Genomic DNA, 57,671 nt, shown 5'->3' with positions numbered 1-57,671 from the left:
TAGATTGATTAATAACATGCAGTTCACTACTATCTTGCTGGAAAAAATGATGTTTTATCGAACTATTTATTAAGGTGGCAACTAAAGTTAAGCACGCAATAACGGTTACAGCCACAAACAACACAACACGCATCGTAAGTGATAAAGGCCGTGACTTAATAGCCATCAGTTTCAACCTCTAATTTATAGCCCATACCACGAACTGTATGAATTAATTTAACAGTAAAGTCATCATCAACTTTTGCTCTTAGCCTACGAATGGCAACATCAATCACATTGGTGTCGCTATCAAAATTCATATCCCATACTTGAGAAGCAATTAACGAACGTGGCAGTACTTCACCTTCGCGCCGTAACAATAGTTCAAGTAAGCTAAACTCTTTATTACTCAATAAAATACGCTTGCCTGCACGTTGTATTTTTCGCTTTGGAATATCCATTTCTAAATCAGCAACTATCAGTATATCGTCAACTGTTTGTACTGCACCACGGCGAATAAGAGTGCGTACTCTTGCTAAAACTTCAGCAAAAGCAAAAGGCTTTATTAAATAGTCATCAGCACCAAGTTCGAGCCCCTTTACTCTATCGTCTATGCTATCGCGAGCAGATAAAAATAGTACTGGGGTTTTGTTATCTGCTTCACGTAGCGACTGTAAAATTTTCCAACCGGATACGTCAGGTAACATGACATCAAGTATTATTACATCAAATAATTCGGTCATTGCTAGGTGATGACCGTCAAGACCATTGCGCGCCAAAGAAACCTGAAAACCAGCTTCACTTAGTCCCTGTTTTAAATAATCTCCCGTTTTTGCTTCATCTTCAACAACTAATAAGCGCATACAATTCCTTCATTAAAGTCCTAACAACTACCTCTGCAAATATTATGCAGTATCTGTCACTACAGCAACATGACACCAAGATTACAACTTTGTAATGTTCGCGTCATGTTGAAGACAGGTCTATTTTCTATACTCAATACATATTCTGCTATGAAGGAGTAAGGAAATGGGGTTTAAAAAGTCATCACAACAGGTTAGCACACCACGAAGACGATTTGTTCAAGGCTTAATTGCAGGAGGTGTACTTGCTGCTTTTCCGAGTGTATTACATGCTGCATCATCTTTAGTAGCAGGAACAATAACAGGCACTGTACCCGAACTTAGCGGCGAAGTAATTGATCTGGTTATAGATGAATCGCCGGTTAACTTTACTGGCGTAGTACGTATGGCGACAACTATCAATGGATCTATACCCGCTCCTACCTTGCGCCTCAAAGAAGGCGATGACGTTACTATTAGAGTAACAAATAAGTTATCAGTACCGAGTTCAATTCATTGGCATGGCATTATTTTACCGTATCAAATGGATGGCGTACCAGGTATCAGCTTTAAAGGCATTATGCCGGGCGAAACCTTTGTTTATAAATTTAAACTGCAACAAAGCGGTACATATTGGTATCACTCACATAGCGGCTTTCAAGAAATGACAGGCATGTACGGTGCATTAATTATTGAACCGCGAGAAAACGATATTATTAGTGCAAATAACGAGCATGTTATTCAATTATCTGATTGGACTGATGATGACCCAATGGCGCTGTTCCGTAAATTAAAAGTACAGAGTGATGTATTTAACTTCAATCAACCCACTGTCCCAGAGTTTTTCGATGACGTTTCAAGCAGCAGTATTTCAAATGCTCTACAGCGCCGAAAAATGTGGAATCAGATGCGAATGAATCCTACAGATTTAGCTGATTTATCTGCATCAGCAATGACTTTTTTAATGAACGGTAGTACTCCAATGGCAAACTGGCGTGGATTATTTAAAGTCGGTGAAAAGCTTAGGTTAAGGTTTATTAATGGCTCTAGTAATAGCTTTTTTGACGTGCGTATCCCCGAGTTAAAACTAACGGTTGTACAAGCAGATGGGCAAAACGTTGAACCAGTGACAGTTGATGAATTTAGATTCGGCCCTGGTGAAACCTACGACGTAATTGTTGAGCCTAAAAATGATGCCTATACGATTTTTGCTCAAAGTATGGATCGCTCTGGTTACGCAAAAGGAACTTTATCAAGCTCGCCTAATATTGATGCGCCAGTACCTGCACTTGACCCTGTTGAATGGTTAACGATGACCGATATGATGGGCAATATGACCCACGGCGGTGAGCATTCTGCAATGGCTGGTATGGCAGGCATGTCAGATATGAACTCTAAAGAAATGGATCATAGCGCTATGGGGCACGGTGCAATGGCGATGGATCATAGCAAACATGGTATGTCTGAAAACCCATTAGCGGTTGCCAGCTCTAAAGTGCGTCATGCAAAAACGGAGTATGGAGCTTCAGTTGATATGCGCGTTGATATGCCGAGAACAAATCTTGATGATCCTGGTATTGGTTTACGTAAAAATGGTCGTCGTGTTTTAACACTTGCAGATTTACACTCACTTGAAGGGATCACTAACCAGCAAGAGCCAGAAGCTGAAATTGAGCTGCATTTAACCGGAAACATGGAGCGTTATAGCTGGTCATTTGATGGCTTAGAATTTGGTAAAAGCACGCCAGTGCATATGAAGCATAACCAACGTTTAAGAGTTATTTTACAAAACGATACCATGATGACGCACCCTATGCATTTGCATGGTATGTGGAGTGATTTAGAAAACGAGCAAGGTGATGTGCAAGTGCGACGTCATACGATACCTGTTCAACCCGCACAAAGAATCAGCTTTTTAACCACCCCTCACGATGTAGGTCGCTGGGCTTGGCATTGCCATTTATTATTCCATATGGATGCCGGTATGTTTAGAGAGGTAGTCGTATCATGAAACAATTAAAACTATCTAAATCATTAGGTTTATTAATGTTAACAGGGGCTTCATTAATTAGTTTCCCTTTATTAGCGCAAAGTGAAATGGCACAAATGAATAGCGCTAAGATGCAACCACAAGGAGGAAGTGCACCTAAAGATGCAAGAGACCCCCATGCTTACTCTGCGGGAACAACTTTAACAGAAGGCCCATATGCGCTTGAGGGCAATGAGCGATTAACACTCGCTGATGAGCATCCATTTTACGCATTACTAGGCGATCGTCTTGAATATAACGAGCAAGCAAACGCAGGTGTATTTGACTTACAAGCATGGTACGGCACTACCTTTGATCGATTGGTAATTAAAACCGAGGGTGATTTCAGCGAAGGAAGTATTGAAGAAAACCAAACCGATATTTTATGGGGTCACGCCGTATCAGCATATTGGGATACTCAAGCAGGTGTTCGTCTTGATTACAATAAAGAAGGTGAAAATCGGCAATGGTTGGCTTTTGGCTTACAAGGTTTAGCCCCTTATTGGTTTGAACTTGATATGACAGCATACGTAGGTGAGCGAGGCAATACCGCATTTACGTTAGAGGCAGAGTACGAACTATTACTCACGCAAAAGCTAATTATACAACCGCGAGCCGAAATTACACTTTATGGCAAAAACGATAAACAAAACGAACTTGGAAGTGGCCTATCAAGCAGCGCGATTGGCTTTAGGGTTCGTTATGAATTTACACGCCAGTTTGCGCCCTATATTGGCGTTGAATGGAGCAATAAATTTGGCAATACCGCCGACTATGCCACATCAAGTGGACAAAGTAGCAACAACACCGCATTTGTTGCGGGTATTAAATTTTGGTTTTAATCATTTTAAATAAGAGGTAATTATGAAGTTTTTTAATTCTGCAGTAGCTATTTTAGGTTTAGTACTTACATTTTCCGCATCAGCGCATATATCACTCAAGCAATCAACACCTGCGCAAGAAGCCATGTTAATGAAAAGCCCAGAGCAACTTTCGTTAACTTTTGGTGGTGAAGTAAGGCTAGCAAAAGTCATCATCAAAGATGAAAAAAATAACTCAATAAACTTTGATTTCAAACCAAGCTCCACCCCAAGCATAGACTTTAGTTGGTCATTACCGAGCTTAGCCCAAGGGACTTACACGGTTAAATGGACAGCACTGGGTGGTGATGGACATAAAATGACCGACACGTTTAGATTTATGGTACACAAAAGTGAATCGCATAAGATGATGCAAGAGCAATCTAATACCCACAGCAAACATAATCATTAAGTAGCAACATAATGCAATTAAGTGAATGGTCAGTACTCTTACTCTTATTAAAACTAGCAAGCTATATCGCAATTGCAGGGCTTGCGGGCACTTTATTAATGCGCTTTATGTGTGGCAACAGCAATGTTGCAGGGCATCACTTAATTAGTTTTTATCAGTTCTTAAAACGTTGGCAAATTACGTGTGTGGTTACAGGTAGTATTGCTGCACTTTTACAAGTACCAATAGAAGCTGGAGCAATGGCTGAATCAGGCTTTATGGGAATGTTTGACCCCTTTATGCTTGAAATTGTTTGGCAATCAGTCATAGGTGACCAAGCAACGTTTAGAATACCAGCGCTTATTATTGCTCTAATTAGCGCATGTATGTGGAATGTGAAATCAGATGATAACGTAGCAGGTTATAAAAACGGTGCCGTTATACTAATCATGCTTGGGTTTATCGCTTATAGCTTCACTTTTACTGGGCACAGTGCAAATGAAAATGGGTTAGTGAAAAGTATTTTAACCTTTCACCTTATTGCAATAGCAAGTTGGGTGGGGTCACTGTGGCCACTATATAAAAGCTGTACCATATTATCTGTTCATGAAGTTAAGAAGGTAATGCACCTGTTTGGGCACTTAGCCATCATCGTTGTATTTGTGCTGCTTATTTCAGGTTTAGCGCTTTTGCTTAATTACCTGCATTCGTTATCAGCGCTGTTCACGTCAAGTTATGGGCAATTAATTTTGCTAAAACTGCTACTAGTGAGCGCGATGCTTATGATGGGGGCTTGGCACAAACTAATTTTAGTTCCGAGAATCACCCAAAAACAGCATGTAGGTACACTAAAACGTTCCATCAGTGTAGAAATGCTGATAGCTGCTTTTGTACTTATTACAACAAGCGTGTTCACCACACTTGTTGGTCCCCCAAATTAATTTAATAAAAAGAGAGCAACATGTTTAATAACTCTGCAAAAATAATCATAACATCGCTATTACTTTTTGGCGCATTGAACTCACTAGCTGTAAGCGCACACAAGAATGAGGAACATGCAAATGAGCGTGTGTTATTTGTTGGTACCGATACCCCAGCTGCGCAAGCAGTAAGTGCCTTTCACCAAGCATTAAATCAAAGTGATCAAAAAAAAGCTCGCTCATTATTAGCTGATAACGTCATTATTTTTGAAGGCGGAGGCGTTGAGCGTTCTGCCGATGAATATGCAAATCACCACATGCTAGCGGATATGAAATACCTCAGTTCGGTTAATAGCAAACTATTAGAACATCAGGTTTATATAAGTGGTGATATCGCTTACTCCATTTCGCGAAGTGAAACGATGGGCAGCTACAAAGGTAAAGCCATTAACACAACGGGTATGGAGTCAATGACTCTAAAAAAGACCCGCAATGGCTGGAAAATCACACATATTCATTGGTCAAATTAAGGAAGTAACATGCGATTAACGTACATAACAACTGCACTTTCAGTGATGTTGGCGGTGTCTATATCAGTAAAAAGTATGGAAAACCCACACAGTGTATTGCCAGTCCAAGAGGCCATAGAAAAAGATAAAACAGAGATTGAGTTGACAGTTTATAAAAGTAAAAACTGTGGGTGCTGTAAAAAATGGATTGAGCATATTAATGAAAGTGGCATTAAAACAAAAGCAATAGATGTTGCTGATATGGGGCTAATTAAAGCTCAATATCAAATAAAGCCAAATATGCGCTCATGCCATAGCGCTGTTTCAGCCGATGGGTATGTTTTTGAAGGGCACGTGCCAGCTAAATATATAAAGCAGTTTTTAGCTGAACAACACCCTCAGAAAACGATCGGGCTGACAGTTCCGGCAATGCCTGTTGGCACGCCAGGTATGGAGATGGGCAATCGTTTTCATAAATATAATATTGAAGTACTTACTCAAGATTCACAGCAACATACTTATAAGCATATCAGCAAATACGCAGTGCAGTTTTAACTCTTATGGCATAGTTATTGAATTAGCCGTAAGTATTAATGCGATGATTAAATATATAGTGGGCTTACGCCTTATAAATTGTAAGTAATACCCCTTAGTATAAATAAAATACAAGTTGAACAACTGAAAAGGAGCCATTGTAATGTCACAGTATTTAAAATTTTTCTTAATGATAGCCACATCAACATTAGTCATGTTTGTACTAATGTATTTGAATAGTTATCAGCTAAGCCATGTGTTTTTTAGTGAAACGCGTACCTATATGGCTATTTATATGGGGGCTGCAATGGCGGTAGTTATGCTGTTGTTTATGCTAAATATGTATAAGGATAAAAAGAAAAACAGCGTAGTTTTAGGGATCAGCATTATTAGCTTTGTAGGCGCATTATTTTTAGTACGTTCGCAAATAACGGTCAACGATCAGTCTTAGATGTCAGCCATGATAACGCATCATTCAATCGCTATACTGACTAGTGATAGAGCTAATATCAAAGACAAGCGCGTCCAAGAGCTTGCAACAAATATTATTGAAGCACAGCGTCGTGAGATTAAAGAGATGCAGTGGTTACTGAACGATATAGAAAAAAATGGCCTAGCAGAAACTCAGGAACAAGCACAATCTAGAGCTGTACCGGATTTTAATACTAAGTAAAATTTTATAAGAATACGTAAAAGGGAGCTAAACATGAGTAAATCAGCAGAGCTTTATAGAATGGCAACAGATGAGCATATTTGCCCATTTGGCTTAAAGTCAAAAGACCTTCTAGAACGCGAGGGTTATGATGTTAATGATCACTTATTGGACTTCCCAGCTTTCACTAGACAGTTTTTAACTCAGAATAGTACGCTTCCTCAAACTTAGCAGGTGAAACACCGCCTGTGTGTGAATGCCGCTTTCTTGGATTGTAAAACATTTCTATAAAATTGAATATCTCAGCTTTCGCATCTTCCCGTGTCGAATATATCTTACGCTTAACTATTCGCTTTTTAATCGTCGCAAAAAAGCTTTCAGCAACCGCATTATCATGACAGTTCCCAGCGCGGCTCATTGAAGGCACAAGATTATGTTCTTTCATAAATGCGAGATAATCAGCGCTACCGTATTGACTACCTTGATCACTATGCACCATTACGTCTGCCTTCGGTTGACGTTGATATACAGCCATCAACAGTGCCTTTATAACAAGGTGCTTATCCATATTTTTATCCATCGACCAACCCACAATACACCGAGAGAATAAATCCATTACTGTTGCCACATATAAAAAACCTTCATAGGTTCTTAGTAGAGTAAGAGGCAGAACGTAGTCGAACTATTTTTCTGCCTCTCCTCTCCGAACCGTACGTGCACCTTTCAGCGCATACAGCTCTCCGCTTAATTGTGAGCGTCTAGCGAACTACACCTATGTTTTAAAATTCCAGGGTAACAAGCTGTCGATATCGGGCTCAGGCTGGCACAGTTCATCAAGGCAAGCACAGATGTAATTAAATGGGATTAGACCATTTATCTTGGCGGTTTCCACAATGCTGTAAAGGGTGGCACTAGCATGGGCACCGTTAGCCGTTTGGCTAAATAACCAATTCTTTCGGCCTATCACAAACGGTTTTACCGCGCGTTCTGCTCTATTATTATCGATGCTAAGTCGGCCATCATCAACATAGCGTATGAGCTTGTGCCATTGATTTGCCAGGTAATTAGCTGCCTCTATCAGTTTGCTGTTCCCCACTAAATTTGGCTGATCCTGCTCAAGCCATATTTTTAGCTTGCTAAGAATAGGCAGGCTAACCTCTTGTCTTGCCGTATATTTGTCATCCACACTTTTATCTTTGATGCGTGACTCAACGCCGTACAGTTTTTGGATAAGGCTCAATACCACATCCGCTTTGCCGGTTTTGTTTTTACCTTGTAGCTTTTTCGCGTCGATAAATTTACGACGAGCATGCGCCCAGCAGCCGATTAAGGTTGCCTCTGTTCTGGCATAGGCTTGATAGCCATCCACGTGCAAGTACCCTTGATATCCATCAAGATAATTGACCACGCAGGCGGCCGCGCGACTATTGTGGAAGTCGTAAAGTACGATATTAGGGATAGGATTATTCGGGTCTGGTGAATCTCGACCCGAGCAATACACCCACATGTAACTGTTTACTTTGTCCGATTTCACCACCTTTAATGGCGTTTCATCGGCAAATAGCGTGGGTTGCCTTAACAGCTCGGCTTTAAGCCGTTCAACTAATGGCGCGAAGAGTGTGGCTGATTTGTCTATCCAGCTGCTCATGGTCTGTCGACTGAGTTCAATACCGTATTGCTTAAACATCGCTTCCTGGCGATACAGCGGTAACCCGTATTGGTATTTACTGGTGATAAGCTGACTGAGCAAACTGCTGGTTGCAATGCCTTTGTTGATGGGCATGGCAGGCATTGAGGCTTGTTTAATCTGTGTCTGAGTTGAGGATTTATCACAGTGACGGCAGGCGTATTTAGGCCTAATATGCTCAATCACTTTGATTTTAGCGGGTATGAACTCAAGCTTTTCTGACTTATCTTCACCCATTTTATGTAGCTCACCGCCACAGCAATCACAGGTTTTGTCGATGATGTCGTGAATAACCTGCTCACGAGGTAAGTCTTTTGGCAGTGGCTTACGCACCGGCTTTTTACGGGTATAGCTAATGGATTGTTGCTCTGCCTCAACTTCCTCAACAATTTCTTCCACTTCATTGAATAACTCGCCTTGCCCGGCAAAGCCTTCAGCACTTTTGCCGAATTGTTTTTGTTGGGCCAAGCTCCAGCGCTCTTCCAATGCCGCAATCTGGGCATCCTTCTGCGCTAACAGTTTTTCAAGTTCAGCAATGCGCTGTTTAAGGGCGAGTTCATTTTTCATGACGCCTATTTTAAGGCATCATCAAAGGCTTTGCAGTGCTAACTGAACTCACTTTGATGATCATCAATCGATCGCAAATATTAAAGCATTTTCTTACCTGCGACATCAATTTTACTGTGTCCAATCACATCATAACCCGATAATAACCAGTGTAATTGCTGCTCGCTTAAGGTCATGGTGGGTGACATGAGTTTGGGCCATTTGAACTTATGCTTATCTAATCGCTTATACCACAGTGCAAAACCGGTGTTATCCCAGTAAAGCAGTTTGAGTTTGTCACGGCCTTTATTACAAAACACAAATAGCGCACCACTGAGCACGGGTAGTTCAAGCTCTGCTTCCACCAACGCCGCCAGACCATTAATTGATTTTCGAAAATCAACGGCATCGGCACATAAATAGACGGTGGGTACATCAACGAACATCCTCATACCGTTAGCCCTTTAATAATGGCAACGATATCGGCCGTCGCTAAATCGATAGGAAACGTGAGTTGGCCGGTTAGCGTATCAAACTGCAGCGTATTTTGACGAGTTTGCGCGCAGACTTCAGTAGTTTGTTTTACCTGGACAAAACGTGATGATGTAAGGCACTGCGTGTGCACTGGCAAGGTGGAATTAGGCTGGTCTTTTGCCAGTAAAGCACGTTGTTTATAATAAGTCGTAATAGCGACATTATGGTGTTGGCAGAATTCAATATTAGTACCACTAAACGTACTGCGTTTCAGCAAAAGCTGCTGCCACTGTGCGCTTGTTCTGTAAGTTTTCATCACCTGCTCCGAATTTATCATTGAGCAGGTATTTTTAGATAATCAGAACATCGATGCTAGGTGTGGTTCGCTAGACGCTTACAGTCTTAGTTTATAAAAATGAAAGTAAAAATGTATATTGTTAACTTTGTTTGAATTTAGGTGTTTTACATTTAGAATAGTAATAAATTACTAATAAACTAATTGAAGCCAATTCTTTAGGCTTTCTTTGTCTGGAAAAAAATGAAAAATTACGCTTATATTTGTTATGAACAAGCGGTTAGTGAAGCTGAAGTTGAACTAATAAATCAATTTTGGGAATTAGAGAAAGGTGAGAATATTAAATTTGCAAATAATGCTCAAAATGTATTTAAAGAATTTAAAAGCAAACTAGATAAGCCTTTGTCAATAATAAAAAGTAAAAGTAGCTGTACCAATGTTCATTCAGCATTTAACTGCGATAGCTGCAATAAAAAAAAACTATTTTCTACTCGTAAAGAGTGCATTGAGCAGTTTGAGTCTGAGCGATATGTGTGTAAAAGTTGCCTTGTTGAGTGCTATTTAAAAGATGGAAAATTAACAATAGAAAAGTTAGGTGAGTATATTGAGCAGAGGCTAAAGTCTGAAAGTGCAATTTCTTGTTTAACATATATCGAAAAACTATATTTATTTCTTCTACTTACACGGTTTAATGATGGCAATAAGGCGCCGATTAAGCATCATTACGATGCTCATTCAGAAACTCTCGGTTGCGAAGAAGCAGAAAAAAGAATGATGAAAAGCTTAATTTCCAAAGGTTTTTTAGTCCGCATCACTGAGCATGACTTTAGGGAGGCTCAAGCTCAAGGTCGTGAATCTATAAGATCTTTTCTAGGCGCTTGTTTGCATCTATTTATTCGCAAAGATAATATTTTATCTGAATTGCCAACTTATTCGACTTCATTCATCAACTCCTTTGGATTGTACTTACGCTACTCTGAGGAATATAGCTCAGTTAGCGAATTAACTAAGAGGTTATATGATGATATTTGCGCTCGCAAAGTTAGTAAGAATGATGTAGAGGAGATTCAAGAATTATTGGAAAAAAATAGGATATACAACATCCTGTTGATTATAGAAGACGCTTGTTGTGACTTTAAAGTTACAGTGCAAAAATCACTCCGTTTTGGGAATCTTTTACAGTACCTTGCCAAAAATTATTCATTACCGATTATTAGCTATGTTGTATACAAAGAAGCAAGAAATTTAAGTGCATATTTATATAACAGAAATATCCCCAGTTACATATCTGATAAACTTTTAACAAAGAGAATAGAAGAGTATTTAGACTTAATAAAAAGAAAGAATTACTCTGCTGTTTACACTCGTAGATTGCCTGAAAATATTAGAGTATCAGAAATGGAGGCTTTTTTTTGTAGGGAATTTAATGAAGATTGCTTTAACTGGTTTCATTTAACAAATGAGGAGGTTTTGGACTCCTGGATATCAGGTGCAACAATTGAGTTTAATGTTCCATCTTTACTAAGTTGAAGAGTACATTAAAATAGTACTTGTACTATTTATAAGTTGTTGTTTTTAATGTGAACTTTGTATTCATAGTATGTTTTATGGGGTTATAAAGCTCGGTCTGCGTTCTCAGAGCGATCTCCGAGGCTGGCTGCCCAGCTAACTATTTTTGTTACTTCTGGACGTTTTACGTTCCATAGTTGATCGTGTTCTTGTTGTAATTGCAAGTAACCTTCGCGGGTAACTAAATTTGTTTTCATGGCCAATTCTTTATTAACTCTAATGGTGTGCACGTTATTAAATTTGCCAAAACTTGTCGAGCGTAAAATGTAATAAAGTACGAGTAAGGAAGCTTTGAAATGTTCAGTAACAATCTAAGCAAGTAATTAGTTTTTGATTATTAAGTTTTTCATTTATATTAACTAGTAATTGGATATAAAAATAAGAAAGAGATTATGGGACACGAGACCACAAAAGTATTAGTTGTTGATGACGATATGCGCTTACGCAGTTTGCTTGAACGTTACTTAGTAGAGCAAGGCTTTATTGTTAGAACCGCAGGAAACTCGGAGCAAATGGATAGACTCCTAGAGCGAGAAAACTTTCACTTAATGGTTCTCGATTTAATGCTCCCAGGCGAGGATGGCTTATCTATTTGCCGCCGACTACGCCAAAAAGAAAATGAAATTCCTATTGTTATGCTTACAGCAAAGGGCGACGAAGTCGACCGTATTATTGGCCTTGAACTTGGCGCTGACGATTACATTCCAAAACCATTTAATCCACGTGAGCTACTTGCTCGCATAAAAGCAATTTTACGCCGCCGCGCAAAAGAAGTGCCAGGTGCTCCAGCTGCTGAAGAAAACTTAATCGCTTTTGGTAAATTTACGCTTAATTTAGCAACGCGCGAAATGAGTGAAGGGGATAAAACAATATCGCTTACCAGTGGTGAGTTTGCAGTGCTTAAAGCGCTTGTTTCGCATCCGCGTGAGCCACTTAGCCGCGATAAGCTAATGAACTTAGCGCGTGGGCGTGATTACAGTGCGCTTGAGCGAAGTATTGATGTGCAAGTGTCGCGACTTCGCCGCATGATTGAAGTAGATGCTGCTAATCCGCGATATATTCAAACCGTTTGGGGTTTGGGGTATGTGTTTGTTCCCGATGGTGAAAAGTAATATTTATGGGCATGTTTCCGCGCAGTGCTTTTGGGCAAACTGTTTTTTTAGTGGCGGCTTTGTTGCTAATAAATCAAATAGTGTCTTATGTTACGGTTAGTTTTTATGTTGTAAAGCCAACTATTGAGCAAGTTAACTTGATGCTTGCTAAGCAAATTAAAACGGTATTTATTGACTGGGAAGATGGCGTTGAAATAAACGACGAAGTATCTGCGAAGTTTTTTGAAATTACCGGCATTGAAGTGATGACTCAGCGCGAAGCAATGCGTCAAGGACTTGGGCAAAGCCGCGAATATTCTATGCTATCGCGTAGCATGACTGAGCAACTTGGTGGTTATTCTCGTGTACGTATTAGCCAAACTGATCCATTGATTTATTGGGTGGAAGCACCGCAAGCGCCAGGTTATTGGGTAAAAGTACCGCTTAAAGGTTTTAAAGAGAATAACTTAGAGTTTTTAACTTTTTACTTATCAAGTATTGGCTTTTTAAGTGTGCTGGGTGGGTGGTTGTTTGCAAGGCACCTTAATAGGCCATTAAAAGCACTGCAACAAGCTGCAGTGAAAGTAGGTAAAGGCGATTTTTCTACCAAATTAGAAGAAGAAGGCTCAACAGAAGTAATAGAAGTAACGCGCGCGTTTAATCAAATGTCGCGCGGAATTGCCGCACTTGAAAACGACCGCCGTTTACTAATGGCTGGTGTATCGCATGATTTACGTACGCCGCTTACGCGTATCCGTTTAGCCACCGAAATGATGGTTGATGAAGATGACTATCTTCGTGAAGGTATTATTTACGATATAGAAGATATGAACGGGATTATCGATCAGTTTATTGAGTATTTACGCCACCATAAACGTGAAGAACTAAGCTGCGAAGATATAAATGCTTTAGTTGCCGAGGTTGTTAATTCTGAGCTTCAGCATCAACGTACTATTACGTTTAAAAGTAATCCAAATATAGGCAATATACCCTTAAGCTCTGTGGCTATTAAACGTGTAATTACCAACATGATTGGTAATGCGCTGCGTTATTCTGAGGGCGATATTGAAGTACTTAGTTACTTTAATTCAAACAAAAAATATGTAGTTATCGTTGTAAACGATAGTGGTCCTGGGATCCCTGAAAACGAATTAGAGTCTGTGTTTGAGCCCTTTAAGCAAGGCGATGCTGCACGTGGCAGTGAAGGTAGTGGCTTAGGCCTTGCCATTATTAAACGCATTGTTGATATGCACGACGGTAAAGTAAAACTAGAAAACCGCCCAGAAGGCGGTTTAAGTGCACAAGTATATTTGCCAATCAAGGTATCAACCCCTGCACAATAAATGCAGGGGTTTTATTGTATTAAAGTGCTTTAAAACGAATAGCTGTACCGCCACTAGTGGCTAATTTAAGCGTTAGTTTATCGCTTGCAGTTACAATACGTTTTTCGATAGCTAGATCGTACGGATTGTTTTTCCACTCTGCGTTTTTACCATCTTTATAAATTTGTGCTTCAAACTTTTTGCCTTGCTCTAAAAAGTCGAGTTTCACCTCAATAGTTCTGGCTTTCTCGTCAGTAACAGCACCTAGGTACCAATCATTTCCTGAGTATTTAGTGCTTTTACGTTCTTTACGGGCAAATACAATAAAGTCGCCTACTTCGCCATCAAGGGCAATACTTTGCTGCCAATCTGTTGGTACGTCTTGAATAAATTGAAATGCGTCGGGCTTAGCCAAATAGTTTTTAGGTAAGTCGGCAGCCATTTGAATTGGGCTATACAACACAACATAAAGTGCAAGTTGTTTGGCAAGTGTAGTTTGTGGGCGGTTTGTATCGCCTCCTAAACCATTAAAGCTCATATCAAAAATACCTGGCGTAAAGTCCATAGGGCCAGAGAGCATGCGGGTAAAGGCAAGCATTGGTACGTGTTCTGGTGGGTTAGGAGGCGAACCCCATGCATTATATTCTTGCCCGCGTGCACCTTCGCGCGCGATCCAGTTTGGGTAAGTACGGCGCAGGCCTGTATCTTTAATTGGCTCGTGAGTATTAATGCTAATTTTATGCTTAGCCGCAAGCTTTACGTTATGAAGGTATTCGTTAACCATAAATTGGCCGTCATGCCATTCATGGCGAGCAATACCGTTTTTGTCTATACGTTTTATATTTCCGCCATCGGCTACATAACCTGTTTTTACTTGGCTTACGTTTGATTTTTCGTAAAGGGCAAAAGCATCTTCCATTTGGTCACGGTAGTTGCTTACATTGCCTGATGTTTCATGGTGGCCAATGAGCTGTACGCCTTTTTCTTTGCCGTATTGAGCAAGCGCTGCTATATCAAAGTCGTCGTACGGTTTGGTAAAGTTAAATACATCGCCATTAAAATACCAATCGCCATCCCAACCAATATTCCAGCCTTCAACGAGTACGCCATCAAAACCATACTGCGCTGCAAAATCCATATAGTATTTTGTGGTTCGCGTAGTGGCGCCGTGTTTTTTACCGCTACCCCAAGTTTGTGTATTTATATGCATACCCCACCAAATACCGACATATTTACCAGGCTTAACCCACGACACGTCACCGAGTTTATTAGGCTCGTTTAGGTTTAGTATTATATCTGAATTAACTAAGCCAACAGCGCTGTCGGCTATTTGAATGGTGCGCCATGGCGTTTTAAAAGCACCTTGTTTTTTAACGGCAACACCATCTGACCACGGCGTTAAATCGGCAGTGAACGTACCAGAGCGGCGTTGATTAAGTACCATGCCTGCGTAATCAACAAGAGCGGCTTCATGAATACTAATATGAGTACCGTCACTTGTTTTAAACGTAAATGGTGTGTGAGCTAGTGGAGCTTCGTTAAGCGCGGTGGTGTTATAAACATATTCGTAGCGGTTCCAGCCACGAGCAGGTATCCACCATGCTGTTGCATCATGGCTATTGTTTATTGCAAATTCAGTTAACTCTTTGGTTATTTCTGTATGTTCGAAGCCAGTTTGTTGTGGTACTTCGTATCTAAAACCTACACCACTATCAAATGCTTTAAATCGAATAGTGTAGGTGCCTTTATTTGGCTCGTTTTTTGTAAAGGTAACGGCTACTTCGTTATATTCGTCAACAACGTTTTGGCGTTCGCCCCAAGGTTGTTGCCACTGCGAGTTAACGCTTTGTTGTTCAATGCTTTTAATTTTAAAGCCGTCGCTAAAAGCTGCTTGTGTTTTAAATTCAAACCCCAGTAAAGATTTGTTTATAACCGCTTTGTTTTTAAATTTTATTGCGTAGCTTGGCGTGTTGTTTTCGTCAGAGATGCTTACTGTTATTTGTGTGTCTGGCGATTTTAGCTCTACGGTTTGTCCGTAGCTATTACTAGCAAAGGCTAAAAGCACAAGTGCAGGGATTCTCATGGTGTGTCCTTAGATGAGTCGGTGGTGACATTTAAGGATAATGACTGTTGATGATTAATACGACTGCCTACATACGTATTCAATGTTTTAAAAAATAGAAAGAATTTGGTGGCTTAATCGGTCTATAATGTAAACAAATTGATAATAGCGACAAGAAAATGATAAAAAGCTTACTTTGTGTATTTTTACTAAGTGTTAGTACTGGAGTTTTTGCAGCAAATATTACAATTAAAAATGCTAATAATGACCCATTACCTAATGCTGTTGTGTGGTTAACTGCAGGTGATTCCTCTAGCGTTATTCCTCCAGAAGCACCTTATGCGATGACCCAGCAAAATCGAGAATTTAAGCCGCGTATTTTAGTTGTCCCACAAAATGCAAAGGTAGAGTTTCCGAATGCGGACTCAATCATGCATCACGTTTATTCATTTTCTAAAGCTAAAACATTTGAATTAAAGCTATATAAGGAGCATCCAAAAGCGCCCATTACTTTTGATCAAACAGGTGTTGTTGAGCTTGGCTGTAATATTCATGATTGGATGTTAGGTTATATTGTGGTGGTCGATAGTACTATTTTTGCAATCACTGATGAAAATGGTCATGTTGATTTAAATGCCAATGTAGGCGAATACACGTTAAGTGTTTGGCATTCTGGGTTTAGTGATATTAGTAAGGTTGAATCTCAAACTATTACTGTGGCTACTAACCCGATCACTTATAAAGTAAAGCAGGAAATTGCGGAGCAAATTGACTTTGCTACGGATGAATTTGATGACTATTAATCGCTTAATGAGGCTGGCATTTTTAGCCGGTGCTTTATGTTTTAGTAATGAATTGTATGCACAAGTAAAAGGCTTGATACAAATTAGAGCCGTGCAGGGGGACGATATACGTAGCTTCCAAGAGGGCGGCCTTGGGCTATATCGGCACGATACTAAAAGCGACGAACTTATTTTATCCCAAGGTATTTTAGATTTTAATGTTGATTTAGCATCTAGTTGGTCGGCTCATGGGGTGTTAAATGCGAATCAAGATCCTGATGTTGGCCTTGGTTTTACACAGGCTTATATAAAGTATCAGCCGCTATCTAACAGCAACTATAAATGGCACATGCGCGTGGGGGGCTTTTACCCACTTATGTCGCTTGAAAATCCTGATATAGGGTGGACATCTCCTTATAACTATACAAACTCAGCTATTAATAGCTGGATAGGCGAGGAAGTACGCACTGTTGGCGCAGAGGTAACTATTAAGCGCCCAGCAAAACGTTTCAACAGCGCTCATAGCTTTAGTTTTGTAGGTGCTACATTTAAAGGCAATGATCCTGCAGGTACTTTGCTTGCGTGGCGTGGTTTTGCATTACACGATAGGCAAACTACATTTAACGAAAGTGTTAAATTTGCGCCTGTAGCGGCATTAAATGCGTATGAATTACGCTGGCAAGCTAACCAGGTTTTACCGTTTGAAGAAGTAGACGGGCGTTTTGGCTATTACGCTGGCGTACATTGGGATTACTTTAAAAAATCACAATTTCGAATTTATTATTACAACAATAATGGCGACCCAACCACGCTTAATATTAGTACAGGGCAGTATGCTTGGGATACTCGCTTTACAAGCGCCGCTTGGCTTTATAAGTTTAACAGTAAAACCCGCTTTATAGCACAGGTGCTCAATGGTAAAACCGAAATGGGCGCTAATGCTTTAATAGATAATGCCTTTTACAGCCATTATTTAATGTTAAGCCATAAAGAAGGCAAGCATCGAGTTTCTGTACGCTACGATTACTTTAAAGTGACAGATAACGACACCACTGCGTTTGATCCTAATGCAAGCAATGGGGAAGGTTTAACCGCAACATGGCGCTACCAGCTCACTAATAAACTACAAATAGGGGTTGAAGGTTCTGCACTTAAAAGTGTTGCAAAAAATAGAGAGCCAATTGGATTTAATGAACGAATCTCGCAGCAGCAAATAATGCTAAACGCTCAATGGCGATTTTAGGTTTTATAAACTAGATTTATTATCAAAAAGGTAGGTATTAAATGTGATTTTTTTTGGAGTAAGTAATGAATTTGAATAGTATCCGCGTCAAAGTCTCTTTTCCTATTGTTATTTTAGGTATTGCTATCTTGTCGTTAATTATTGGGTATTCATACTTAATTAACTTACAAAAAAATGCATTAGATGTGCAATCCGATAAATTTATTAAGGCTGTGTCTCTTGCTTTGAGTGCCGACAGGGATTTGTATCAAGCAAAGGTTGCTGAGTTAAATTTAGCCGCACATAACGACAATAAAGAAGTTTATTTGCAAGAGCATAAAGAAAATGCTGAGCAAGTAACGCAAAGGTTAGAGCAGTACTTAGCTTTGTTATCGGATTATCCAAAAGCTATAAATGGGCTTCGCGGTTTTGATGGTGCTTATAATACTTGGTTAAACGCTTCACTGGCCTATATGAATGATAAAACAAATCTAAAAAAACAGTCTCAATCAGAAAAAGCATTTGACGAATTAAGATCTACGCTTGATCAAGCTGGTGAATTAGCAGAGCAAACATCGGTTGAAGAAGTTAAAAAACTATCAGACACAATTGCTTCAACTAAGTTAACTATGCTTATTTTTGTCATATTAATTTTATTAGTGGCGTGTTGGTTTAGTTACCTTATTCCTAAGCAATTAACACAGCAAATTAACTATGTAACTTCTCGTATTAACGATATAGCCTCTGGTGATGGCGATTTAACTGGCAGGATCGCTATAACGTCTAAAGATGAGTTTTCTGAACTTGCAACGCAGTTCAATCGTTTTCTCGACAACTTACAGCAATTAATTCGCGATATTTTAGAGCAATCAAAAGAGCTAAGTGAATTAGGAGGTGAGTTAAGTCAGGTTGCAAATAAAAACAATGCTGTAAATCAAACGCTCAGCCAAGCCTCTGAGTCAATAGTAAGTGCAGTGCATGAGATGAGCGTAGCAAGTAGAGAAGTTGCAGGTGTTGCTCAGCAATCATCAACAGAAGCTGATAAATCGTTAAATTTAGCTCAGCAAGGACTAACAGCGGTTGCGCACTCTAGTTCTCGTATTATTTCTTTGTCGCAAAATATGGAGCAAGCTATGGCGCGCTCTACAGAACTACAACAAAGTTCTGATAACATTGCCAAAGTACTTGAGGTTATTCGTGCAATTGCAGAGCAAACAAATCTGCTGGCGCTTAATGCTGCTATTGAAGCCGCGCGAGCTGGTGAATATGGCAGAGGTTTTGCTGTGGTAGCAGATGAAGTAAGAACATTGGCTACACGCACGCAAGTAAGCACAAACGATATTCAAAAAATGATAGAGCAATTTGCAACGAGCGTAGAACAATCAATTAAAGCGATAGATGAAGGTAAGCAATTTGCAGATGATGCGGTTGGCTCGTTTAGTCAAACTAATGATGTGCTTAATGCAATGCAAAGCTCGTCTACTAAAGTAAATGATATGGCGATGCAAACAGCGCAAGCGACTGAAGAGCAGACAACGGTTGCAGATGAAATAAGTCAAAACCTATCATCATTAAACGATCAAACTTTAGAAGGGGGGGCGCTTGCTCGAACTACTGAGGATGTATCTAAAAAAATGGAACAATTGACTGATGAGCTAAATCACTTAGTACATCGATTTAAAGTTTAAATAAGCTGATTATTTGGTTAGATAGCTCTTTAAGGTTTTAAAATATAACTGTACTTATGTTGTTTGTTAGCTCGAGTTCAGTTTGAATAGTCATTATAAATATAAAAAGGGACTTTAAAAGTCCCTTTTTTAATGCAATTTTAACCTTGAGAAGTCAACAAAGCCTAATGTGAGTTAGTATTATTTTTTATCAAAAGCGCGTTTCATGTAGTTAGGTGTAGCGAGTGCACCATGATGAATACCGCTGTTGTAGTATTCACTTTGCTCAGCTATTTGTGCTGCGCCGTCTTCTCTAAAACCGTCAAATGCTTGTGATTTACGTGCAAGTGTTACCGACCATAAACCGCTTGGGTAAATTGGTTGCGGGAATGGCAGTGTTTGTAAATCGTTAAAGCCTACGCTTAGCATTGCTTCGCGCATTTCAACTAATAATGGCATATGCATAAGAGGTGATTCGCTTTGTTGTACTAAAATACCACCTGGGCGCAGTGCATCTAAACAGCTTGTGTAAAACGCATGATTAAATAAACCTTCACCTGGACCCACCGGATCTGTGCCATCAACAATAACCACGTCGATAGATTCGCCAGCGGCTTCGCGCATGTATTTAATACCGTCGTCAAACATAACCGTTGCACGGGCGTCGTTGTTAGATTCACAAAGCTCTGGGAAGTATTTTAACGACATTTGCGTTACTACTTCGTCTATATCTATTTGCGTTACAGTTTCTACGCCTGGGTGTTTTAATACTTCGCGTAAAGTACCGCAGTCGCCGCCGCCAATAATAACGACGTTTTTAGGGTTTGGGTGCGCTAAAAGTGCAGGGTGGCTGATCATCTCATGATAAAAGAAGTTTTCGCGGGTTGTTACCATAGTACACCCGTCGATGATCATTAAATTACCAAAGTCTGTGGTTTCAAACATTTCTACCTTTTGAAAAGGAGACTGTTTTTCATCTAACTTTTTATTAATACATAATGAAAATGCGCTGCCATCGCGGTCGCTAATTTCAGTAAACCACTTACTTTGATCTAAATTTGCCATAGTTACTATTACACTTTTTTAGGTTGAGTATGAAAAAGGGGCAATTCTGCCAGTGCTTGGCGTTTTGCTCAATGACATTTTAACTGATTTGACGAATAAAGTTAGTTAGGAGTGAGTGAAAGTTCAATTTTTGTTAGCCTAGTGGATAGTGACGTATTAAAATGCGCCTTTATACCTAATTGACTAAAGAAGAGTTGCCATGACCTGGGGTTTAGAAACAGCACGCGCCACTTATAACGTTGCTCATTGGAGTGATGGTTATTTTGATATTAACGCACAAGGCGAACTGGTGGCTTACCCAGATGGCGACCAAACAAAACCGGCCATTTCTTTAACGCAATTAACTGAGCAGTTTAAGCAACAAGGTTTAACGCTGCCGGTTTTAGTACGCTTTACCGATATTTTAAAAAATCGTGTAGACACCCTTACTAACGCGTTTACGCAAGCGCGAGCAAATCGTGAATATAACGGAAAATACACCTGTGTTTACCCAATTAAAGTAAATCAGCAGCGCTCCGTAGTAAGTAAGCTATTAGCGCATCCAAGCGGGCTTGTTGGCCTAGAAGCAGGCTCAAAGCCAGAACTTATGGCTATTTTGGGTGTAGCAAAAGAGCCAATCACAATAGTGTGTAACGGCTATAAAGACAGTGAGTTTTTACGCTTAGCGTGTATTGGTCAAGCAATGGGCCACAGCGTAAAAATTGTGGTAGAAAAGCTTTCAGAACTGACCACACTACTTGAAGAAATAGACAACCTAGGCATTGAACCTGCTATTGGTATTCGTATTCGCCTAAACTCAGTAGGCAAAGGCAAGTGGCAAAACACCGGCGGCGAAAAAGGCAAGTTTGGTTTAACAGCAGGCCAAGTATTAAGTGCTGTTGAAGTGCTTAAAAAGCATAATAAGCTGCACTTAATGCAAATGGTGCATTTTCATATTGGTTCTCAAATCGCCAATATTCGTGATATTCACCGTGCTTTACGTGAATGCGCACGCCACTTTGCTGAGCTTACACAATTAAACGTACCGTTAAACACCGTTGATGTAGGCGGCGGCTTAGGCGTTGATTACGAGGGCTCTGGCTCGCGCAGTGCGTGTTCAATGAACTACACAGTAGAAGAGTACGCGCGTAATGTAGTAAATGCATTTGCAGAGGTGTGCGATCAGCATAACCTTACGCATCCGGCCATTATCACCGAATCGGGGCGTGCTTTAACCGCTCACCATGCGGTATTAATTACCGATGTAATTGACGTAGAAAAAGCGCCCAATCATTTAAATCCAGAGCCACCGCTTGAAAATAGCGCGTTAGTGCTTGATGAAATGTGGCAGTGTTTGCAGCGTTTAAACCCGCGTATGGCACTTGAGATTTATCATGACGCTATGCACTTATTTAGCGAAGCGCACGATCAGTACGTGCATGGCTTAGTAAGCATGCTAGAGTGGGCGAAAATAGAGCAGCTTTACTTTACTATTTTACATCGTGTACGTGCATCGCTTAGTAATAACGCGCGCGCGCACCGTGAAGTCCTCGACGATTTAAACGAAAAGCTTGCCGATAAACTCTTTGTTAACTTTTCATTATTTCAGTCATTGCCTGATGTATGGGGTATTCAGCAGTTGTTTCCTGTTATGCCAATCGAAAACTTAACTCAACCATTGACTCAGCGCGCGATTATTCAAGATATTACCTGTGACTCTGACGGGCAAATCCGTGAATACGTTGAAGGCGCTGGTATCGAAACCAGTCTACCAATACCAGAATATAAGCACGGCGAGCAATACCACATTGCTATGTTTATGGTGGGTGCATATCAAGAAATTTTAGGCGATTTACACAACTTATTCGGTGACACTGATTCAGTGCATGTAGAGCTTAATGATGAAGGTTATGTGTTAACCAATGCCATAAAAGGTGATAGCGTTAAGGATGTATTAAAGTTTGTTGACTATGATAGCGCCATTTTAGCTGACAACTTTGCGTACCAAGTTAATAAACTTGATGTATCAGCGCAGTGTAAAGAAGGTTATTTAGCTGAGCTTAATGCAGGCCTTGAAGGCTATACCTATTTTGAAGATTAATTTGTAAGCAACTGAAAGCGCAGTATTAGTGGCTGCGCAATGTTTAAAGGAATGGAAGTAATGTCAGTTATTCGCGGTGTATTTAGTATTATTTTTTACACAATAAACACACTTTTTTGGTTTGTGCCTATTTTTGTTTGTGGGCTTATAAAGCTTATACCTATTAAGCCTCTACAAAAGATTATGAGCTGGGCTGCAAAGAAATTTGCAACTATTTGGGTGACTTTTAATAGCTTAAATCAAAAGTTATTTACGCCAACTAAACTTAATGTAACTGGCCTTGAAGAACTTAAACTGAAGGATTGGTACCTAGTAATTGCAAATCACCAAAGCTGGGTCGATATTTTAGTATTGCAGCGCGTGTTTAACCGTAAAATTCCATTTTTAAACTTCTTTTTGAAAAAAGAGCTTATTTACGTGCCTATTCTAGGTTTGTGTTGGTGGGCGCTTGATTTTCCGTTTATGACCCGCACGAGTAAAAGCCAACTAAAAAAGAATCCAAAGCTGCGTGGCAAAGACTTAGAAACCACGCGTAAAGCCTGCGAAAAATTTAAAGAAATGCCAGTAAGTGTGGTTAACTTTGTAGAAGGCACTCGTTTTACTACACAAAAGCACGCGCGCCAAAATAGCCCGTTTCCACATTTATTAAAACCAAAAGCGGGCGGTATTGCCTTTGTAATGCAAGCAATGGGCGAGCAAATTACTAAAGTGGTTAACGTTACAATTCATTACCCTGATGGCATTCCTACATTCATGGATTTTGCAGGTGGTAAGGTAAAAAATATCAACGTACATGTGGATGTAAGGCCGGTAAGCGAAGAGCTTATTGGTGACTACACCGGCGATTCTGAATTTAGAGTGCGCTTTCAAAGCGAGCTAAATCGTTTATGGGAAAATAAAGAGCAAACATTACAATCGCTCGAAAAACATCCCAAATAAAAGGCAAAAATATGAGCTTACAGTTATGCTAAAAAAGTGGTTACCAAATTGGCTTAACGGCTTAATTGTGGGCTGCGTATTGTTTTCTAATGTAATGCTTTTTGGCTCACTAGTATTTGTACTAGGGCTTATTAAGTTATTACTGCCTTTGTCTGTTGTTAACTCTTTATTGCACAGCGCTTATCGAGGATGGTGTAATGGCAATCGGTTTGGCTTGTGGCTAGGTTGTCCTAATATTGTGGTTAATATAAGTGGCGATTTAAATTCAAAAAGTTGGTATTTACTTATATGTAATCACACGAGTTGGTTAGATATAACCGTGCTTAGCTCATTACATGCATTGCCAGCCCCTAAGTTTTTTTTAAAAGATGAATTAAAATACGTGCCTTTTATTGGCACTGGTGCGTGGGCTATGGGTATGCCGTTTATGAAACGGGTAAGCAAAGCACAGCTTGCTAAAAACCCAAAGTTGAAAGGGTTGGATGTAGAGCGCACAAAGCACAGCTGTCGCAATTTTCGTCACTATCCTACTACTATCGTTAATTTTGTTGAAGGCACACGCTTTACGCCAGCTAAGCATAATCTGCAGCAAAGTCCTTTTAAGCACTTATTAAAACCCAAAGCGGGTGGCATTGCTTTTGCGCTTGAAGTGCTAGCCAACCAATTTGATGCCATGCTAAATACAAGTTTAGTGTATAGCGGTAAAACAGATCACGTTTGTCGTAACTTACTCAAAGGCGAGCTAGATTCTATTTATGTTTCAATAGACGTAACGCCCATTAATGACAATATGCAGGGCAGCTATCAAACCGATGACGTATTTAAAGCTAATTTTCAACATTATGTGAATGAGCTATGGGTTGCGAAAGATCAGCAGCTTGCCGATATTTATGCTCAACAAGATTTACCTGAACCACAAATCAGTAAGGAAATTGAAACACTATGACCAACACCCACCTACAGGAGTTAATCGCTCCTTGGTTTGAAAAAGTACCCGATGCGGATTTTCTTAGTTCTATTACCGCAGTTTCAATAGGGATTTTTTCTTTATTAATTGTTTACTTATTTACTCGTAGGTTAATGTTACCAGGCATTCAAAAAGTGGTAACTAAGCTTTCGCCTCAACGTATTGGTTCGTTGTCGCCTATGCTTAATAAGCTTAATAGACGTATTGCAGGTATGCTTTGCAGCGTATTATTTTTGGCGACCTTTGACAGTGTTTATCCGGTTAATGAGCTGACCGCTGAAATTTTGAAAACGGTTGGCCAAGCTATACTAATTATTCATGTAGGTTTTATTTTTAGCAGTATTGTAAGTATTGCGGGTTCTATTTATAACCAATTGGAGTTTGCACGCGAAGTCCCTATTCAGGGCTTAATTCAGGTTGTTAAGCTAATCACCTTTATTGTGTGTGCTATTTTAATTGTAAGTATTTTCCTTGAGAAGTCACCCACTTATATTCTCTCTGGCTTTGGTGCTATTGCTGCTGTTACGTTATTAGTATTTAAAGACACTATTTTAGGCTTTGTAGCGAGTATTCAAATCGCAGCAAATCGCCTAGTAACCTATGGTGATTGGATTCAAGTAGAAAACTACGGCGCCGATGGTGAAGTAATTGATTTGGGTTTAAACACTGTGAAAGTTCGTAACTGGGATAACACCATAACAACTATTCCAACTTATATGCTAGTTGCGGGTTCGTTTAAAAACTGGCGCGGTATGCAAGAGTCGGGCGGTAGACGTATTAAACGTTCACTTAATATAGATATGCACAGTATTTGTTTAGTAAGTGATGAATTTAGAAAGCAAATAGATGCGGCTATTCCGCTGCATGACTATATCCGAGTGACGACATTACCCGCTCAAGTTTCTAATTTAGGGCTGTTTCGTCGTTATGCTGAGGGCTATTTAAAGCAGCACAGTAAAATTAATACGTCGCTTACGTTAATGGTACGAGAGCTACAACCAATGAACCACGGGTTACCGATTGAGTTTTATTGCTTTAGTGAAGACAAACGCTGGATTTCGTACGAGCATCTACAAGCCGAAATAATGGACCATTTACTTGCAGTATTGCCAGTGTTTGGGCTTAGGGCATATCAAAGTGTTAGTGGGCAATTAAGCCCTCCTAACGAGCAACAAACAGATAAGCCAACATTTAGAGTGATGGCAAATAGTGCTGCAAAAGACCCACAGCAATAAATAAAGCTAAGAGCCACCAAATAGGTGGCTTTTTAAATCGCAGCCATGCAAATGTAATTATTACTAACGCAACCTGCCAAAGGCTATGCACAGCCGATGTCCAAATTGGTGAATACAATGCGGCCGCTAAAAAACCGACTACCGCTGCATTAAGCGCCGCTATTGAACTTGCAAAACGTGGCTTACTTGCCAAATTAATCCAACTCTTCTGAAACGCCAGTATAAGTAAAAAACCAGGCATAAATATAAGCAGTGTAGCTATAAGGGCACCCACTAAAGGCTGCTCGGTAGTAAGTTGTGCGCCTAAGTAAGTAGCAATAGTAAACATTGGCCCTGGCACTGCCTGTGCACTCGCGTAAGCACTTAAAAACTGATCATCACTCAATGCTGGTACGCCAGCTTGAAGTACCGGCAGTACTACGTGTCCGCCGCCAAACACCATTGCACCCGCTTGGTAAAAAGGGGTAAACAAAGCAAACTCATGCCCTAGTGGAATAAAGCTAACCCCAAGTAAGAGCGCAAATAACCCCAGTGCAATCCAATTAATATTACTGTTTTTACTGCTAACATCGTCTGCTACTGTGCCAAGTTTTAATAAAGGCCATATAGCACCTACTGTTGCAGCAGTGATTAAAATCGCTATTTGAGTTCCCATCATTGGAAATAACACCAAGGCAAGTGTACTCATTATCGCAAGTAACTTAAGCGCAGCACTTGTACAAAAGCTTTTAGCCATACTAAGTGTTGCATCCGCGACTATAACAACGGCAAATAACTTTAAGCCTGCAATAATTGCAAAGTAAACAGCGTCAAACTGATGGGCACTAACCGCAAGCAGCACCATTATTAAAAACGAAGGCAAGGTAAAGCCTACAAAAGCAGCTATACCACCCAGTACTCCTGCACGCTCAACACCAATAGCAAAACTAACTTGGCTAGAGCCTGGCCCTGGTAATGCTTGGCTTAAACTAATAAGTTGTGCGTAACGGGTGTTAGTTAGCCAATTTAACGAGTCTACAAAGTGGCGCTTAAAATAGCCTAAATGCGCAGCGGGGCCACCAAAACTCATGCACCCTAGTAAAAAAAATTGTCTAAAAATAGCAATTAACATTGCGCCAATATCCTTTGTAAAATTCATTAAATTGTCACAGCGTAGTATGACATTTTTATTAAAACGACACATTAGTTTGAGGTCTGTTTAACAATCAAGCAAGATGCGCTGCTTTTAACACTCTCTTCATAGTTTGTTCATACATGTATTTGCATACTCTTGCTAAATTCTTAATGAATAGGGTATCACCATGACTTTAACTAAATCACTCTTAAGCGTAACCGTAGTAGCTGTATTACTTTCTGGTTGTGAAATGAATAACACCGGCAAAGGTGCGGCTATTGGCGCAGCAGCGGGTGGCGTATTAGGTAAAGCAACAAGTAACCATAAAGATAAGCGTATTTTTATAGGCGCTGCTATCGGCGCACTAGCTGGCGCTGCAGTGGGTAACTACATGGATAAGCAAGAAGAAGCATTTCGTGATGAACTTGCAGGCTCTGGTGTTGAAGTTGTACGTGAGGGCGATAACTTACGTTTAGTTATGCCATCTAATATTACGTTTGCGACCGACCAATCTTATATTTCGTCTGGCTTTAACGATACCTTAGATGCTATTGCTAAAGTGATGAACAAATACGAAAAAACGTACCTAAGTATTGAAGGCCACACAGATAGCACAGGTAAAGACAGCTACAACATGAACCTATCGCGTGAACGTGCTCAAAGCGTTAAAAACTACTTAGTGAACCAGCAAATCATGGCTGAGCGTGTAAGTACTATGGGTTATGGCGAAACACGTCCAATTGCGACTAACGATAGTGCAAATGGCCGTGCTCAAAACCGCCGTGTAGAAATTCAAATAGTACCAAACACTGAAGAATAATTAGTCTTTATTAAACTGTAATTCACACAGTTTTTGATACAACGGGTTACTTGCTACTAATTCTTGGTGGGTACCCGTTGCTATAATCTCTCCATTTTCCATTACCACAATCACATCGGCATGTTTAACCGTTGCCAGCCTATGGGCAATAATAAGCGTGGTGCGGTTTTGCATTAAATGCTCAAGCGCAGCTTGCACGTGGTGCTCACTTTGCGCATCGAGTGCACTGGTTGCTTCATCTAAAAGCAGTATTTCAGGATCTTTTAAAATAGCGCGTGCCAATACAATACGCTGCTTTTGCCCACCCGATAACCTCACACCTTGCTCACCTAAAAAACTGTTATAACCTTGCGGTAATTGTTTAATAAATTCATCTGCATGGGCATGTTTGGCAGCGGCATATACTTGCTCGTCACTTGCATTTGGGTTGCCGTAGCGAATGTTATGCATTACATCGGAGCTAAACAAGATAGGGTTTTGCGCGACCATACCCATTTTACCTCTGAGTGTATTAAGCGATAATTCTTTAATGTTTATATCTTTAAATTTAATGGCTCCGCTAGCCGGATCGTAAAAGCGCTGTAGCAATTCAAATAAGGTTGTTTTACCTGCACCAGAAGGGCCAACAATAGCCACAGTTTGGCCTTGAAGTATATTTAAACTTATTTTATTAAGTGCGCTTACGTCTGGGCGAGAAGGGTAGTTAAAGCTTATATTCTCAAGCGTAATAGCAGGGCTGTTACTATTTTTTAGTAAGTTACTATCTTGTGGATTTAGTGGGTTTTCTATCTCACTTTTAACAGCAAGTAACTCAAGTAATCTTGCAGCTGCGCCTGCTGCGCGTTGTAGTTCGCCATATACTTCAGCAACGGTTGCCACCGACATTGCCACCATAATAGCGTAAAACACAAAGGCTCCTAGCTCACCGCCAGTCATGGTACCTGCTAATACGTCGCTGCCGCCGACCCACAGCATTGCGCTAATAGCACTAAAAGTTAAAAATATTACCGCTGCAATTAAAAACGAGCGTTGTTTAATGCGGCTTTTAGCCACATTAAAGGCTTTTTCGGTTTCAAGTGCAAAAGCGTGCTGCTCTTGTTCTTCGTGGCTATAGCTTTGCACTACTTTAATATTTTGAATGATCTCGCCGGCATAGGTGCTTATATCGGCTATGGCATCTTGGCTGGAGCTTGCAAGTTTGCGCACCTTTTTACCAAATACCATCATAGGAACAAGTACCAACGGCACACAAGCAACAACCACTAAAGTAAGTTTTAAATTAGTAAACAACAGCATGGCAAGTCCACCAACCAGCATAAGTACACTGCGCAGCGCCATAGAAAATGATGAACCAATAATTGATTGCAGTAATGTTGTGTCGGTTGTTAAACGCGACATAAGCTCGCCACTGCGGTTTTCTTCAAAGTAGCTAGGGTGTAGCGTAACAATACGATTAAACACGGCTTTGCGAATATCGTTACTGACTCGCTCGCCAATCCACGACATTAAATAAAAGCGGCTAAAGGTGCCCACGGCCAATAAACTAATTAAACCAATAAGCACTAATACAGCTTGTTGTAACTGATCTTTAGAGCCAGCTATAAAGCCATGATCTATGACAAATTTAACCCCTTGCCCTAATGATAAGTTAACACCAGCGGTTACTAAAAGGGCAGCAAGCGCCGCTACTACCATCCATTTATACGGTTTAATAAAAGCAAAAATAGGTAATAAACTACTAAAAGCGGCTTTTTCGGGCTTAGGGCTTGTTTTTGACATAGTGGATTCTTTTTAAAGGTTAAGGTATAGATATGGCACTAAGATAATAAAAATCAATACTATTAAATATTAGCCAATAAGGAAACGTTATGACTACTGCAACCGTAAGTGGAGAATTTAATGTAAATCTAGCCCCAATTGAAGGTTACGCAAGCGGCCAAAACGGCGTTAATTTAGGGCGTATGTCGATAGATAAAACATTTAAAGGTAGCTTAAATGCCACCAGCCAAGGCGAAATGCTAAGCGCCATGACACCCACACAAGGCAGTGCCGGTTATGTTGCCATAGAGCAAGTAATAGGCGAGCTTGAAGGTAAAAAAGGCAGTTTTGTACTGCAGCATTTTGGCACTATGGATAAAGGCCAAGACAGCCTAATTTTAAATGTAATTCCCGACTCAGGCACTAATGAGCTAGAAGGGTTAACGGGCAGTATGAAAATACGTATTGAGCAAGGGATTCACTACTACGATTTTGAATACACTTTATAAGATACACAAGGATTAAAATGCAAAAAGTAATCGAATTTAGAAAGACCCGTTTTTTGGGTGGGGTAGATATAGTCGCACTAAATGACCGCATACAGGAATTAAACCAAGATGGCTGGAAAGTAATAAACGCAGTGCCATTGACAGGCTTTTATGGCCAAGTGCATGGTTATACTTTGTTTATTGAAACTGACGAGCTTTAAATGACATTTACAGTATGGTTAAGCCTAGCGGCTATTTGTATGATGGGCGCAATGTCGCCAGGACCAAGTTTAGCGGTGGTTTTAAAGCACTCACTTAACGGTAGTATGAAAAACGGTATGCTTGCCGCGCTCAGTCATGGTACTGGCGTTGGCTTGTATGCTGGTGCATCGTTATTAGGGTTAGGCGCTTTAATGATGCAGTTTCCAACTGTTTATCAAATACTGGTGTATTTAGGCGCAGCCTATTTGGCGTATTTAGGTATAAAAATATTGCTAGCAAAACCCAGCAATAACGAACTTGAAGTACAAAAAAGTGAGGTAAGTGCAGCTAAAGCATTACAAGATGGTTTTGCCATTGCTTTTTTGAACCCCAAGCTCGCGATTTTCTTTTTAGCCTTGTTCTCACAGTTTATTGACCCTCAGCTACTTACTTTAAGCGTGGGTATAATTATGTGTTTAACCGTGTTTGTAATTGATACCGGCTGGTATTTGCTGGTGGCGTTGCTGACAGAGGTTTCAAAAAATCGCTTTGGCTTTACCAAGCAAAGTCCGTGGCTTGATAAAATACTGGGAGTCGTATTTATTGCCCTTGCGATAAAAGTGGTGCTAAGCCTTTAAATCGCGTTCCCGATGCAGGGGCGCGTGCCTATATGCCCCTGCAGCCTAACCCTCATGCCCTGCATACGTATTCATCACATTAATTTTACCTTTTGGTTACAATTTGTTGGTTGTGTTTTAAACAACACAGCAACACCTGACAACAATAACTCAAAGGTTCACACACATGGACAAGTTTAAACTAAGTGCACTTATGCTGGCTTTATTTGCCGCTAATAGTGCATTGGCTGCAAACGAAGACTCAACAAATCAATCACCCAGCACACAAGCTGAAGATTTAGAAATTATTGAAGTGCGAGGCTTTAGTCGCAGTTTAATTCAATCTTTAAATCAAAAGCGTTTTAGCGATACGGTGTCTGAACAAATTTCTGCCGATGATTTAGGGGCACTGCCTGATATTTCAATGGCCGATGCACTTACACGATTACCTGGTATTTCAGCGGTGCGAACGGGTGGGCAAGCGGCGCAAATTAATATACGCGGGCTGTCGGGCGGGTTTGTATTTTCAACACTTAATGGCCGCGAGCAAGTATCTACAAGTGGCAGCCGCAGTATTGAGTTTGACCAATATCCGTCAGAATTAATTAGCTCTGCGGCGGTATACAAATCGCCAAAGGCATCGCTTATTGAAGGTGGCGTGGCCGGTACGGTAGAGCTTGAAACCGCCAGTCCACTTAATAATGATCAAACGCATAAATTTGTAGCTAATGTGCGCGGTATGTATAACGACCGCGCCTCAGAGGTATCGGATGCCACTGAATTTGGCGATCGAATTAGTTTTTCGTATCAAGGCAAATACCTAGACGACACGTTAGGCGTAGCGCTGGGCTATGCGCGTTTGTTTCAGCCAAGTGTAGCAACGCAGTTTATTGGCCTTGCGTACAACGACACAAAAGACGTTGATGGCGCAGTTAACGACACCAATGGCCCTTTAGCTAACCCAGAAAACGAATACATTAGCGAAGGCTTTGAGCTACAGCATTTAGGTGGCGAAGAAACCCGTAATGGCTATTTAGCAGCCATAGAGTGGGCACCGGCAGATAACTTTAAATTAAAAGGTGATGCGTTTTTATCGCGCTTTGATAAAGAGTCGTTTGCCCGTGGCCTGAGGGTTAAATTAGGCGGGCCAACAGCTGCATATGCAAACGCTCAGCTCGACGGTAATGCCGTAATAGGCGCAGCGGTTAACCGTACTTCGCAAAGCTATACCCGCGTTGAAATAGTTAACGACGACAACCAAGACTTTGACGAAGTAGATAGTTTTGGCATTAATGCCGATTGGCAGGTAACCGATAGATTAAGCGTAAATGCCGATGTGTCGCTTTCTCGCGCAAAAAGTAATTTTAGAAATGGCTTACTGTGGAGCTTAGTAGCAGAAGATGCCAATGCAGAAACGCCAGTATTTGATAACAACGTAGCAATTAACTATCAATTAAATGGCTTAAATTTACCTGACGTTGGGTTTAATCAGGCGGCCGCCTTTAGTGATATAGACCGTGTAATGGTCAGTAAATACGGTATTTACCCAGATCAAACAGAAGATGAAGTAACCGCATTTAGGCTCGACTTTAAATACGAGCTAGAAAACGACATATTTAGCTCAGTAGAGTTTGGTGCGCGCTACTCAGATAGAGAATACAGCCGTAAACGCTCGGTATTTGAGTACGGTAACGACGGGGCGTTTTCAGCAACGCAACCGCCTTTGCGTTTAACCGACGATATGGCCTCTGTGGTTGACTGGCAGGGCGAGTTTAGTTATTTCCCATCGTATTTAGCGATTGATTTAGACAAAGCGCTCAATGCGTGGTTTCCAGATGGCACGCCCGAGCCTGTTCAAACATGGGGCAACGCCGATGGCGTAGACGACGCGCAAGGTTACACAAGTAACTATTCGTGGTCAGTGCTGCAAAGCGGCTCGGTGTTTGAAGATGTGCTAGCTGCGTACGTTATGGTAAACATTAACACGCAAATTGCCGGGCTCGACCTATCGGGTAATGTGGGCGTGCGCCGCATTGAAACCGACCAATCTGCAACGGTACTAGAGAACGTAGCAGGCGATGCGCGCTTAGGTGCGCAAAATATTGTTGATGAGAACGGCATTGTAAATGATTTATACGCACCTAATGTATTAGGCACTAAATACACCGACTACTTACCTTCATTAAATTTAAACCTGCAACTTAACGATAATTCACTTGTACGCTTTGCTGCGGCTAAAGTAATGTCGCGTGCGCCAATTAACCGCTTAGCGGGCGATGCCAGTGCAAATGTGAGTGATGATGGTGTTATTAATGGTTCAAGTACTAATAACCCATTTTTAAAACCCTTTTATGCCGACCAATACGACTTATCTTACGAATATTATTTTAAAGAAGGTAATGGCACTATCGCTGCGGCGTTATTTTATAAAAATATAGACTCGTTTGTTGAAACCTTATCAATCGAAAACTTCGACTTTAAAGGTAATGGCTTTAATGTACCCGACTTTATAGAAGACCCCGTTAGTGGCGAGCAAGTTGCCACAACTAACGGTATTTACACCACGGCAGTTAATAACGGTGAAGGTGGCTACATTAGAGGGCTAGAGCTTGCGTATACGCAAGTGTTTACCTTTTTACCTTCGCCATTTAATGGCTTAGGCGCTAACGCAAGTTACTCATACACCGAAAGTGAAATTGAATCGATTACCAGTTTAGGGGGCGACACGTTAGCGCAATCTTTACCTGGGCTATCTAATAACGTGTTTAATGCCACGGTTTTTTACTCAATGGATGATTTTGAAACCCGCCTCAATGTGCGCTACCGCGATGAGTTTGTATCAGAGCAGGTTGCCATTAACGAGCAAGTGGTTAATTTTGATGCTGAAACCGTAGTCGACTTTCAAACCTCTTATCGCTTTAGCGACTCGCTAACAATGCTTTTGCAAGTTAATAACTTAACCGATGAACCAACCCAAAGTTACTTTGGCTCAGAGCAACGAACAGGGACGACTCAGTACTTTGGTCGTCAGTTCTACCTTGGTTTTACATACAGTCATTAATTAGCAAACGGAGCGTTTAAAAATGAAAATTATAACTATGTCTAAATATTTGCTAATAACGTTAGCGTTAATGCTATTAGCAGCGTGTGGTGGAACAGGTGATGTTGAATCTGGTGAACCATTACTTACCTGTAATGTGCCACAAGTCCCTAATGAAGCGGGGTCACAATGTGTCGATCCCGAACCTATATCGTGCCCTGCACCTACAGTACCTGATGAAAATAACGAAAGTTGCGTGGTTGGCGCCGACCCAACCCTGCCAGACCCTGTTGTATTTGCAGGGGAGGGAGAGGCGGTTTTATTTTATAACCGCTTAGCCGATGATAACTACGAAGGCTACCGATTACATTCGTGGAATAACGATGTGTGTGATGCTTATGCACCACCATTTGATACCAGTGATTGGGCTAACGGCCATGAATACGATGGTATTGATCCAAACTACGGTGCGTACTGGATAATTAACCTTAAAGAGGGTTATAACGAATGTGCCAATTTTATTATTCATATTGGTACAGAAGGGTCAGGTAAGGCGTTTGGTGATGTGGATTTAACCATGCCGCTGATGCAAGACGATGAAACTTTTCAGCGTATGAACTTTACCATTCATGGCGAGCCTTCGGTGTTTGAATACCCTATATTAAGTTTAGGCGAACGCGCAGTTGCTATAACAGGTGCTTCAGCGCATTGGATTGATTTAAATACTATTTTGTATAAACCAAGTAACGAGTTTACAAGCCTAATTAAGTTACATTCATCAGCTACGGCTGAGCTTGAAGTGGATATTGATACTGGTTTAAACGGTGATACTGTTACGCTGCAATCAAGCAATTTAACTGATGAGCAAGCGGCAAAAGTACCGCATTTAACCACTTGGAACGCTTACGAAGGAAGTTGGGATACAAACACGGCTAAAGCGCTTATAAAATCGCAGCTTGTTATTGCCGGTTACGATAGTGAAGGTAAGCTGCTAGAAGCAAGCTATGTGCAAACCGCTAAAGCACTTGATGCCCTTTACACGCAAGGCGAAGACGATGCTAATGAAGCTGTGCTGGGTGTAAATTATGGCAATAACGCGATTGATGTCACAGTGTGGGCACCCACCGCTAATAACATGATGCTAAACGTGTTTGATGATGCAAAAACACAAGTGCACTCTACGCCAATGACATTAAATACACAGACAGGTATTTGGCAAGCAAGTTTAGATATGCAATACGACCGCCACTACTACCGCTTTAATTTTGATGTTTACCACCCACTGACTCAGCAAATAGAGTCGCTTTGGAGCACAGACCCTTACTCACTAAATGTATCTACCAATGGTTTATACAGCCAGTTGATTAATTTAGCCGATGAAGACACTAAACCCGAAGGGTGGGGTACACGCCTTATTCCTACGGTAGAAAACCCAGAAGATGCGATTATTTACGAGGGCCATGTACGTGACTTTAGTGCGCGCGATAACAGCGTAACAGAGGCTAACCGCGGTAAATACCTTGCATTTACTGAGCTAAATAGTGCTCCTATGCAGCACTTACAAACTTTGGCTCAAAATGGCTTAACGCATTTTCATTTATTACCTATTACTGATATTGGCACCATAGATGAAGACGTAAGTAAGCGTGTAGATATTAGCGATACGCTAGGAGATTTATGTGAGCAAATTAATGATGAAGCCGATGCGTGTAAAACCCAAGATAAAAGCAGCACCATTATTGATTTAATGGGCGGTTATTTACCAGGCTCAGATGACGCACAAGCACTTGCTAATGCTATGCGCAGCTTAGATAGCTTTAACTGGGGTTACGATCCGCATTACTTTATAGCGCCTGAAGGCTCGTACGCCTCAAGCCCAGAGGGCATTGCCCGCGTTAAAGAAACCCGCGCTATGGTGCAATCACTGCAATCTATTGGTCTGCGCGTAGTGCTTGATGTGGTTTATAACCATACAACATCGTCGGGTATTTGGGATAAGTCGGTATTTGACAAACTAGTACCGGGTTACTATCACCGTTATAACGAAGTAAGTGGTGAAATAGAGCGCTCAACGTGTTGTGAAAATACAGCCACAGAGCATGTAATGATGGATAAGTTTGTTAGCGATTCATTAGTTATTTTGGCACGCGAATTTGGTTACGACAGCTTTAGATTTGATGTAATGGGGCATATGCCAAAATCGTCAATTCTTGCAGCACGTGATGCAGTGCAAGCTGTTGATGAAGATAACTACTTTTATGGCGAAGGTTGGGACTTTGGTGAGGTGGCAAATAACCGCTTATTTGTGCAAGCCAAACAAGCCGATATGGCCGGTAGCGAAGTAGGTACCTTTAACGACCGTATTCGTGAAGCCGTTCGCGGTGGTGCATTATTTAGTAATAGCTCAACAGATGGCAATTTAGCAGAGCAAGATACTTTACGTTTGTCGCTTGCGGGTAATTTACAAAACTACATTTTAAAAGACTTTAAAGGTAACTCAGCAAAGGGTAATAGCTTTACTTGGAATACTCAGCCAACGGCGTATGCACTAGACCCTGCCGATAGCATTCATTACGTATCTAAACACGATAACGAAACACTATGGGATCAGCTGCAATATAAACACAGCACTAATATGAGTATTGAGCAGCGCGTTCGTGCTCATAATATGGCGTTAGCACTTCCGCTTATGAGCCAAGGTATTCCATTTATGCAAATGGGCGCCGACTTGCTACGTTCAAAATCGATGGATCGTAACAGCTACGACTCTGGCGACTGGTTTAACTTTGTTGATTTTACCAAAGATACCAATAACTGGAATATTGGCTTGCCACCCGCACAAGACAACGAAGTGAAATGGCAAGAAATTATGCCTATTTCTGCTAATACCCAAGCGGCTGCACAGCCACAAGATATTACCTTTGCACATGATGTATTTAATGAATTTTTACAAATCCGTAGTAGCAGCGCACTCTTTAGATTAACCACAGAGCAAGATGTTATTGAGCGGGTGGGTTTTCATAACGTAGGTAAAGCGCAGCAACATGGCTTAATAGTAATGAGCATTGATGATGGCGAAGGACTAACAGACTTAGACCCTGCATTTGATGCGCTTGTTGTCGTGATTAACGCAACCGAGCAAACACTTAGTCATACTATTGCCACCGCAGCGGATTTTGAATTACACGATGTATTAAAAAACAGTGTTGATGTAAGCATGACCGGTGCTAATTTTGCTGCTGGCGATAACGAAGGCACATTTACTGTACCGCCTTACACATTAGCTGTATTCACTAAAAACCAAGGTGAGAGCCAAGGTTTTGGTTTAAGTGCTAATGCGACCGTAGGCGCACCTGATGTAGTACCTTATGGCAGCACCGCTGTGTTTGTGCGCGGTAGTTTAAACGACTGGGGCACACGCGATGCATTTGAATATATTGGCGAAGGTGAATACCGTATAGCAATTGCACTGAGCGCTGGCGATTACGAATTTAAAATTGCCTCTGAAGATTGGTCTACAGTTGATTTTGGCGCGCTTACTGACGCTGATAAAGATGTAGTTGAAAACCAAAGTGAGGCATTAACGCGCTCAGGTGCAAACATGACATTTAGCGCTGCTATTGATGCAACCTATGTATTTTCGCTTGATGCTTCAAACCCTGAAAATCCAACGCTTACTTTATACAACGAAGAGCCATTTATAGGCACTGCTATTTATGTGCGCGGTACGCTTAATGACTGGGGAGTAACCGATGAGCTAAGTTATAAAGGTAAAGGTATTTACACATTTACTAAAACACTGAGCGCTGCAAGTTATGAATTTAAAGTAGCGTCAGAAGATTGGAGCACGGTTGATTATGGATCGGCTGAGGGTGATGCAAGTGTAATGGTTGGCACCGCAGAGCAGTTGTTGGTTGCGGGCGCGAATATGACCATCGACATTGCAGAAGAAGGTGAATACCAGTTTATATTTGACGCCAGTGATTTAAATAACGTATCGCTAAAAGTGCTCAACGCTGAAATGTTTGCACAAACGACAGTGTTTATTCGTGGCAGCTTAAATGACTGGAGTACTGATAACCCGCTGATGTACGAGGGTGATGCAATTTACTCTACATCAATAGAGTTAGAAGCAGGTGACTACGAATTTAAAGTAGCGTCTGAAGATTGGAGTACCGTTGATTACGGTGGATCAGGCGATACGCCAGTAGTGGCAATTGATGAACTAGCACCACTTGAAGCGGTAGGAGCCAATATAGCACTAAATATTACCGAACAAGGTACTTACACCTTTAAGGTAATAGGCCCAGATAGAGAAAATGTGAGCATACTTATTAATAAGCAGTAGCAGTTATATTTTCCCAGACCTAAGCCGAGCATAGCCCTGTATGCTCGGCTTTTTTGTATGTACATAAATGTGTGAAAGTATATTTGAATGCTAATTATAAATGTTTGGACTAAATTGCATTCAATATTAGATTGGCGTACTTTTATAAATCCCCAACCATACAAAAGAAAGCTAATGAGTAACTTAACCTTAAAAAGTGCTAATTTTGATCCTAAAGTAAAACAATACTGGATGGTTACTGCCTCGCTATTTGCAATGTTGGCTCTTGTTACTATACCGCTTATACCTATTATTTTACTTATTGTATGGCTGGTGGGCGGACGAATACTCGCAGCTATGTCAGCTGACTTATTACCACAAAAATTGGTAGTTAAACGTGGCATATTATTTAAAGAAGAAAAATCTATTCCGCTTGAAAAAATAACAGATGTAGGGTTAAGCCAAGGGCCGCTTATGCGAATTTTTGGATTATATCGTTTAAGCTTTGAAACAGCAGGGCAGTCAGGAAATGGTGCTTTAGTGTCTTTGCTTGGTGTAGTTAATGCGAGTGAGTTTAGAGAGGCGATACTTGAGCAAAAAGATGTATTGGCAAACCAAGGTAAAGCGTCGCAGCAGGCAACAGAGCAAACTGAGAAAGAGCTACTGAGATCACTTACTTATAGTGTTAAAAATATTGAGCAGATGCTACTTGTTTTACTTGATGAAAGGTAGCAAAAGTAGCCTGCTTTAAAATTGTAAAGCTTATAAGGATATTTTTATGAATACGGAAATAGAAAATATATTTAATAATTATCCTGAGATAGCAAAAAGTAAGCTTATAAAATTACGAGAGTTAATTTATACCGTAGCACAAGAGCAAAACTTAGGAGCTGTTGAAGAGTCTTTAAAGTGGGGAGAGCCAAGTTATAACACAATAAATGGCAGCCCCATTCGCGTAGGCTCTAAGGGCTCCTCGTGTTATTTGTTTTTTCATTGCCAATCAAAGCTAGTAAGCACATTTAGAGAGTTGTATTCCCACACTCTCACTTTCGAAGGTAACCGGGCAATTGTATTAAATAGTGAAAAGCCATTACCAGAATACCCAGTTAAAGAGTGTATTAAATTAGCACTGACTTATCACAAAGTTAAACGCCTACCTTTACTAGGCGCATCATTATAAGTATTCAGTTGATGTTTAAAACACACTACATATTTGGTTTGCGTCACAGGTAATAACGGTTACGTTTTCATAACCCACACGCGTTAACGCTTCTGCTCCCAACGTTGCGCGCGCACCACTTGCGCAGTGCACGTAAATAGGGCGAGCTGCGTCTTTTTCTATTTCCATCAGTTTCATCTCGAGTAATCCACGCGGAATATTTATAGCGCCGGCAGCCGATTTTGTCGCGTGCTCTGCAGGTTCTCGCACATCAATAAGTAAACCTTTATTTTGTTCAAGCTCGAGTTTTGCTTGCGCTGCGTCAATACGGCGTTGGTTAGGTGTGATAATTTTTAGTAAGTCAGGGATTGATGTAAGCATTAGTTTGTAAATCCTCTTTTTCTTAAAAAAGACATTAATAGGTGCTACTTGGTATAAGTAGGTTGAATTGAGTTAATACTTATAAATAACGTTAAAAACTGAAAGTTACTTTATATAAAGTAACTTAATAGCGCGAATACTGCCACAGCACTTCCGCCGATTAGTAAAACGGCATCGCTAATTTTGTGATTACCTTAACATTAGTAAAGTCTAATGTTAATTATATTAGAACCTACTAATGTAAAAGTCTATACTTAAAAAGGTATCAAAAAGAGAAATAATAAAAATGAATATTGAGCAACTAGCTGTCAACGCAGAGCAAGCCGAACAGTTTTTAAAATTAATGGCTAACAAAAATCGCTTAATGATTTTATGTAGTTTATTACAAGGTGAGCAAAGTGTAGGTGAGCTAAATAAAAATGTACCTTTAGCACAGTCAGCGTTATCTCAGCATTTAGCAAGTTTACGCAAGGCAGATATGGTTGCTACTCGCAGAGAAGGGCACACTATTTATTACTCGTTGACCGACCCAAAAGTTGAGTCGATCATTGCTTTGCTATATGAGTGGTTTTGCCGAGCAGAAAATACTAAATAAACGTAGCTATTTCATCGAGTGATTTTTTATCCAGTGCATGAGCAGGTATTGTTGCATCATCACTTGGGTAGCCTGTAATAAGTAGCATGTATGGACGTTCGTTATCTTTATCGCGATTACATATGTCGGTTAAAAAACTCATTGGCTTTGGAGTATGAGTAAGGGTTGCCAAACCACTGCGGTGCAAAGCTTGAATTAAAAAGCCGGTAGCTAAGCCAACAGACTCATGCACATAATAATTCGTATTTTTATCATCGGTGCTTACGCCGCCTTTTTTTTGACTAAATACAGCTATAAGCCAAGGTGCATGCTCTAAATAAGGTTTATTGGCGTCGGTACCTAACGGTTTTAGCGCATCTAACCATTCTTCACCTGCTCTGCCTTCGTAAAAAGAACGCTCTAATTTTTCTGCGGCTTCTCTTATTTGTTTTTTTACATCGCTACTGTTTATAGCCACAAAATGCCAAGGCTGATGATTCGCTCCACTTGGTGCTGTGCCAGCTGCTTTTATACATGCTTCAATAATATTTTTTGGTACTGGGCGATCGCTAAAGCTGCGAATGCTATGGCGGCGTTGGCTGGTTTGTAAAAACTCGTTAGCGCGATTTAGCATTTCTTCATGTGGATATTCTATAAAGTCATTTAACGGCTGGCTTTGGTGATCTTGCATGGCTTTTCGTTTCTTATAAAAAGTATATGTGGTTTTTATACCGAGTGAATACAGTGCAGGCAAGTGTTATGAGTTTAAATTATGTTTATTTGTTGTTACAAATTGAACCATCAAGTAACTTATGTTCCTATTTTCCTTGTGGTATAAAACATTATAAAAATAATTACTCATATTCAAGGAAGTAAAAATGCTATCAATAACAGGGTTATCTAAAACCTACGATAATGGCGTACATGCACTACAAGGTGTTGATTTATCTATCGGCAAAGGGATGTTTGGATTACTTGGGCCAAATGGCGCAGGTAAATCATCGCTAATGCGTACCATTGCAACACTGCAGTCGGCTGATTCAGGTTCAATTACTTTTGATGGTATTGATGTTTTTAAAGACCCACAGGCACTGCGCCAACGCTTAGGTTACTTACCACAAGATTTTGGTGTGTACCCGCGTGTTAGTGCTTACGACTTACTGGACCATATGGCTGTTTTAAAGGGCATTCATAATAAAGCAGAGCGTAAAGAGTCGGTTGAAGGCTTGCTTGCACATACTAATTTGTATCAACATCGCTCCAAAGCCGTGAGCGGTTTTTCGGGCGGTATGCGCCAGCGTTTTGGTATTGCACAAGCCTTACTAGGTGACCCTGATTTACTCATTGTTGATGAACCAACAGCAGGGTTAGATCCTGAAGAGCGAAATCGTTTTCATAACTTGCTAGTAAGCTTAGGCGAGCAAAAAGTCGTTATATTATCGACCCACATTGTTGAAGATGTGGCAGAGCTTTGCCCAAACATGGCCGTACTGGCAGGCGGAAAAATACTATTAGAGGGCAACCCCATTGCCCTTACCGATAAACTCCAAGGCCAAATTTGGCGCAAAGCCATGAGCCAAGAAGAAGCGCTAGAGCTTGAACCGCAGCTGCCTGTTATTTCAAAACGCTTATTTGCTGGGCAAACCATATTACATGTATTAGCCAATGAAGCCCCTGAAGGTTTTGAGCTCAGCAGTGCAAACCTAGAAGATGTGTATTTTTCTACGTTGCTTAATCATCGTAACAGCCAAGTAGCATAAGGGGGCGCTATGTTTTTTAATATGCTCGCGTTTGAGCTGCGCTATTTTATGCGTCAGCCTTCGTTTTATGTGACCTCATTAATATTCTTTTTTATGGCGTTTTTTATAAGCTCCAGTAGTAAGTTTCCGTTAGGTGGGGCGAATGTTCATATGAACTCGCCTTTCTCTATTATGCTTTTAACCGTTACATTTTGTACGTTTGCGATGTTTTTAGTGGTTAACTTTGTTGCCAGCTCTGCTATTCGCAACAGTGAAAGCAAAATGGATGAGCTGGTTTTTAGTAAGCCTGTTAATCCTGTGCCTTATCAAGCAGGGCGTTTTTTTGGTTCTTATTTAGTTGTACTTATTGTGTTTTTAAGCGTGCCATTGGGTGTGTTTTTAGGGTCGCAATTTGGTTTATTAGTTGGCTGGCTCGATGGCGAATTGATTGGTCCTAATAAGCTAATGTACTACGCTGCGCCTTATCTTTATTTAGCAGTGCCAAGTTTACTGGTGCTTTCGGCTATTTTTAATAGTGTAGCGGTCTATTTTAAAACCATGATGTCGGTGTATGTAGCAGCTGTTGTGATTTTTATAGCCTATCAAATTGCCGGCGTTTACTTTGATGATTTAGCATTTAGAAATATTGTTGTTTACGCCGACCCATTTGGCTCTGGTTCGTTAATTGATTTAACACGTTATTGGACTGTAAATGATAAAAACACAGAAGTGCTAACGCTCACAGGTGACCTTTTAGTTAACCGTATATTGTGGGTGGCAATCAGTGTTGCAATGTTTTTTGGCCTTGGAAAGCTAAGCAATCGCATAGTAACTAAAAAACAGAAGAAGCAATTTAAAGTCTCTGCTTTTGTACAAAATAAACAAGCTGCACTTATCAATAGTGCTAAAAATTATAAATCAGCGGGGGTTAGTACTAAATCTCAGCTAATAATGCGCAGTATATTCGAACTTAAACAAGTTATATTTAGTGCTCCTTTTATGATTTTAGCGGGTGTAAGCATTGTAACGCTTATGATCCCTCTTTTTGCGCCTATCGGTGCTTATGGCACTACTAACTGGCCTTTAACTCAGAATATGGTAAATGTTATTAGTGGTATTTCTGGTTTATTTTTGTTTGTTATTATCGCTTTTTATAGTGCTGAGCTTGTGTGGCGAGAGCGACAAAGTGGCATGGGCGATATTGTTGACAGCTTTCCTGTACATAACAGTGTTTTTTGGGTGTCAAAAATACTGGCTTTAATCGCCGCTATTTCTGGGTTGTTCCTCGTGGGAATGATACTCACAATTACAGTTCAGTTATTTAAAGGTCAATTTAATTTAGAGTTAGGACAGTATTTATTTAGGATTGTTTATTTATCGATTTTACCGTTAATTATGCTGACGGTACTCGCCTTCTTTTTACAAATTATTAGCCCGAATAAATATGTAGGAATGGGCTTGTTTATTTTGTATTACATAGTGCAAACAGTAATGGGTTCTTATGGGTTTGAGCACCATATGTATCACTTTTCGCAAAGCAGTAGCGTACCGTATTCTGATATAAATGGTTATGGGCACTTTTTACAAGGCGCGCATTGGTACACATTATATTGGGGTGCGTTAAGTCTTGTTTTAGCGATTGTTGGGTTTGCGTTATGGCATCGTGGTCCTTCACAAACGCTGCGCACACGCCTGTCTATGCTTCGTTATAATATGTCGTTAAAAGGGCAAGCGGTTGCGGTTATTAGTGCATTAGTGTTTGTTGGTGCAGGCTACAATATTTATAACAACACAAGAGTTTTGAACGAGTTTACTACGAGCGATGAGTTTCAAGACAAGCAAATAAGTTATGAGCAGCAGTTTGCACAATACAAAGACTTAGCACTACCTATGGTGACCGATGTTGACTTAACTGTTGATGTTTATCCAAAAAAGCGTGCTTTAAGTGCTGTGGCAAAAATTAAATTTACCAATACATCTAAAGAGCCAATTACGCGAGTTTTGATTACCTCACCTCAACACGCTAAAAGTTGGGATGTAGCCATGGCTGGCGGAAAGATAGTTGAAAAATTACCAGCGTTTTATTCAGCATGGTTTGAGTTTGAGCAGCCGCTTATGCCAAACGAAGTAAGAGAAGGGCAACTGTCGGTTACTCGTGATCATACAGCCTTTACCGATAAAGACTCTGATACACAATTAGTTGCCAATGGCACTTTTATTAATAATTGGGAACTCCTTCCTAGCTTTGGTTATAACCGTGGTTTACAGGTAGCTGATAAATTTGAACGTCGTAAGCATGATTTACCAGAACTTGAACGTGCCCATAAGCTAGAGGACAGTCAGTACTATACACAAAGTGATTTAGGTGCAGCTAATGGGTTTATTAACTTTAAGGCGACGGTAACGACCGACGAGTCGCAATTTGCTATTACCCCAGGGTATTTACAAAGTGAAAGTGTAAAAGAGGGGCGCCGTACCTTTGTTTATGAAATGGATGCGCCCATTTTAAACTTTTACGCGGTGCTTTCGGCAGAACTTGAAAGTAAAAAGGTTGAGCATAATGGGGTAAATGTTGAGGTGTACTACCACAAAGATCATGCATGGAATGTTGACCGTATGATTGAGTCGGTACAAGACTCTATAGATTACTTTACACAAGCATTTGGGCCGTATCAGCATAAACAACTACGTATTATTGAATTTCCTAAGTATCGCTCGTTTGCACAAAGTTTTGCCAACACAGTGCCATACTCCGAAAGCATGGGGTTTATTACAGACTTAAGAGATGAGAGTAAAGTTGACTACCCTTACTATGTTACCGCACATGAAGTAGCGCACCAATGGTGGGGGCATCAAGTATCGGCGGCTAATGTAGAGGGGAGCGCGGTTATTTCTGAAACGCTTTCACAGTACAGTGCGCTTATGGTGCTTGAGAAACGCTTTGGCGCAGAGAAGCTACGTAAGTTTTTAAAATATGAGCTTGATAGGTACTTAATAGGGCGTACAGGGGAAGCCTTTGAAGAAATGCCACTATATAAAACACAGTCGCAACAATATCTTCATTACAATAAAGGATCAGTTGTGATGATGGCGATTTATGATCGTTTAGGTGAAAAACGTTTAAATAATGCACTCAAAGCATTTTTAAATGAATTTCAGTACCAGTCAACGCCATACCCAACTACGCTCGATTTACTTAGCTATTTAAAGCGAGATGCAACACAAGCTGAACAACGTTTTATTGACGATCAGTTTAAATATATCACTTTGTATGAGCTTGAGATGAAAGACGTTTCAGTTACAGATAGCGTTGATAGAGAAGGATTTTATACTGTAACACTTAGCGTAGAAGCCGTTAAACAGCGTGCGGATGGCCAAGGTGAAGAAACTGAACAGCCGCTCGATGAGCTAGTTGATATTGCATTGTTTAGCGACGACCCTGAAAACTTACTAGCTGAAGACTTTGTTATTTACTCGAAAAAGCATCAAATAGTGTCTGGTACCAATACTATTGAGCTAAAAGTAAAAGAAAAACCATTATTTGCGGGGGTAGATCCTTACATTAAGCTGGTCGACAAAGACAGTAAAAATAATTTAGCTAAATTCTAACGTCTATTTATTTACTAACCACTTAAGTTTACTACTTTAAGGGCCGCATTTATGCGGCCTTTATGTGTAATAAACTGTATAAAACTTCATAGCGTTTCTACATATTCCCCACAGCTTTTTACGCTAATATTTTATGTTCTCTTATAAAGTTACCTTACTGGTATTTAGTTTATAAGGAGGAGTATGAAACCATTAATTATAGGGGCGATAGCATTAAGCCTCAGTGCTTGTTCTGCGGTAACCATTCAGCCACAGGCAACAGCAAAAATAACGAGCCAAGCTAATTACGAAGATAGCCGCCCATTTTATTTATGGGGATTAGTGGGTGAGCAGCGGGTAGACGTAAAACAAATATGTTCAAATACACCGGTTATTCAAATGCAGTCACAACAAACGTTTAGTGATGGAGCGCTGAGCTTAATTACGCTTGGGATATACTCGCCCCATACCATTAAAGTGTGGTGCCAAGAGCAAGTACTAGGGGAGACATTATGAGCATCAAGCTATTTGCAGCCGGTTGCACGCTGATTATTTTAACGGGGTGTACAAATATTTACTTTGATAACGGTATGCAGAGCAAAGTAAGCAATAAAGCGCTAAAAAGCTCACAGTGGCATCATAATTTTGCACTTGCGTTGTACGAGGGATCAGAGCCGTTAGATTTAGCAAAACAGTGCCCACAAGGGGAGTGGCAAAGCGTTCATACGTATAAATCGTTTACTAATGGTTTAGCTGAGGTGGTTGTGAATCAAATCGGCCCAGCTTGGTACCCTAAAACAGTAGAAGTACAATGTAATAAGGTACCATTTAAAGCTAAATAATTATTTAAAATAGTTATTCGTAACGCAGTGCATCTATAGGGTTTAGTCTTGCTGCTTTAATAGCAGGGGCTAAACCAAATATAATCCCAATCATTGATGTAAATCCGAACGATAGTATTACAGCCCATACTGGTATATATGCATCAGGCATACTTGGGACTAAAAACGAAATAAGCCCTGCAGCGCCATATCCTATAATGAGTCCTATTAAGCCACCAAAAAGTGAAAGCACAACGGCTTCAACTAAAAACTGCAGCATAATAAAACCAGGTGTTGCGCCTAGTGCTTTTAATGTACCAATAACGCGTGTGCGTTCAGTGACCGACACTAGCATTATATTCATAACACCAATACCGCCAACAAGTAAGCTTATTCCTACAATACCAGCAGTAATAGCAGTAGCACTGCTGGTAAATTTATCTATTTGAGCACGAGATTTTTCAGCGGTTTCAAATTCAAAGTCGTTTTCATCTTTCTCTTTTAGTTTATGTAGTTGGCGCAATACACGAGTGATTTTTGCAAGCACTTGTTCTTCGTTAGTACCTTCATTTAACCTAAACATAATTTGCACATTAGTTTGTGTACTTCCGCCTTCTAAAGCACTCATGGTACTAATTGGAATATTAATGTAATCGTCTTGGTCAAAACCAAATAAGTTACCTTGTTTTTCAGCAACGCCAATAATTCTAAACCATTCACCACCTAGCTTTATATATTCACCTACTGGGTTTTCAGGAAGGTTTAGCTTTTCTATGATTGAAGGGCCGATAAATGCGACCCTTCTTCGTTTATCATCGTCCTCAGCACGAATAAAACGACCAAGTTCAGGATAAGTACGATACGCTTTTTGATAGTCTTGCTCGGTACCGATAACACGCGATGAATGGCTTTTATTTCCATACTCAGCTCCCCCCGAAAAGCGCCAGGTAAACATTAGGGCAGTTAGCGTTTTAGCTTCTTTTATACGCGACTTTAAAGCTAAAAAATCGTCGTAGGTAAGCTTGGCATTTTTACCAACCATTTCGAGTTCAATACTGGTGTAAGGCTTTATTGTTGTTACATCTGGCGACATATCAGCAAGTTGATCGTTTATTTGCTTTGTAAAACCTTGCATTACTGCAACGACAGTAACTACGGCGGCAACACCAATAATAATGCCCAAACAGGTCAGTGCGCTGCGCATTGCATTAGCTTTAATAGCTGAAAAAGCGGCCTTAGTGCCTTCCATTATGGCAAGAGCTGATTTAAACATGCTGCTTGATTCCTTCATCTTTAGTTACATCACTTACCACTTGACCGTCCACTAAACGAATCACGCGTTGGCAATGATCGGCAATTTCTTGCTCATGTGTTACTAAAATAATAGTGTGACCTTCGTTATGCAGCTCATCAAACAAATCCATAATTTCGCGGGTCGTTTTACTATCAAGATTACCTGTGGGTTCATCTCCTAATAATATATGTGGTTTTGTGACTAAAGCGCGGGCAATAGCAACACGTTGACGTTGCCCGCCCGATAGCTGGCTAGATAAATGATTAACTTTATCACCGAGACCTACCCGCTTTAGTGCTTCTAGAGCTTGTTGCTTGCGTTGTTTACTAGGAATAAAGCGATATACTAAAGGCTGCATTACATTTTCTAGTGCGGTTGCACGTGGTATTAAGTTAAAGCTTTGAAATATAAACCCGACACTTTCATTACGCTGATGAGCAAGTTCTGTCTCGGTCATACTTTTTACTAGTTTATCTTTTAAGTAGTATTCGCCACTGCTGGGTGTATCTAAACAGCCTAATAAGTTCATTAAGGTCGACTTGCCTGAACCAGAAGGTCCTATAATCGCCACGTATTCGTTTTGCATTATATGTACGTTTACATCATCAAGTGCCTTAAATACCTCTGAGCCCATTTTGTATTGTTTATTAATATGCTCTAGCTTGATTACCGCAGACATTAGGCTTCTTCCTTGTCTGCATCTGATTTAAGTTTTACCACATCACCTTCAGTCAGAAGACTTACTGGGCGCGCAGGGCCAATAACTATTTTGTCGCCCTCATTTAAGCCGTCAGTAATTGCTTGCTCTATATCAGATGATATTCCAACAGTTACGGCAATTTTGCTAACGGTGTTATCACTATTTAGTCGCCATACAAATGTTTTATCGTCTTCTTTTTGGATTGCTTCTATTGGAAGTTTTAAACCGTTTTCGGCAATGCTTGTTGCGATCTCTGCTCTACAGCTCATTCCTGCATATAGCTGGCGCTCAGTAGTATCGAGTAATACTTTTACTTTAAACGATAAACCTTGAGAGCCGGCTTGGTTTTTAGCTGAAGTACCAATATTGATTACTGTGCCGCTAAATGGTTTATTAGGGTATGCGGCCGCATAAATATTCGCTTTTTGGTTAAGCTTAATGCTCGCAATGTCGGTTTCATCCACACGTAGCTCGGCTAAGATAGCGCTAGGATCGGCTACTAGCATTAAATCAGAGCCAATAATATTAGTAGTACCGGCTATAACGGTTTCACCTTCTTTAATATTTACAGATGCAAGCAAGCCGCTCATTGGAGCTCTAAATACACTTTTACTTAAGCGATCTTGCGCAATTTGTAGTGACGCTTGTGCTTGGTTGTACGACTCTATTCGTGATTCAATATCGATTTTAGCTAGATCGCGTGCGCTTTCAATATTCTCGTAGCTCTCTTGATTACCTAAACCGACATCATATAAGTCTTTTTGTCTTTTAAGTTGGCGCTCTAGGTTAGCAAGGCGTGTTTTATTGTGTTTAATTTCAATTTCTGTGGCGCGAAGGATTGCTTTACTACGGGTGACTTCTGATTCAAAAGCAGTTGTATCAAGGCGCATTAACATATCGCCTTGTTTAACTCCTTGGCCTTCTTGAACAAATATTTTATCTACTCGGCCTGTCACTTCAGAGCGTAATTGCACTTGTGTATTAAAAACTAAATTACCTGAAGCCATTATTGAGTCAGCAATGTCGCCAAGCTCTACTTGAGCAATATTTACTTCGGCTTGTTTTTTATCGCCAGAAATTTGCTTTGACACAATTAGGGCTATAAATGCGCCTACAGCGAGTGTGATGATTATTGCTTTTTTCATTTTATCTATCCGTGAATTAAGTAATGTGGAGCTAGTATCTACCTCCACTTAAGAGTTAACTTGCTGCAATGATTGCCCAAATACCAAAAATAATAATTGAAGGAAGTGCAGAGAATAGGAGTGCTTTGTTAGTTGAAAAATTAGTCCAGCATTTTAAGCCGATCATTCCCAGCGCAATGCTCCAAAAGCTAAATAAGTTTATTGATTCTAATAAGCTATAAAAAGGATGGCCAACTTCAAGTCCTATTATTAATTGGTTAATAGATGCGTAGCTAAATACGGCTTGTTGAGATATTTGATCTGTACTTGCACTTAGTACAAGAGCAATTGTGCCTAGGCTTGAAATAACAACTGGCATTATTGTCCAGGTAGCGAATCCATACCAAGCTCCGTAGCTATGTTCTGATTCAGGATCTTGTTTTGCCACAAGCATATAATAAAGTGCCATTAATGCATTCATGATAGCCAGCGCAATTACGCCGCCAAACAAACCAAACCATATTTGGCCTTCTGCATTTTGCTCTATACTTTGGCGAATCATTTTTTGCTCGCCAATCGTCGCATCAATAGTTGATGCTGCTACTTGCTCATTAATCAAAAACTGCATATCAACAGTGGAATAAAAAATATAAATACTCGCCATTGAAACTAAAGACATGACTATAAAAGCAAGCCATGACCAACCTTTGGCGTGTTCAACACCATTGAAAGCTTTACTAGGACTTATATAAATATCGAGTAGGGCGCTAAACGCGTTAGGTGATTTCATTATTATTCCTTTATACCTATTTTATGGCTAGGCAGTTATAAATGCCCAGTGACTAGGTAATAGAATAAAGGAAAATGTATGTATTGTTTTCATTCAATTGTAACGGTTTGTTAACAGATGTAAGGGGTCTTGTTCAAAAACAAGAAAAGGGCCAAAAGGCCCTTCGTGTCGCAGCAAGTAACACATTCTTTCTTATAAATTAAAGTCTACAGAATAAGCAACGTAAGCTTTAATATCTGAGTCATCCATATCTGTATCAGATAAACCAAAAGTGAACCCATCTTTCGAAATTGATACACCATAATCTAAGATATTATCATCGCCAATAAAGTCACCAGAGTAGTGGCCTAAGTGAAGTGCCATTTCAGTGCCGTTACTGCCAACAGCAAAACCGTAGTCAGCTGTCAGGTAAAGTGAATCACCAAAGTCTGTACCATCACCACTTGCAGCTGATGTTGCAAGTACTGAAGCACCAAATGTAAAGCCTTCAACACTGATGCTACCGTAAATTTCAGAGAAATCTGCGTCAGCTTCAGAAGCGGCATCTGGGTAAGCGTAATAAATATAGCCAACATCGTAGCTAACGCTTTCGTTAATGTCGCCACCAAAGCCTGCATATAAATCAAGCTCATAGGTCATTTCATCTGCCCACGATGCATTTGAAGCCCAAGTACCTGCATAAAAGCCCGATTCATTGGCGTAATCAATACCGCCTGAAATAGCTGCATCGCCCCCAGTTTGCTCTTGACCACGCCATAAGTAGTTTGATGTTGCCGCTGCGTTTGCTGTTACTTCAGCATGTACGGCTGTTGACGTTAAAGATGTTGCGCCCATTAATGCTATAGCACTTATAGCGATGGTTTTTTTTAGTTTTAGCATGTCCATTTCCCGTTATATGATTTTTTGCTCGCCAAGGTTTTTATTATGTATTCGGAACCTTTAGGCTGACGGCTTTTTATTGTTTAACTAACGGGATAATTGCACTGTATGTGCCAGCTTCATTATTTTTTATTAAAAATTATTTTTATACATTAAAAACATGGGCTTGTATTTTATAGATTGAGAAGAGATATGGCATGTAGGAAGATGTTGCGCACACTGCTGGTGCATAAATTAACCTAGCCGCACCATATAAGTACGGCTAAATTAGAAGTTTTTAGCCAAATATAGTGCGCATAAGGCTAATTGTTTCGTTTACACTACGACCTTTTTGAACTTCACTCACAATTGAATCGCGCTTACTGCGAATGTGCTCAGGAATATCGTCAGCAGCAAGTGCGCGGTCTACTAAAATTTCTGCAGACTCTTTACCTCTACGCTGAGTTTTACCTGTCGTAGTTGTAGTTCGTTTAGGCTTACTTAACAGTTTGATGTAGTTAGAGTTATCTGGTGTTTTAGCATCAGCATAGTGAAAGAAACATGGGATTAGTGCTTTAATAGCAACTAATTGTTCTTCTAACTCATTACTAGGTTTAGCCATTTTGTACCATGACATAGCTTGAATACCTTTTACAATATCTTGCCAGTAACGCTCAAAATCACTATTTTTAAGTTTAGAAACACCAAGGGCACCGCATAATGCATCTAACCGATTGTTTGTGATCGGAGTAAATATATCAGGGCGACGCATTGCAAGCAGTCGTGTTGCAGGCGCAAGTGTTGGTTTTTCATTATTGTCGGTGAATATTTTTGAATAAGCAGCAACAAATTGTTGATATTCGTATTGAGTAATGTCACCTTCAAGTGGAATATTTACTAGTGCATCGTCAAAGGCACCTGGTAAATCGCCAAGCATTTGATGAAAGCTCTTCGCACTTTTTGTTGATGCAAACCATTCAACGTCAAAGTTGTATGTGCTTGGATCAAGTGATGCCATGTGCTTACCGCTAAACGCAAGTAAGTCTTCAGGAATCATATCTTTGAGAGATTGTTTACGAATGCTCTTAATGTAGTCTACTAAGCGAAGCTGTTCATCAAGAGCAATAACGTCTTTGTGTTGTTCTACAAATACACTTACAACAGGCCACGGAGCAATACGTAAAGTTTTAACCTGTAAAAAGCTGATAGCTGAAATAAGCTGATCGTGTAGCTTCTTAAGTACTGGTAATTGCTGCGGCTCTAGTAAATCGTAGTTCATACGATCTCTGCTTGCACTTAGCAATTCGTAACACCAAGGTAAAAAATCATCAGGGTGGTTTTCTACTTTCACGGCCATAAGGTTAAGGCTTAATTCTGAAGATTGCTTCAGAATGTTCTGATAGATTTGATTTTCTTGTTCGCCTAGCGTCATTTTTGACGGTGAAATTAGCAGTTTTTTCATGCCTTGTAGAATCTCCGGTTTAGATATATATTTTTTTGCTGGTCTATTTTAGCGCAATTACGCTAATAACAACAGCGCTGTCCTCCATACGTTGTAATTGAAGTAGCTAAATCGGCGTTTTTGCTAATAGAATGAGACCAACGTTTTAACATGTATCAATCATTTTTATCTAGTACAAAGAGACTTTCAACTGAGGTATTAAAATGCTTTGCTATTTTTAGAGCAATTATTACCGAAGGGGTAAATCGTGCCGTTTCTACTGTACTAATAGTCTTACGTGAAACCGCAATTAGATCAGCCAAGTCTTGTTGAGAAAGGCCTGCTTCTTTGCGGTATTTTGCAATTTTATTTTGCACTTTTGCTCCTAATCTTTGCTTTGCCAAAGAATTGATACGCCGTATATTAAACTCATTACAGCAAGGTAAAATGTAGCCATCATGCTGTGAGATACTTCTAAAGCAAGAGTATCGGAGAGTAAGTACACGCCACCCATACTAAAAAGTAAGCCAAGCACGACATGTTTATAGGCAATAGTGTCGATGGTATTTAAATACTCATCTTTATATGTAAGGTGGTATTTCATTCTCCATGTAAACCCGCCTCTGATCACAAACATAAAGAATGAACCTAAAAAAGCAGCAGTTCCTAAAAACAATAGTGGGGCTGATGTTTGATTAAGCATTGGGTAAACACTAATGATTAATAAAGTGACCCCCATGAATAATGAAAACCATGCATTTTGGCCCATAAATTTTTCTTCACTTTTAATATCGTAATTAGACATAGCTCATTTCCTTTTAAAATTTTTACAATATGTAACCTGTAGGTATCAATGTAATCTTAAGGTTTCATTGGGTCAATACTTATTTGTAACCTAAAGGTATCAAAATGTTTCAGGGGCGATTCAGGATAAGAATGTAATATCTAATAAAAAGCTTTTTTATCAGAACGACAATGATTTTAAGGCTAACACTCGCTATGATAAGAACATTATTTGCACGTTTTAAAGGACGATCATGAAAACCTTACTTAAAATTGTAGGTGTAATACTTTTACTATGTATAGCACTAATTGTTGCCGCACCGTTTCTAATCCCTACAGATACTATTTTTAACAAAGTTTCAGAACAGGTAGAACAAACAACTGGGCGCACTCTTACTATTAAAGGTGATAAAACACTTAGCGTATTCCCTGCATTAAAATTAGAACTTAACGACGTGCATTTTGCAAATATGGAATCAGGTTCGCGCGCCGATATGGCGAGTATGAAACAGCTTGCTGTACACATACCTTGGTTTTCATTATTTGGTGGTGAGTTTAAATTAGATAAGTTTGTTATAAACGAACCAAATATCCTATTAGAAACCGACAAAAATGGTAAAGCCAATTGGCAGTTGTTTGATGCAGTTGCAGAGCAACCAAAAGAGCAGAGCCAACCAGGTGAAGCGATAAAGCTTCCAGATAACTTTGATATTGAGTTAGGTGAGGTTGCTATTTATGGCGGCACATTTACTTATCTAGATGGTCAAACAGGTGCCAAACAACAAATTAGCGATTTAGAACTCGCTATTTTACTTCCTTCACTTCGTAAAACATTAGAAGTAAAAGGGGGTATTACTTATATGCAAGAGCGTTTTGATCTTGATATAAAATTAGATACTCCTGCTAAAGCAATTGAAGGTGCTACTTTTAATGTTAAACAAACCTTAGATTCTCGTTTAGTTGATTTAACGTTCGAAGGGAGCATAGCTAAGCAAGGCCAAGATATTAAAGGTCAGTTAGCACTAAGCGGTGAGTCTGTTAAAAGTATTGCGAAATGGCAAGGTGTAGAGCTAGACGCTAAAGACAATGCATTTAACGGATTTAGTGTAAACGGTAAAATGCACCTACTAGGTGAGAAATTTAATTTAGAAGATTTAGTTGCGACGTTAGACGCATTAGAAATAAAAGGTAAGAGCGAGCTTAACCTAGGTAAGCGTTTAGCAGTAAATGCAGATATTGATTTAGGTATGCTTGACTTAAACCCGTACCTACCTGAAGCAGTGGCAAAACAAGAAGAGCCAGAAGAACAAGAAGATAAACCTGCAGAGCCAATAGTATGGGATGACACTAAGATTGATTTAAGTGCATTAAATTCACTAGATGCAAATGTAGTGATTCGTTCAAGTGGATTAAAAGCAAATGATATTAAATTAGGCGCAAATCAATTTACTGTTGCTTTAAAAAATAGCGTTGCAAAACTAAGCCTAGATAGCTTTTCTGCTTATGAAGGGTCAGGTAAAGGCGTTATCAATGTAAACGCACAGCAAGTACCTTATAAAATATCAACTAACTTTGACTTAGCTGGAATAGATGCACAGCCTTTATTAACGGATGCGGCAGGTTTTGACAAGCTAATGGGTAAGGGGTCTTTAAATTGGAACCTAAACACAACTGGCCAAAGTCAAAAGTCGTTTATTGGTGCGCTTAATGGAAAGCTTGGATTTGATTTTGCTGATGGAGCTGTAAAAGGTGCAAATATAGCTGAGATGGTTCGTAAAGGTAAGGAACTCATTTCAGGTAACTTTGGTGCTGCATCTGAAGGGCTTGATACCGGATTTGAAGAATCTGAGCAAACAGATTTTTCAGCATTAACTGGAAGTTTTAACTTTACTAATGGCGTTGGCAAAAATACCGACCTATCACTTATCAGCCCACTTATTAGAATATCAGGTGAAGGCGACGTTGATTTACCGCAAACAACGGTCAACTATCGTTTGGTTACAGGTATAGTTGGATCTATCGAAGGTCAGGGAACTACCGATGACAGCACTGGCTTTAAAATACCACTACGTATAAAAGGGCCTTTCCACGATGTAGGTATAAAGCTAGATGTTGGTGATGCGCTCAAAGATGAAGCTAAGCAGAAGGTCGATGAGGCAAAAGAAAAAGCCAAAGACAAAGCAAAAGATAAAATTAAAGATAAATTAAAAGGTTTATTTGGTTAATTTATTACACTTTAAACAAACAAGGCACATTACAGGTGCCTTGTTTGTTTTGTAACCACCTGTAAAATAGCTACATAGCCGTAATTACTCAGCTTTAATTTCCCATCACTCCAAATTAATTAAAAAATAACCTATCGCTACCCCCTCAATGCTGGTACAATTGCCCGCCCTTAAGAGACAACTCGTTTGTTTTTGAGTGGGATTTAATCGAAATGTCTTGATTTTAAACAAATTTAAGACACGTTGTAATTACTACACCGGAGGTCATTAACATGATCCAAATGCAAACTCAGCTGGAAGTTGCTGATAACAGCGGCGCTCGCAAAGTGCAGTGTATAAAAGTCCTTGGTGGTTCTCACCGTCGCTACGCAGCGATTGGCGACATCATTAAAGTTTCTGTAAAAGAAGCTATTCCTCGCGGTAAAGTGAAGAAAGGTGATGTTAAAAACGCGGTAGTTGTGCGTACCAGAAAAGGTGTTCGCCGTCCAGATGGTTCTCTGATCCGTTTTGACAGCAACGCTGCTGTTATCTTAAATGATAACTTACAGCCAATTGGTACACGTATTTTCGGCCCTGTGACTCGCGAACTTCGTAATGATAAGTTCATGAAAATCGTTTCACTAGCCCCAGAAGTACTGTAAGGAGCCAATCATGGCAGCAAAAATACGTCGTGATGACGAAGTAATCGTACTAGCAGGTAAAGACAAAGGTAAGCGCGGAAAAGTGCTTTCAGTTGTTACTGAATCTGGTCGAATCTTTGTCGAAGGCATAAACTTGATCAAGAAACACCAAAAGCCGGTTCCACAATTGAACCAAGCTGGCGGCATTGTTGAGAAAGAAGCATCTATGGATGCATCAAACGTTGCGATCTTCAACTCGGAAACGAGTAAAGCTGATCGTGTAGGTTTCAAGATTGAAGATGGTAAGAAATTACGTATCTTTAAATCTACTGGTAAAACTATCTAATAGTTGGAGTAGAATGATGGCGAAACTGCATGAAGTATATAAAGACAAAGTAGTTGCTGAACTTCAAGAGAAGTTTGGTTTCAGCTCTGTCATGCAAGTCCCTCAGATCGAAAAGATCACATTGAATATGGGCGTGGGCGAAGCCCTAGCTGACAAGAAGATTTTAGATAACGCAGTAGCGGATCTAGCAGCAATCTCTGGTCAGAAACCTTTAATCACTAAAGCACGCAAATCTGTTGCTGGCTTTAAAGTGCGTGAAGGCTACCCGATTGGTTGTAAAGTAACCCTACGCGGCGAGCGTATGTGGGACTTTTTTGAGCGTTTGGTATCAATCGCTATCCCACGTATTCGTGACTTCCGTGGCGTAAGTGCAAAGTCTTTTGATGGACGTGGCAACTACAGCATGGGCGTACGTGAACAAATCATCTTCCCAGAAATCGATTACGATAAAGTAGACCGTGTACGCGGTATGGATATTACTATCACTACTTCTGCGAAATCTGATGAGGAAGGCCGTGCGTTGTTAGAAGCGTTTAACTTCCCATTTAAGAAATAAGGGTAGGGTTATGGCAAAGAATTCTATGAAAGCGCGCGAAGCAAAGCGCACAAAACTAGTTGCTCAGTACGCTGAAAAGCGCGCTGCACTAAAAGCTATCATCAGTGATGTTAACACATCTGAAGATGATCGTTGGGACGCGGTACTTAAGCTACAAGCTTTACCACGTGATTCTAGCCCTGCACGTCAACGTAATCGTTGTAACATTACGGGCCGCCCACATGGTTTCCTTCGCAAATTCGGCATGAGCCGTATTAAAGTTCGCGAAGCAGCTATGCGCGGTGAAATTCCTGGCCTTAAAAAGGCTAGCTGGTAATAGAATCATGGGAGTAAGACTATGAGCTTGCAAGATCCTATCGCGGATTTGTTCACACGAATTCGTAACGGTCAATCAGCGAAGAAAGTATCTGTAACGATGCCAACTTCAAAGCTGAAAGTAGCATTAGCTAAAGTACTAAAAGACGAAGGTTATATCGTAGATTTCGCTGTTAACGGCGAAACTAAACCTGAGCTTTCTATCGAGTTGAAGTACTTCGAAGGCAAAGCTGTAATTGAAAATATCCAGCGTGTAAGTCGCCCTGGTTTACG

At 40.2% G+C, this 57,671-nt stretch carries 55 protein-coding genes and 3 pseudogenes (2 of these 58 running past the window's edge); 37 read left to right on the top strand and 21 right to left on the bottom strand.

The window, feature by feature from the left end:
- Together JG479_RS15490 and JG479_RS15485 are read right to left on the bottom strand one after the other, a co-directional pair.
- A protein-coding gene (locus JG479_RS15490) for a heavy metal sensor histidine kinase (protein ID WP_200219620.1) crosses the window boundary here: on the bottom strand, positions 1–166 show its start. It extends 1,232 nt beyond the left edge of the window; 166 of the gene's 1,398 nt are visible here — the first part of the coding sequence; the start codon lies at positions 164–166; its stop codon lies beyond the left edge, outside the window.
- Complete coding sequence (locus JG479_RS15485) at positions 156–842, bottom strand: heavy metal response regulator transcription factor (RefSeq protein ID WP_002963239.1); 687 nt, start codon at positions 840–842, stop codon at positions 156–158. Before JG479_RS15485 ends, JG479_RS15490 begins: the two co-directional genes overlap by 11 nt.
- A gap of 166 nt (positions 843–1,008) precedes the next feature.
- On the opposite strand from JG479_RS15485, the gene JG479_RS15480 reads away from it, so the two are divergent.
- The 8 genes and pseudogenes from JG479_RS15480 to JG479_RS20145 all read left to right on the top strand — a co-directional run.
- Positions 1,009–2,832: a copper resistance system multicopper oxidase gene (locus tag JG479_RS15480; protein WP_002963238.1), complete on the top strand. Its 1,824-nt coding sequence runs from the start codon at positions 1,009–1,011 to the stop codon at positions 2,830–2,832.
- Positions 2,829–3,692, top strand: coding sequence for a copper resistance protein B (locus JG479_RS15475; protein WP_010554095.1), 864 nt, complete (start codon positions 2,829–2,831; stop codon positions 3,690–3,692). The genes JG479_RS15480 and JG479_RS15475 overlap by 4 nt, the downstream gene beginning before the upstream one ends.
- Positions 3,693–3,714: 22 nt before the next feature.
- The gene (locus JG479_RS15470) at positions 3,715–4,122 is read left to right on the top strand and encodes a copper resistance CopC family protein (protein WP_200219619.1); all 408 of its coding nucleotides are present in this window, start codon (positions 3,715–3,717) and stop codon (positions 4,120–4,122) included.
- Between the two features lie 11 nt (positions 4,123–4,133).
- The gene (locus JG479_RS15465) at positions 4,134–5,042 is read left to right on the top strand and encodes a copper resistance D family protein (protein WP_200219618.1); all 909 of its coding nucleotides are present in this window, start codon (positions 4,134–4,136) and stop codon (positions 5,040–5,042) included.
- Positions 5,043–5,062: 20 nt separating this feature from the next.
- Positions 5,063–5,551: a YybH family protein gene (locus JG479_RS15460; RefSeq protein WP_002963268.1), complete on the top strand. Its 489-nt coding sequence runs from the start codon at positions 5,063–5,065 to the stop codon at positions 5,549–5,551.
- A 9-nt stretch (positions 5,552–5,560) separates the two neighbouring features.
- Entirely contained in the window at positions 5,561–6,085 is a 525-nt protein-coding gene (locus JG479_RS15455) for a DUF411 domain-containing protein (RefSeq protein ID WP_016900197.1), read from the top strand.
- Positions 6,086–6,227: 142 nt separating this feature from the next.
- A pseudogene (locus JG479_RS15450) lies at positions 6,228–6,737 on the top strand (DUF305 domain-containing protein).
- A gap of 33 nt (positions 6,738–6,770) precedes the next feature.
- Positions 6,771–6,944: pseudogene (locus JG479_RS20145) on the top strand (glutaredoxin family protein); the annotation flags it as partial.
- Here the strand turns inward: JG479_RS20145 and JG479_RS15445 are convergent.
- From JG479_RS15445 to JG479_RS15430, 4 genes are all read right to left on the bottom strand, one after another.
- Complete coding sequence (locus JG479_RS15445) at positions 6,904–7,386, bottom strand: IS3 family transposase (RefSeq protein WP_100218360.1); 483 nt, start codon at positions 7,384–7,386, stop codon at positions 6,904–6,906. The pseudogene JG479_RS20145 and the gene JG479_RS15445 sit on opposite strands and share 41 nt — an antisense overlap.
- Before the next feature lie 102 nt (positions 7,387–7,488).
- Positions 7,489–8,970, bottom strand: a complete 1,482-nt coding sequence (gene tnpC / locus JG479_RS15440) for an IS66 family transposase (protein WP_002963282.1) — start codon at positions 8,968–8,970, stop codon at positions 7,489–7,491.
- Positions 8,971–9,050: 80 nt separating this feature from the next.
- Positions 9,051–9,401, bottom strand: coding sequence for an IS66 family insertion sequence element accessory protein TnpB (tnpB, locus tag JG479_RS15435; RefSeq protein ID WP_024604009.1), 351 nt, complete (start codon positions 9,399–9,401; stop codon positions 9,051–9,053).
- Complete coding sequence (locus JG479_RS15430) at positions 9,398–9,739, bottom strand: hypothetical protein (RefSeq protein WP_008467385.1); 342 nt, start codon at positions 9,737–9,739, stop codon at positions 9,398–9,400. Before JG479_RS15430 ends, tnpB begins: the two co-directional genes overlap by 4 nt.
- Before the next feature lie 222 nt (positions 9,740–9,961).
- On the opposite strand from JG479_RS15430, the gene JG479_RS15425 reads away from it, so the two are divergent.
- Complete coding sequence (locus tag JG479_RS15425; RefSeq protein ID WP_039490525.1) at positions 9,962–11,248, top strand: hypothetical protein; 1,287 nt, start codon at positions 9,962–9,964, stop codon at positions 11,246–11,248.
- A 95-nt stretch (positions 11,249–11,343) separates the two neighbouring features.
- Here the strand turns inward: JG479_RS15425 and JG479_RS15420 are convergent.
- Positions 11,344–11,484, bottom strand: a pseudogene (locus tag JG479_RS15420) (transcription elongation factor GreB); the annotation flags it as partial.
- A 195-nt stretch (positions 11,485–11,679) separates the two neighbouring features.
- Between JG479_RS15420 and ompR the strand changes: the two are divergent.
- Positions 11,680–12,399 (top strand): osmolarity response regulator transcription factor OmpR, encoded by a 720-nt coding sequence (gene ompR / locus JG479_RS15415; RefSeq protein WP_002959552.1) that lies wholly within the window; start codon positions 11,680–11,682, stop codon positions 12,397–12,399.
- Between the two features lie 5 nt (positions 12,400–12,404).
- A complete protein-coding gene (gene envZ, locus JG479_RS15410) occupies positions 12,405–13,721 on the top strand; it encodes a two-component system sensor histidine kinase EnvZ (protein WP_200219617.1) in 1,317 nt (438 codons plus the stop codon).
- 19 nt (positions 13,722–13,740) lie between these two features.
- Here envZ and JG479_RS15405 read toward each other — a convergent pair whose 3' ends face one another.
- Positions 13,741–15,783: a glycoside hydrolase family 97 protein gene (locus JG479_RS15405; RefSeq protein WP_200219616.1), complete on the bottom strand. Its 2,043-nt coding sequence runs from the start codon at positions 15,781–15,783 to the stop codon at positions 13,741–13,743.
- Between the two features lie 158 nt (positions 15,784–15,941).
- Here JG479_RS15405 and JG479_RS15400 point away from each other — a divergent pair, with 158 nt between their 5' ends.
- The 3 genes from JG479_RS15400 (at position 15,942) to JG479_RS15390 (ending at position 19,454) form a co-directional block, all read left to right on the top strand.
- Positions 15,942–16,565: a plastocyanin gene (locus tag JG479_RS15400; RefSeq protein ID WP_039490518.1), complete on the top strand. Its 624-nt coding sequence runs from the start codon at positions 15,942–15,944 to the stop codon at positions 16,563–16,565.
- Entirely contained in the window at positions 16,555–17,787 is a 1,233-nt protein-coding gene (locus JG479_RS15395) for a hypothetical protein (RefSeq protein WP_200219615.1), read from the top strand. The genes JG479_RS15400 and JG479_RS15395 overlap by 11 nt, the downstream gene beginning before the upstream one ends.
- 65 nt (positions 17,788–17,852) lie before the next feature.
- Positions 17,853–19,454: a methyl-accepting chemotaxis protein gene (locus tag JG479_RS15390; protein ID WP_200219614.1), complete on the top strand. Its 1,602-nt coding sequence runs from the start codon at positions 17,853–17,855 to the stop codon at positions 19,452–19,454.
- A 180-nt stretch (positions 19,455–19,634) separates the two neighbouring features.
- Here JG479_RS15390 and speE read toward each other — a convergent pair whose 3' ends face one another.
- Positions 19,635–20,498 carry a polyamine aminopropyltransferase gene (gene speE / locus JG479_RS15385; protein ID WP_200219613.1) on the bottom strand — a complete coding sequence of 288 codons (864 nt, stop codon included), beginning with the start codon at positions 20,496–20,498 and terminating at the stop codon, positions 19,635–19,637.
- Positions 20,499–20,697: 199 nt separating this feature from the next.
- Between speE and speA the strand changes: the two genes are divergently transcribed.
- The 4 genes from speA to JG479_RS15365 are packed head-to-tail and all read left to right on the top strand — an operon-like array spanning position 20,698 to position 25,719.
- A complete protein-coding gene (speA, locus tag JG479_RS15380; RefSeq protein WP_002959544.1) occupies positions 20,698–22,578 on the top strand; it encodes a biosynthetic arginine decarboxylase in 1,881 nt (626 codons plus the stop codon).
- Positions 22,579–22,638: 60 nt separating this feature from the next.
- Complete coding sequence (locus JG479_RS15375) at positions 22,639–23,517, top strand: acyltransferase (RefSeq protein WP_002959542.1); 879 nt, start codon at positions 22,639–22,641, stop codon at positions 23,515–23,517.
- A 25-nt stretch (positions 23,518–23,542) separates the two neighbouring features.
- Positions 23,543–24,463 carry an acetyltransferase gene (locus tag JG479_RS15370; protein ID WP_200219612.1) on the top strand — a complete coding sequence of 307 codons (921 nt, stop codon included), beginning with the start codon at positions 23,543–23,545 and terminating at the stop codon, positions 24,461–24,463.
- The gene (locus JG479_RS15365) at positions 24,460–25,719 is read left to right on the top strand and encodes a mechanosensitive ion channel family protein (RefSeq protein WP_039490513.1); all 1,260 of its coding nucleotides are present in this window, start codon (positions 24,460–24,462) and stop codon (positions 25,717–25,719) included. The genes JG479_RS15370 and JG479_RS15365 overlap by 4 nt, the downstream gene beginning before the upstream one ends.
- On the opposite strand, the gene chrA is transcribed toward JG479_RS15365, so the two are convergent.
- A complete protein-coding gene (gene chrA, locus JG479_RS15360) occupies positions 25,676–26,830 on the bottom strand; it encodes a chromate efflux transporter (RefSeq protein WP_200220345.1) in 1,155 nt (384 codons plus the stop codon). The two genes, JG479_RS15365 and chrA, sit on opposite strands and share 44 nt — an antisense overlap.
- A gap of 190 nt (positions 26,831–27,020) precedes the next feature.
- Between chrA and JG479_RS15355 the strand changes: the two genes are divergently transcribed.
- The gene (locus JG479_RS15355) at positions 27,021–27,653 is read left to right on the top strand and encodes an OmpA family protein (protein WP_002959537.1); all 633 of its coding nucleotides are present in this window, start codon (positions 27,021–27,023) and stop codon (positions 27,651–27,653) included.
- Here the strand turns inward: JG479_RS15355 and JG479_RS15350 are convergent, their stop codons facing one another.
- Positions 27,654–29,432, bottom strand: a complete 1,779-nt coding sequence (locus JG479_RS15350; RefSeq protein ID WP_002959536.1) for an ABC transporter transmembrane domain-containing protein — start codon at positions 29,430–29,432, stop codon at positions 27,654–27,656.
- An 89-nt stretch (positions 29,433–29,521) separates the two neighbouring features.
- On the opposite strand from JG479_RS15350, the gene JG479_RS15345 reads away from it, so the two are divergent.
- The 7 genes from JG479_RS15345 to JG479_RS15315 all read left to right on the top strand — a co-directional run bounded on the left by JG479_RS15345 (position 29,522) and on the right by JG479_RS15315 (position 39,264).
- Entirely contained in the window at positions 29,522–29,920 is a 399-nt protein-coding gene (locus tag JG479_RS15345; protein ID WP_002959535.1) for a DUF3224 domain-containing protein, read from the top strand.
- Positions 29,921–29,937: 17 nt separating this feature from the next.
- Entirely contained in the window at positions 29,938–30,120 is a 183-nt protein-coding gene (locus JG479_RS15340; protein WP_024599480.1) for a hypothetical protein, read from the top strand.
- Positions 30,121–30,738 carry a LysE family translocator gene (locus tag JG479_RS15335; RefSeq protein WP_200219611.1) on the top strand — a complete coding sequence of 206 codons (618 nt, stop codon included), beginning with the start codon at positions 30,121–30,123 and terminating at the stop codon, positions 30,736–30,738.
- Positions 30,739–30,904: 166 nt separating this feature from the next.
- Complete coding sequence (locus JG479_RS15330) at positions 30,905–33,778, top strand: TonB-dependent receptor (protein WP_200219610.1); 2,874 nt, start codon at positions 30,905–30,907, stop codon at positions 33,776–33,778.
- A 22-nt stretch (positions 33,779–33,800) separates the two neighbouring features.
- A complete protein-coding gene (locus JG479_RS15325; protein WP_200219609.1) occupies positions 33,801–38,105 on the top strand; it encodes an alpha-1,6-glucosidase domain-containing protein in 4,305 nt (1,434 codons plus the stop codon).
- A 174-nt stretch (positions 38,106–38,279) separates the two neighbouring features.
- The gene (locus tag JG479_RS15320; protein WP_200219608.1) at positions 38,280–38,816 is read left to right on the top strand and encodes a PH domain-containing protein; all 537 of its coding nucleotides are present in this window, start codon (positions 38,280–38,282) and stop codon (positions 38,814–38,816) included.
- Positions 38,817–38,862: 46 nt separating this feature from the next.
- Positions 38,863–39,264 (top strand): DUF1801 domain-containing protein, encoded by a 402-nt coding sequence (locus tag JG479_RS15315; RefSeq protein WP_200219607.1) that lies wholly within the window; start codon positions 38,863–38,865, stop codon positions 39,262–39,264.
- A 15-nt stretch (positions 39,265–39,279) separates the two neighbouring features.
- Here the strand turns inward: JG479_RS15315 and JG479_RS15310 are convergent, their stop codons facing one another.
- Positions 39,280–39,624 carry a rhodanese-like domain-containing protein gene (locus JG479_RS15310; protein ID WP_024591370.1) on the bottom strand — a complete coding sequence of 115 codons (345 nt, stop codon included), beginning with the start codon at positions 39,622–39,624 and terminating at the stop codon, positions 39,280–39,282.
- Positions 39,625–39,910: 286 nt separating this feature from the next.
- On the opposite strand from JG479_RS15310, the gene JG479_RS15305 reads away from it, so the two are divergent.
- On the top strand, positions 39,911–40,219 hold the full coding sequence (locus JG479_RS15305) for an ArsR/SmtB family transcription factor (protein WP_024594836.1): 309 nt from the start codon (positions 39,911–39,913) through the stop codon (positions 40,217–40,219).
- Here the strand turns inward: JG479_RS15305 and JG479_RS15300 are convergent.
- A complete protein-coding gene (locus JG479_RS15300) occupies positions 40,212–40,889 on the bottom strand; it encodes a nitroreductase family protein (protein WP_024594835.1) in 678 nt (225 codons plus the stop codon). The genes JG479_RS15305 and JG479_RS15300 overlap by 8 nt on opposite strands.
- Positions 40,890–41,076: 187 nt before the next feature.
- Between JG479_RS15300 and JG479_RS15295 the strand changes: the two genes are divergently transcribed.
- The 4 genes from JG479_RS15295 (at position 41,077) to JG479_RS15280 (ending at position 46,367) form a co-directional block, all read left to right on the top strand.
- Positions 41,077–41,958: an ABC transporter ATP-binding protein gene (locus JG479_RS15295; protein ID WP_002959519.1), complete on the top strand. Its 882-nt coding sequence runs from the start codon at positions 41,077–41,079 to the stop codon at positions 41,956–41,958.
- Positions 41,959–41,967: 9 nt separating this feature from the next.
- Positions 41,968–45,546 carry an ABC transporter permease/M1 family aminopeptidase gene (locus JG479_RS15290; RefSeq protein WP_200219606.1) on the top strand — a complete coding sequence of 1,193 codons (3,579 nt, stop codon included), beginning with the start codon at positions 41,968–41,970 and terminating at the stop codon, positions 45,544–45,546.
- 183 nt (positions 45,547–45,729) lie between these two features.
- Positions 45,730–46,041 (top strand): Bor family protein, encoded by a 312-nt coding sequence (locus JG479_RS15285; RefSeq protein WP_002959514.1) that lies wholly within the window; start codon positions 45,730–45,732, stop codon positions 46,039–46,041.
- A complete protein-coding gene (locus JG479_RS15280) occupies positions 46,038–46,367 on the top strand; it encodes a Bor/Iss family lipoprotein (RefSeq protein ID WP_200219605.1) in 330 nt (109 codons plus the stop codon). Before JG479_RS15285 ends, JG479_RS15280 begins: the two co-directional genes overlap by 4 nt.
- Positions 46,368–46,380: 13 nt before the next feature.
- On the opposite strand, the gene JG479_RS15275 is transcribed toward JG479_RS15280, so the two are convergent.
- The 8 genes from JG479_RS15275 to JG479_RS15240 form a co-directional block, all read right to left on the bottom strand.
- On the bottom strand, positions 46,381–47,619 hold the full coding sequence (locus JG479_RS15275) for an ABC transporter permease (protein WP_200219604.1): 1,239 nt from the start codon (positions 47,617–47,619) through the stop codon (positions 46,381–46,383).
- Positions 47,612–48,319 carry an ABC transporter ATP-binding protein gene (locus tag JG479_RS15270; RefSeq protein WP_200219603.1) on the bottom strand — a complete coding sequence of 236 codons (708 nt, stop codon included), beginning with the start codon at positions 48,317–48,319 and terminating at the stop codon, positions 47,612–47,614. Before JG479_RS15270 ends, JG479_RS15275 begins: the two co-directional genes overlap by 8 nt.
- Positions 48,319–49,485, bottom strand: coding sequence for an efflux RND transporter periplasmic adaptor subunit (locus JG479_RS15265; protein ID WP_138489763.1), 1,167 nt, complete (start codon positions 49,483–49,485; stop codon positions 48,319–48,321). Before JG479_RS15265 ends, JG479_RS15270 begins: the two co-directional genes overlap by 1 nt.
- A gap of 55 nt (positions 49,486–49,540) precedes the next feature.
- The gene (locus JG479_RS15260; protein ID WP_138489762.1) at positions 49,541–50,254 is read right to left on the bottom strand and encodes a YIP1 family protein; all 714 of its coding nucleotides are present in this window, start codon (positions 50,252–50,254) and stop codon (positions 49,541–49,543) included.
- A gap of 192 nt (positions 50,255–50,446) precedes the next feature.
- Positions 50,447–51,133 (bottom strand): TorF family putative porin, encoded by a 687-nt coding sequence (locus JG479_RS15255; protein WP_024591363.1) that lies wholly within the window; start codon positions 51,131–51,133, stop codon positions 50,447–50,449.
- Positions 51,134–51,410: 277 nt separating this feature from the next.
- A complete protein-coding gene (locus JG479_RS15250; RefSeq protein ID WP_200219602.1) occupies positions 51,411–52,574 on the bottom strand; it encodes a hypothetical protein in 1,164 nt (387 codons plus the stop codon).
- 155 nt (positions 52,575–52,729) lie between these two features.
- A complete protein-coding gene (locus tag JG479_RS15245) occupies positions 52,730–52,930 on the bottom strand; it encodes a helix-turn-helix transcriptional regulator (RefSeq protein ID WP_002959505.1) in 201 nt (66 codons plus the stop codon).
- An 8-nt stretch (positions 52,931–52,938) separates the two neighbouring features.
- The gene (locus JG479_RS15240) at positions 52,939–53,358 is read right to left on the bottom strand and encodes a hypothetical protein (RefSeq protein WP_002959502.1); all 420 of its coding nucleotides are present in this window, start codon (positions 53,356–53,358) and stop codon (positions 52,939–52,941) included.
- A gap of 232 nt (positions 53,359–53,590) precedes the next feature.
- On the opposite strand from JG479_RS15240, the gene JG479_RS15235 reads away from it, so the two are divergent.
- The 6 genes from JG479_RS15235 to rpsH all read left to right on the top strand — a co-directional run.
- Complete coding sequence (locus JG479_RS15235) at positions 53,591–55,561, top strand: AsmA family protein (protein WP_200219601.1); 1,971 nt, start codon at positions 53,591–53,593, stop codon at positions 55,559–55,561.
- 272 nt (positions 55,562–55,833) lie between these two features.
- The gene (gene rplN / locus JG479_RS15230) at positions 55,834–56,202 is read left to right on the top strand and encodes a 50S ribosomal protein L14 (RefSeq protein ID WP_002959498.1); all 369 of its coding nucleotides are present in this window, start codon (positions 55,834–55,836) and stop codon (positions 56,200–56,202) included.
- Between the two features lie 10 nt (positions 56,203–56,212).
- Positions 56,213–56,527 carry a 50S ribosomal protein L24 gene (rplX, locus tag JG479_RS15225; RefSeq protein WP_002959496.1) on the top strand — a complete coding sequence of 105 codons (315 nt, stop codon included), beginning with the start codon at positions 56,213–56,215 and terminating at the stop codon, positions 56,525–56,527.
- Positions 56,528–56,543: 16 nt separating this feature from the next.
- A complete protein-coding gene (gene rplE, locus JG479_RS15220) occupies positions 56,544–57,083 on the top strand; it encodes a 50S ribosomal protein L5 (protein ID WP_010554915.1) in 540 nt (179 codons plus the stop codon).
- A gap of 10 nt (positions 57,084–57,093) precedes the next feature.
- A complete protein-coding gene (gene rpsN, locus JG479_RS15215) occupies positions 57,094–57,399 on the top strand; it encodes a 30S ribosomal protein S14 (RefSeq protein WP_006794245.1) in 306 nt (101 codons plus the stop codon).
- Between the two features lie 21 nt (positions 57,400–57,420).
- Positions 57,421–57,671: the 5' portion of a 30S ribosomal protein S8 gene (gene rpsH / locus JG479_RS15210; RefSeq protein ID WP_002959491.1), read on the top strand. 142 nt of this gene lie beyond the right edge of the window; the window shows 251 of its 393 coding nt (coding positions 1–251); it begins with the start codon at positions 57,421–57,423; the stop codon falls past the right edge of the window.

Source organism: Pseudoalteromonas sp. LC2018020214, from assembly GCF_016598755.1.
In the GTDB taxonomy this organism is placed as follows: Bacteria; Pseudomonadota; Gammaproteobacteria; order Enterobacterales; family Alteromonadaceae; genus Pseudoalteromonas; species Pseudoalteromonas distincta.
This window is presented reverse-complemented; position numbering and strand designations above follow the sequence as displayed.

Coding starts and splice junctions, on each gene's coding strand:
- JG479_RS15485 (WP_002963239.1), bottom strand. CDS start 842: ATGCGCTTATTAGTTGTTGAAGATGAAGCAAAAACGGGAGATTATTTA.
- JG479_RS15480 (WP_002963238.1), top strand. CDS start 1,009: ATGGGGTTTAAAAAGTCATCACAACAGGTTAGCACACCACGAAGACGA.
- JG479_RS15475 (WP_010554095.1), top strand. CDS start 2,829: ATGAAACAATTAAAACTATCTAAATCATTAGGTTTATTAATGTTAACA.
- JG479_RS15470 (WP_200219619.1), top strand. CDS start 3,715: ATGAAGTTTTTTAATTCTGCAGTAGCTATTTTAGGTTTAGTACTTACA.
- JG479_RS15465 (WP_200219618.1), top strand. CDS start 4,134: ATGCAATTAAGTGAATGGTCAGTACTCTTACTCTTATTAAAACTAGCA.
- JG479_RS15460 (WP_002963268.1), top strand. CDS start 5,063: ATGTTTAATAACTCTGCAAAAATAATCATAACATCGCTATTACTTTTT.
- JG479_RS15455 (WP_016900197.1), top strand. CDS start 5,561: ATGCGATTAACGTACATAACAACTGCACTTTCAGTGATGTTGGCGGTG.
- tnpC (WP_002963282.1), bottom strand. CDS start 8,970: ATGAAAAATGAACTCGCCCTTAAACAGCGCATTGCTGAACTTGAAAAA.
- tnpB (WP_024604009.1), bottom strand. CDS start 9,401: ATGAGGATGTTCGTTGATGTACCCACCGTCTATTTATGTGCCGATGCC.
- JG479_RS15430 (WP_008467385.1), bottom strand. CDS start 9,739: ATGAAAACTTACAGAACAAGCGCACAGTGGCAGCAGCTTTTGCTGAAA.
- JG479_RS15425 (WP_039490525.1), top strand. CDS start 9,962: ATGAAAAATTACGCTTATATTTGTTATGAACAAGCGGTTAGTGAAGCT.
- ompR (WP_002959552.1), top strand. CDS start 11,680: ATGGGACACGAGACCACAAAAGTATTAGTTGTTGATGACGATATGCGC.
- envZ (WP_200219617.1), top strand. CDS start 12,405: ATGGGCATGTTTCCGCGCAGTGCTTTTGGGCAAACTGTTTTTTTAGTG.
- JG479_RS15405 (WP_200219616.1), bottom strand. CDS start 15,783: ATGAGAATCCCTGCACTTGTGCTTTTAGCCTTTGCTAGTAATAGCTAC.
- JG479_RS15400 (WP_039490518.1), top strand. CDS start 15,942: ATGATAAAAAGCTTACTTTGTGTATTTTTACTAAGTGTTAGTACTGGA.
- JG479_RS15395 (WP_200219615.1), top strand. CDS start 16,555: ATGACTATTAATCGCTTAATGAGGCTGGCATTTTTAGCCGGTGCTTTA.
- JG479_RS15390 (WP_200219614.1), top strand. CDS start 17,853: ATGAATTTGAATAGTATCCGCGTCAAAGTCTCTTTTCCTATTGTTATT.
- speE (WP_200219613.1), bottom strand. CDS start 20,498: ATGGCAAATTTAGATCAAAGTAAGTGGTTTACTGAAATTAGCGACCGC.
- speA (WP_002959544.1), top strand. CDS start 20,698: ATGACCTGGGGTTTAGAAACAGCACGCGCCACTTATAACGTTGCTCAT.
- JG479_RS15375 (WP_002959542.1), top strand. CDS start 22,639: ATGTCAGTTATTCGCGGTGTATTTAGTATTATTTTTTACACAATAAAC.
- JG479_RS15370 (WP_200219612.1), top strand. CDS start 23,543: ATGCTAAAAAAGTGGTTACCAAATTGGCTTAACGGCTTAATTGTGGGC.
- JG479_RS15365 (WP_039490513.1), top strand. CDS start 24,460: ATGACCAACACCCACCTACAGGAGTTAATCGCTCCTTGGTTTGAAAAA.
- chrA (WP_200220345.1), bottom strand. CDS start 26,830: ATGTTAATTGCTATTTTTAGACAATTTTTTTTACTAGGGTGCATGAGT.
- JG479_RS15355 (WP_002959537.1), top strand. CDS start 27,021: ATGACTTTAACTAAATCACTCTTAAGCGTAACCGTAGTAGCTGTATTA.
- JG479_RS15350 (WP_002959536.1), bottom strand. CDS start 29,432: ATGTCAAAAACAAGCCCTAAGCCCGAAAAAGCCGCTTTTAGTAGTTTA.
- JG479_RS15345 (WP_002959535.1), top strand. CDS start 29,522: ATGACTACTGCAACCGTAAGTGGAGAATTTAATGTAAATCTAGCCCCA.
- JG479_RS15340 (WP_024599480.1), top strand. CDS start 29,938: ATGCAAAAAGTAATCGAATTTAGAAAGACCCGTTTTTTGGGTGGGGTA.
- JG479_RS15335 (WP_200219611.1), top strand. CDS start 30,121: ATGACATTTACAGTATGGTTAAGCCTAGCGGCTATTTGTATGATGGGC.
- JG479_RS15330 (WP_200219610.1), top strand. CDS start 30,905: ATGGACAAGTTTAAACTAAGTGCACTTATGCTGGCTTTATTTGCCGCT.
- JG479_RS15325 (WP_200219609.1), top strand. CDS start 33,801: ATGAAAATTATAACTATGTCTAAATATTTGCTAATAACGTTAGCGTTA.
- JG479_RS15320 (WP_200219608.1), top strand. CDS start 38,280: ATGAGTAACTTAACCTTAAAAAGTGCTAATTTTGATCCTAAAGTAAAA.
- JG479_RS15315 (WP_200219607.1), top strand. CDS start 38,863: ATGAATACGGAAATAGAAAATATATTTAATAATTATCCTGAGATAGCA.
- JG479_RS15310 (WP_024591370.1), bottom strand. CDS start 39,624: ATGCTTACATCAATCCCTGACTTACTAAAAATTATCACACCTAACCAA.
- JG479_RS15305 (WP_024594836.1), top strand. CDS start 39,911: ATGAATATTGAGCAACTAGCTGTCAACGCAGAGCAAGCCGAACAGTTT.
- JG479_RS15300 (WP_024594835.1), bottom strand. CDS start 40,889: ATGCAAGATCACCAAAGCCAGCCGTTAAATGACTTTATAGAATATCCA.
- JG479_RS15295 (WP_002959519.1), top strand. CDS start 41,077: ATGCTATCAATAACAGGGTTATCTAAAACCTACGATAATGGCGTACAT.
- JG479_RS15290 (WP_200219606.1), top strand. CDS start 41,968: ATGTTTTTTAATATGCTCGCGTTTGAGCTGCGCTATTTTATGCGTCAG.
- JG479_RS15285 (WP_002959514.1), top strand. CDS start 45,730: ATGAAACCATTAATTATAGGGGCGATAGCATTAAGCCTCAGTGCTTGT.
- JG479_RS15280 (WP_200219605.1), top strand. CDS start 46,038: ATGAGCATCAAGCTATTTGCAGCCGGTTGCACGCTGATTATTTTAACG.
- JG479_RS15275 (WP_200219604.1), bottom strand. CDS start 47,619: ATGTTTAAATCAGCTCTTGCCATAATGGAAGGCACTAAGGCCGCTTTT.
- JG479_RS15270 (WP_200219603.1), bottom strand. CDS start 48,319: ATGTCTGCGGTAATCAAGCTAGAGCATATTAATAAACAATACAAAATG.
- JG479_RS15265 (WP_138489763.1), bottom strand. CDS start 49,485: ATGAAAAAAGCAATAATCATCACACTCGCTGTAGGCGCATTTATAGCC.
- JG479_RS15260 (WP_138489762.1), bottom strand. CDS start 50,254: ATGAAATCACCTAACGCGTTTAGCGCCCTACTCGATATTTATATAAGT.
- JG479_RS15255 (WP_024591363.1), bottom strand. CDS start 51,133: ATGCTAAAACTAAAAAAAACCATCGCTATAAGTGCTATAGCATTAATG.
- JG479_RS15250 (WP_200219602.1), bottom strand. CDS start 52,574: ATGAAAAAACTGCTAATTTCACCGTCAAAAATGACGCTAGGCGAACAA.
- JG479_RS15240 (WP_002959502.1), bottom strand. CDS start 53,358: ATGTCTAATTACGATATTAAAAGTGAAGAAAAATTTATGGGCCAAAAT.
- JG479_RS15235 (WP_200219601.1), top strand. CDS start 53,591: ATGAAAACCTTACTTAAAATTGTAGGTGTAATACTTTTACTATGTATA.
- rplN (WP_002959498.1), top strand. CDS start 55,834: ATGATCCAAATGCAAACTCAGCTGGAAGTTGCTGATAACAGCGGCGCT.
- rplX (WP_002959496.1), top strand. CDS start 56,213: ATGGCAGCAAAAATACGTCGTGATGACGAAGTAATCGTACTAGCAGGT.
- rplE (WP_010554915.1), top strand. CDS start 56,544: ATGGCGAAACTGCATGAAGTATATAAAGACAAAGTAGTTGCTGAACTT.
- rpsN (WP_006794245.1), top strand. CDS start 57,094: ATGGCAAAGAATTCTATGAAAGCGCGCGAAGCAAAGCGCACAAAACTA.